Genomic DNA, 56,735 nt, shown 5'->3' on the forward strand with positions numbered 1-56,735 from the left:
CACACGGAGGCTGGCGGGGTGGGGGCCGGTTAAGACGAACTCGGCCGATGGCGGTTCACCCTCCCCTGGAGGGGGAGGGTCGCTCGCGGAGCGAGCGGGGTGGGGTGAAGGTGCTAGGTGGGCAAACGGCCGATCAGCGATTTCAAAACGGCGAACCGCGAAAAGGCTGCGCGAAAATACGACGGCCGCTGAGGACATTCTTTGGCGGCACCTGCGACGCCTCGATATCGATGGGAGGCATTTCAGGAGACAGGTCATCATCGGTCCGTATGTTGCGGACTCCGCTTGCCTGGTCCTGCGTCTCATCATCGAAGTGGACGGCTCGCAGCACGGAGACCATACGAACATCCAACGCGACGAAGTCCGTACGCATTGGCTCAACTCGGAAGGCTTTCGTGTTTTGCGATTTTGGAACAACGACGTTATGACCAGGACTGAGGCGGTGCTCGAAGCCATTTACGCGGAGATCGCGGTCACCCCACCCCGCCTGCCTTCGGCAGGCGACCCTCCCCCTCCAGGGGAGGGTGGTTCTTCGTGCAGAGAGATTTGAGACATGCCCGATCTCCTTCTTGAACTGTTCTCCGAAGAAATCCCCGCGCGCATGCAGGCGAAGGCGGCCGAGGATCTGCGCCGCATGGTGACGGACAAGCTCGTCGCCGAGGGGCTCGTCTATGAGGGCGCCAAGGCGTTTGCGACGCCGCGGCGGCTGGCGCTGACCGTGCACGGCATCCCCGCGCGGCAGGCCGATCTGAAGGACGAGCGCAAGGGCCCGCGCGTCGGCGGACCTGAGGCCGCGATCCAGGGCTTTCTGAAAGCCACCGGTCTGTCCTCGATCGAGGAAGCCACCGTCCAGCGCGATCCGAAGAAGGGCGATTTCTACGTCGCGCTGATCGAGAAGCCGGGCCGCGCCACGCTCGATGTGCTCGCCGAGATGCTGCCGGTGATCGTGCGCACCTTCCCCTGGCCGAAATCGATGCGCTGGGGCAAGCGCTCGGAACGGCCCGGCGCGCTGAACTGGGTGCGGCCGCTGCACGCGATCGCCGCCACGTTCGGCCTCGAGACCGAGGAGCCCGATGTCGTCACTTTCGCGGTGGACGGCATCGAAGCCGGGCAGACGACGTTCGGCCATCGCTTCATGGCGCCTGCGCCGATCTCCGTGCGCCGCTTCGAGGATTATGAGGCCAAGCTGCTCGATGCCAAGGTCGTGCTCGATCCTGACAGGCGCAAGGACACCATCGTCACCGACGCCAAGCAGCTTGCCTTTGCGCAAGGCTACGAGCTGGTTGAAGATCCGGCGCTGCTCGACGAGGTGTCGGGCCTGGTCGAATGGCCGGTGGTGCTGATGGGCTCGTTCGATCCGGACTTCCTGTCGGTCCCCGGCGAGGTGATCCGCGCCACCATCCGCAACAACCAGAAATGCTTCGTGGTGCGTGATCCCAAGACAGGGGGCCTCGCGCCGAAATTCATCCTCACCGCCAATATCGAGGCCAGCGACGGCGGCAAGACCATCATCGCCGGCAACGAGCGCGTGATCCGCGCGCGGCTGAGCGATGCCAAGTTCTTCTACGAGACCGACCTGAAGACGCGGCTGGAAGATCGCCTGCCGAAATTCGAGCAGATCGTGTTCCACGAGAAGCTCGGCACCCAGGCCGAGCGGATCAAGCGGATCGAGCGCCTCGCCGCCGAGATCGCGCCGCTCGTTGGCGCTGACGTCGAGACAACCAAACGTGCCGCCAAGCTCGCCAAGGCCGATCTCCTGACCGAGGTCGTCGGCGAATTCCCGGAAGTGCAGGGCCTGATGGGCAAGTACTACGCGCTGGCGCAGGGCGAAGACGCATCGGTCGCCGCCGCCTGCGAGGAGCACTACAAGCCTCAGGGCCCGAACGATCGCGTGCCGACCGATCCGGTCTCGGTCGCGGTTGCGCTCGCCGACAAGCTCGACACGCTGGTGGGCTTCTGGGCGATCGACGAGAAGCCGACCGGCTCGAAGGACCCGTATGCATTGCGTCGCGCGGCGTTGGGTGTGATCAGGCTGATTACTGATAACACGCTACGATTGTCACTGCTGCAGGTCGCGAAGTCTGCACTGTCGGGGCTGCAGGGCAAAGGCACCGGCGATCCGGAAAAGCTCGCAGCCGACCTGCTCTCCTTCTTCGCCGACCGCCTCAAGGTGCAGCTGCGCGAGCAGGGCGCGCGGCATGATCTCGTCGATGCCGTCTTTGCGCTCGGTGGCCAGGACGATCTTCTGATGGTGGTCCGCCGCGTCGAGGCGCTCGGCAAGTTCCTCGATACCGATGACGGCAAGAACCTGCTCGCCGGCACCAAGCGTGCGTCCAACATCCTCGCCATCGAGGAGAAGAAGGACAAGCGCAAGTTCGAGGGCGCGCCTGATGCGTCGCTGTACAAGCTCGACGAGGAGAAGGCGCTGGCGAAGGCGATCGGCGAAGTGACCGTGGACGCGAATGCAGCGGTGGCCAGGGAAGACTTCGCCGCGGCCATGACCGCCATGGCCAAGCTGCGGCCTGCGGTCGATGCGTTCTTCGACAAGGTCAAGGTCAATGACGACGATCCAAAAATCCGCGAGAACCGCCTGAAGCTCTTGAACGAGATCCGCAGCGCGACGCGCGCCGTGGCGGATTTCTCCAAGATCGAGGGCTAACGATGGCTGATCCGCAGACGCTCGCAGCGTATGACCAGGCTGCGGCGGCGTTTGCCGCCGATTGGCATACGCAGCCGGCGCCCGAGGATCTGCAGGACATCGTCAGGCGCTTCTTCATCAAGGGCGGCCGCACCGTGGACATCGGCTGCGGCAGCGGCCGCGAGGTCGCTTGGCTCGAGGCCAATGGCTATCCGGCACAGGGCTTCGACGCTTCGGAGGGCCTGCTAGCCGAAGCTCGCGCGCGCTATCCGCAGCTGGTCTTCGATCGCAGCGAACTGCCGGAGTTGCCAGGCATTGCGGACGCCAGCTTCGAGAACGTGCTGTGCGAGACCGTGATCATGCATCTCGACCGCGCCTTGGTGGCGCCTTCGGTGCGGCGCATGTTGGCGATCGCAAGGCCCGGCGGCACCCTGTATCTGAGCTGGCGTGTCACCAAGGGCGATGATGTCCGTGACGGGCAGGGACGCCTCTACGCTGCGGTCGACGTTGCCTCGGTGCGCGCCGAGCTGTCGGCCGCTGTCCTGCTGCTCGATGAGGAGGTGGTCAGTCCGTCGTCAGGCAAGACCATCCATCGGCTGGTTGCAAGAAAGCCCGACTGAACCGCGCAGGCCTTCCGACAGGTCATCCAACGAAAGAGCCCCGCCCGGCGGGGGGAACCGGGCAGGGCCTTCACATCCGGCCACTTGCGGGGGCGTCGGCGACCGAATGCAGCTCATGAGCATGACCAGGAAAGTGGGGATTGCTTCCCGTCCTGACAAGGCCGTTCAAGCCCTTGCGCAGATCATGCTCGGTTCAAGCCTATTCGACGACTTGAATGATCCGCCGTGTGCGCGGCTCGACCAGTACGGTTTCACCGTTCACCACCGTGTAGCGGTACCGCGCTGCGCCGAAGCTCGGCGGCACGTCATAATAAGTTACGCCGGTGTCCGGCAGGACGCCGCCAACAACCACGCGATCCGGAATCACATAGTTGGGAACGCGTTCGCGCACCACATATTCGCGGAACGCCGGGCGCTGTTCCACGGCAATCGCCGGCGCATCGTCGTCGACGACCACGCCGTAGGATTGCGCCTGCGCCGCCACCGGCGTCACGACCGCAGCCATCAGGGCCGCGACGATGAGATGGTTTCGCATTGGACCGAACTCCTTGCATTTCGTGAAGCCGGCACGCGGCCGGCACACGCTTCCCAATGCAGCTCTCCGCGCATCGTTCCGCCGACGCGCGCTTCGATCGGATTTTTGAGCAATTTCAGCGGGCGCGGGAACCAATGTTCCCGGAGGAGTCTTCTATTCCGCCACGATGAGCGAGGATAAAGTCCGAGCCGCTCGAATCGTCCCGCCCGTCAAATCTGCAAAAGCCAGAGTCTTTCGATGACCCTCACCGTCGCCCACGTGTCGCCGATCATGTCTCTCGTTGCCGGAGTGTTGATCCTGATCATGCCACGCCTTCTCAACTTCATCGTCGCGATCTTCCTCATCCTCAACGGCCTGATCGGGCTTGGCCTGTTGAAGTGGATTCACCTCTAAATCGCCTAAACGCCGGATTCCGGAACCCTTTCGCTTGCGCCTGCGCCCCCAAAGTGGTGTAAGGCGCGCGATTTCTCCTCCTTACTTGCGGATCGAAGCACCTCATGGCTAAAGCGGTAGCGAAGTCGAAGAAAGTCGCAGCGAAATCAATGGCTTCTAAGCAGCCCAAGGCGAAGGCCGCCGCGCTCGCACCGCCACGCAAGGCGCTCAAGTCGGCTGCTGCCAAGCCGGTCGCGAAGGCGCCCGCCAAGGCTGCAGCTAAGGCTGCTCCCAAGTCTGCGCTGAAGTCTGCACCGAAGGGGGCTCCGAAGCCCGCTGCAAAGGTCGCTCCGAAGACGGCGCCCAAAACTGCATCCAAGCCCGCGTCGAAGACTGCACCAAAGGCAGCGTCGAAGCCGGTCGCGAAGCCAGCGGCCAAGAGCGCTGCGAGCGCGATCAAGCCGAACAAGTGGGTCTATACCTTCGGCGACGGCAAGGCCGAGGGCAAAGCGAGCCTGCGCGATCTGTTGGGCGGCAAGGGCGCCAATCTCGCCGAGATGGCCAATCTCGGCCTTCCGGTGCCCCCCGGCTTCACCATTCCGACCTCGGTCTGCACCTATTTCTACGCCAACGACAAGAGCTACCCGAAGGAGCTCGTGTCGCAGGTCGAGAAGGCGCTCGATTATGTCGGCAAGCTGACCGGCAAGAAATTCGGTGATGCCGCGAATCCGCTGCTGGTCTCGGTGCGCTCCGGTGCACGCGCCTCGATGCCGGGCATGATGGACACCGTGCTCAACCTCGGCCTCAACGACGAGACCGTCGAGGCCCTGGCTTCGCTGTCCGGCGATCGCCGCTTCGCTTACGACAGCTATCGTCGTTTCATCACGATGTATTCCGACGTGGTGCTCGGGTTCGAGCATCATCACTTCGAGGACATCCTCGATACCTACAAGGACAGCAAGGGCTACACGCTCGATACCGACCTGACTTCGGAAGACTGGGAGCACTTGGTCGGCAAATACAAGGAAGCGGTCGCGCACGAGACCGGCAAGGATTTCCCGCAGGATCCGCACGACCAGCTCTGGGGCGCAATCGGCGCGGTGTTCTCATCCTGGATGAATGCGCGCGCGGTGACCTATCGCAAGCTGCACGACATTCCGGAATCCTGGGGCACAGCGGTCAACGTGCAGGCCATGGTGTTCGGCAACATGGGCGACACTTCGGCGACCGGCGTCGCCTTCACCCGTAATCCGTCCACCGGCGAGGCCAAGCTCTACGGCGAATTCCTGATCAACGCGCAGGGCGAGGACGTGGTGGCGGGCATTCGCACGCCGCAGGAAATCACCGAGGAAGCGCGGCGCGAGGCGGGTTCGGACAAGCCGTCGATGGAAACGGCGATGCCGGATGCCTTCGCGGAGCTGACGCGGATCTACACGCTGCTCGAGCAGCATTACCGCGACATGCAGGACATGGAGTTCACGGTCGAGCGCGGCAAGCTTTGGATGCTGCAGACCCGCGGCGGCAAGCGCACGGCGCGCGCCGCGCTGCGCATCGCCGTCGAACTCGCCAATGAGGGGCTGATCTCCAAGAGCGATGCGGTGCTGCGCGTCGAGCCGGCTTCGCTGGACCAGCTGCTGCACCCGACCATCGATCCCACGGCCAAGCGCGACGTGATCGCGACCGGCCTGCCGGCCTCGCCCGGCGCGGCTTCGGGCGAGATCGTGTTCTCGTCGGAAGAAGCGGCCAAGCTGCAGGCCGACGGCCACAAGGTGATCCTGGTCCGCATCGAGACCTCACCTGAGGACATCCACGGCATGCACGCGGCCGAGGGCATCTTGACCACGCGCGGCGGCATGACGTCGCATGCGGCGGTGGTCGCGCGCGGCATGGGCAAGCCCTGCGTCTCCGGCTGCGGCAACATCCGCGTCGATTACGGCCGCGGCACCATGAGCATCGGTTCGCGCACCTTCAAGACCGGCGACATCATCACCATCGACGGCTCGCTCGGGCAGGTGCTTGCCGGCCGGATGCCGATGATCGAGCCGGAGCTGTCGGGCGAGTTCGGCACGCTGATGGGCTGGGCTGATGCAGTCCGCAAGCTCGGCGTGCGGGTCAACGCCGATACGCCGGACGATGCCCGCACTGCGATCAAGTTCGGTGCCGAGGGCATCGGGCTTTGCCGCACCGAGCACATGTTCTTCGAAGAGACCCGCATCCGCACCGTGCGCGAGATGATCCTCGCCGAAGACGAGCAGGAGCGCCGCGCCGCGCTGGCCAAGCTCCTGCCGATGCAGCGCGCCGACTTCGTCGAGCTGTTCGAGATCATGAAGGGCTTGCCGGTCACGGTGCGCCTGCTCGATCCGCCCCTGCACGAGTTCCTGCCGCACACGCAAGCCGAGGTCGAGGAAGTCGCGCGCGCGATGAACACCGATCCGCGCCGGCTCGCCGATCGCGCCCGCGAGCTCGCGGAGTTCAACCCGATGCTCGGCTTCCGCGGCTGTCGTCTCGCGATCGCCTATCCGGAGATCGCGGAAATGCAGGCGCGCGCCATCTTCGAGGCGGCGGTCGAGGCCGAGAAGCGCACGGGCGAGGCCGTCGGCCTTGAAGTCATGGTCCCGCTGATTGCGACCAAGGCCGAGTTCGATCTGGTCAAGGCGCGCATCGATGCCATGGCTAAGGAAGTCATGCGCGAGACCGGGGCCGAGCTCGAATACCAGGTCGGCACCATGATCGAGCTGCCGCGCGCGGCGCTGATGGCGGGCGAGGTTGCCAAAGCTGCCGAGTTCTTCTCCTTCGGCACCAACGACCTCACCCAGACCACCTTCGGCATCAGCCGCGACGACGCTGCGAGCTTCCTCGGCACCTACATCGCCAAGGGCATTCTCGAAATCGATCCGTTCATCTCGATCGATCGCACCGGCGTCGGCGAACTGGTCAAGATCGGCGTCGAGCGCGGCCGAGCGACTCGCCCGGCGTTGAAGGTCGGCATCTGCGGCGAGCATGGCGGCGATCCCGCCTCCGTCGAGTTCTGCCATCAGATCGGCATGAACTACGTGTCGTGCTCGCCCTATCGCGTGCCTATCGCGCGTCTGGCTGCCGCGCAGGCCGCGCTCGGCAAGGAGATCGCGAGCCAGGCGTAAGGATCGTTGCAGGGAGTTTGGAAAAGGCCGGCATAACTTGCCGGCCTTTTTTCATGCCGGCCTGTGGAACTTGCGAGATGTTCCTCTTAGAGCGTTTTTCGATCAAGTTAGGTCATATCCTGCGGCTTTGAAGTAGTTGGCGCATTCGGCCGGTTCGAAGCAGTCTAGGCAGCGTCCGATGGCGTTCCATAAACCATCAACAGTTCGTTCCGCGGCGGCTCGAAGTAGCGCTTTCAGCTTGGAGAAGGCGTTTTCGATCGGGTTGAAGTCGGGACTATACGGCGGAAGATAGAGCAGTTTCGCTCCAGCGGCCTCGATCGCCGCTCGCACGCCTGCACCTTTGTGGCTGCTGAGATTGTCCATCACGACGATGTCGTCCTGCTTCAATTCGGGAACGAGAACATGATCGACATAGGCTTGGAAGGCGTCACCGTTGATCGGGCCATCGATCACCATTGGCGCCATCAGTCCCGACTGGCGCAGGCCAGCGACGAAGGTCGTCGTCTTCCAATGACCATGTGGAATTGAAGCCCGCAGGCGTTCGCCGCGAAGGGCGCGGCCGCGGGTTCGAGCCATATTGGTCGAAGCCCAGGTCTCGTCGATGAAGATAAGCTTGGTAGCGCTCAACTCGGCCTGCTTGCTTGCCCAGTCCTTCCGCTTGCTCAGGACATCCGGCCGCTCCTGCTCTGCGGCATGCGCTGTCTTTTTTTAAACGTGATGTTTCGACGAGCGAAGAAGCGGTGCAAGGCTGACACGCTGAAGCTATGTCCTTTGGCGGAGAGGGCCGCCTTCAACTCCTCCAGTGTCATGTCGGGCTTATCAGCAACCAGCGCCAGAATGATATCGGCTTGCGCCTCAATCGCCTTCGAACGCTGATCGCCGCCAAGCTTCTTCGGCGCTATATCGCCAGTTTCTTCCTCAAGCGCGACCCACCGGATCGCGCTTGATGCGCCCACTTGGTAATGGGCCGCAGCTTGCCGCCGCGACATGCCACCTTTAACTGCCGCGACAACCCGCTTCCGAAGATCGACCGAGCACGATCCTGCCATTCTTTGCCTGCCTCCGTTGCTGCAAGCAAATTGAATCAGAGCCGAACCGATTTGGGAATCCCTCGCGATTCAACCCGATCGCAAACCGCTCTAGCCGCGTCGTTCCGCGGCAATGCCGTGCGACAAAATCGCGCAGCGATTTGGCGCGAGATGTGTCCGAGGCGGAATCCCGCAGTTCTCATGGGCGCAATGCGCGCTGTCGTTCGTCACGGGTCTGCGCGAATGGTTCCATCACTGTGTTCGCGCATCGCCCCGAAAATGACGCCGCAATTCAAGCAAGCGCGCTGTGCTGCGCGCGATTCCCGCAGCAATTTATTCACCACGCGCGTTGACCTCGAATTTACTGTTTTCGTCGCCGCCCTGTTTACCAAGCTATTCGATTGCTCCGGTCGGCATGACATGCCGACTTGCGTGTCTCATGACTGCAACGCGCTTTAACGCCTCAGCAACCTAAACCGATTACGAAGGGAAACGATCGAATTGCACGGACGCACCGTGTTCGATCGAAACCAGTAAGCGTTGCGTTGAGCGTATCGATGTTAGTTTTGCGTCCCGGTCCGAAGGGCGCGCGATTTGCGTCCTTCGGACTCGGTCTCTGCGTCTTCGCATTGATGCCGACGGAGACCGGTTACCAAGACATCGCATCACTGCTTGCCCGGCAGCCCGGCGTTGCCGAGCGCTGGCAGAAGCGCGTGTTCTCCGCAGCCGCTTCCATTCAGCTCGCGACCTACAGCTTCAGCCGGCCGATCGGCACGTCCGTGCCGCAGAGCGCGATGGTCCGGCTCGCAAGCTTCGTCAATCGCGACGCGGACGTCACCGGCGCGGTGCCGCGCAATCCGGTGCTGCAGGCGCCGCCGCGGTATCAAGCGTCGGATTTCCCGACCGTCGATCGTACCTTGAAGGGCGACCGTCTGGTGGTCACGCCGCCGACAGTGCCGGCTGACAAGACTGAACAGCCCACCCCCGCAGAGTCCGCGTCGCCGCCCGGGCAGCCGGCCAACTCCAATTCCTCGGTGTTCGGCGCAAAGACGGCAGAGGCGCCGACGGATATGCCAGTCGCCTCGCGCGCGCCGCTCGATCCGGAACTGCAGGAGGCGTTGCGCGCGCCGCCGCTCGAGCAGTATAGCGCGCCGTCCTCGTCGCAATCGACGAACGAAGCGAAGCTGTCGACTGGTTCGCCCGAAGACAGCGCGGTGTCCTACGACGGCCTCGATATCAAGACGACCAGTCTCTATTTCGGCACGAGTTCGCTCGGCGGCACGGCGGGCAGCATCGAAAGCTGGGAGCCCGGTGAGGCGCCGCTGATCGTGCTGCCGGATCCCGATTTGAAGCCGATGGCGGCACTGCCGCCTTCGTCGAACGATGCGACAGCGCCTTCCGAAAGTGGCGAGAGCATCGCGCCTAAGGGCGAGGTCAACGCCGACAATCAGCGCGCCAAGACGCCGGCCGAGCGGCTCGGCCTGTTCGATGAAAAGGCGCGCGCGAAATCCGAGAAATGCCTGGCCGAAGCGGTCTATTTCGAATCACGCGGCGAAGCGGTGCGCGGCCAGATCGCGGTGGCGCAAGTCGTGCTGAACCGTGCCTTCTCCGGCTATTATCCGACCACGGTCTGCGGCGTGGTGTATCAGAACAAGTACCGGCACTATGCCTGTCAGTTCACCTTTGCCTGTGACGGTACGCCCGACGTCATCCGCGAACCCGACATGTGGGAGCGCGCCAGGAAGATCGCCAAAGCCATGCTCGACGGCCTGATCTGGCTTCCCGAGGTCGGCAAGTCAACGCACTACCATGCTTACTGGGTGCGCCCGTCCTGGGTGTCCGAAATGAAGCGGATGTACAAGTTCGGCGTCCACACCTTCTACCGGCCGAAGGCCTGGGGCGACGGCAGCGATGCCCCAAGCTGGGGATCGCCGGCGCAGACCGCGGCGATCTCCGAGGAGCTTGCGGAAGAGGCCAAGAGCGAAGCCGAGATCAATCCGAACTGGACGCGGCGCTGATCTCGGCACAGGCTTCTGACGGTTGATCTAAGTCCTGCAACGTCCCCTGCATCCGGGTGCGATGCGGACGTCGATGCCGGGCGGAGCCGAATTAGTGATGCGTCGCGTTCCACTCGAGAAAGCGGCGGTACAACTCGGGCTGACGCGACTGGTCAGGCGGCGTTGCGGCCGGCGGCTTCGCGGCGACGGGAATGCGCGGGGACGGTGCGGCGGCCGTGACCGGCTTCGACGATCTGATGGTGGTCGGAGCGGTCGCCGCGGGTCCGGAAATCGTCCCATCGAGCCATTCCTGCGCGACCCGCAACCTGGTCCATCCGGCCACCGGCGCACGCGGCGCCATCTCCCGCCATTTTGGATGGAAGGGAGGCCGCTGCAGCTCCGACATCCGCGAGAACAGCGACTTGACCAGCAGCGACAGCCGGCGATAGCGGTCGCTTCCCGGCTGCCAATTATACGACGCCAGGATCGCTTCAGCCGCGATCGTTTCGACCGGCTCGGATCTGGAGATCAGGTTGGGGTAGTCGTCCGCGTCGAGCCGAGAAGGAAGATACTCCTCGCGCAAAGGCTTGTCGTAGCCGACCGGAACGAAATGCAGATTGGTATCCGTGACCTGGCTGAGCCAGGGAACCGGCTTGCCGTCGACCGCAATGATCGCGTCGATCTCGCCCTTGCGCAACATCTCGAGCGCGATGCGCGGCTCGATATAGAGCAGGTGTGGCTTGATCTGGAGCCGCTCGAACACGTTGATCGCGGTCACGAAAGTGCTGCCATCCGGGAGGTCGACGGCAACGGTCTTGCCGTCGAGGTCCTTCATGGTGCGGATCGATCGCGGCGCCAGAACATGCATTTCCTCGTTGAACATCTTGGTGACATAGACCAGCTGATTGCGGATGTTGCTCGCGAAGCCCTTGCGTTCGAGATAATATAAAGTGTCCTTGCGCACAATTCCCGCGTCGACTCCCTTGAGCATCAGGATATCGGCCACCGCCTGAACCGAACCGCTGCCGAGGATCGGCATGACCCGCAGGTTGATCCCGTCGTTGAGCACCGAGGCGACGTCGGCGCCCATCTGGGAATAGGTGCTGCCATAAGAGCCGGTCATCAGGCTCACCGTATTTATGTTGAGCTGACCTGCAAGGTCCCGCTTGGCCGACGCATAGCGGAAGATCGCCTTGAACGAATCGCTGACGGCGCCCGGGTCGATTCCGCTGCGCACCGGTCCGAACCGTTCCCAGTGACCGCCGACGAAACGCTTCATCTGCATCTGCTCGATCGGCGCGTGGTCGCTGGCGCTGGTATTGGCGACGATCCCGGGAATCAGCATCGGAAGCTGCGTCCCTTTCAAGGAACGCGCCTGCTTCATGATATTGTCGCGGGAGAAGTCGTCGCCGCAATTATGCAGGACGGCAACCATCAGGTTGGCGAGCGCGTAGCCCACGATTCCGAGGCTGTTGATCTTGCTGACTGAAGGCGCATAGCGGTCCATGAACGCGGACCACTCGGCGTAGCCGGGATCGCCGCCCTGCACACCGCCCTCGTACAGGATCGTGGCGGAAAGTAGTCCTTCCGCGTTCTGCAGGCCTGCAGGCTGCAGCACGGTGGCGATCGAATCCGAAATCGTCGGGATGATGTGCTCGGGTTTCCAGCCGAGCTCGGCGAGGCGGCGGATCGCGAGCACCGTGAATTTCGGGGTGCTGACGTCGATCAGGATGTTGGCGCCGGCGGCCTTCAGCTTCGCGATCTGCAGATTGATGTCGGTATCGGTGACCGTGTAAGCCGCTTCAGCGACGATCGGCAGCTTGCCGCCGAGCCCGTCCTTCAAGCCCTTGAGATAGTCCTTGCCGAACTCGTCATCCTGATACAGCACACCGATGCGCGCGTCACCGGTATGTTGCTCGAGCAGATATTGCGCGTGGATATGAGCTTCGATCTGGTAGCTGGGCTGCGCTCCCATGGTCCAAGGATAGTCGCGAGGCTGATCCCAGATCGAAGCGCCGGAGCCGACGAACAATTGCGGTATTTTGTTCGCGTTGAGATAAGGCCGCACGGCCGCGCTGGTCGCTGTTCCTACGCTCGCAAAGATGACGTCGACCTTATCTTCCTCCACGAGCCGTCGTGTTAGTTCCACCGTCTTCTGCGGATTATAGCCGTCGTCATAGGAGATGAAGGTGATCTTGCGGCCCCTGATCCCGCCCTCGGCATTCACCTTCTCGAAATAGGCCGAGATGACCTTAGCCACGATACCGTAGGCGGCCGCCGGCCCGGTGTAAGGCGTCGTATTGCCGATCCGGATCTCGCCCTCGGCAGCACGCGCCAGGCCTGGCACGGCGACAAGCACGAGGAGCAACGCCACGGTCGGAGAACACGCCGCGCAAAGCAATCGCGGATCCCAGGACGCCGACGACCGGGCCCGCCGCAACAATCGATCAAACATTCCCATCACGACCTCATCACGCAATAAAACACTTTGCAGGGACGCGCATCGCCCGCACGACTCAATCGACCATTGTTCAGCGGTCCGCGGGCCGTCGCAGATGCGGCGCAACGACCGGCATCAGACCGCGCTGGATCACTCGGTCTCGAAGCTCGGGTCACTCGAGGTGCCGCCGGGCCTCGAGTGACCGGAGTTCGGCGGCTCTCGCGTACCAAGCGCGGGCCTGGGCCGGATCGGGCGCGACGCCAACGGTTTTCAGCTTGGACAAGACCGCGGCGTCATAGGTATTGGCCAGCATCAGTGATGCTTCGGCGTCGCCTTCCGCGACATGCGCCAGGATCAGACGGGCACTCGCAATGTCGCCTGCGCCGATGAGATCGCGTCCGCGCTTCAGCATTTCTCTGATCTCGTCCTTGGTCAGCGTAGACGCGGCCGACGGTGCAGGGCTCCCGGTCGCGATCGTGCGAGACGCTTTCGGCGGAATTGACTGTGGGGGCTCGCCCCCGTCCGGAGCCGGCTTGACGATCTGGACCGTCGCTACGACCGAATCGGCCCGTCCGATCGCGTGCGCCGCGGCCTCCGCCGATGCTTGTCCGTCAGATGCTTGGCCGGCATAGGACTTCGATTTCCCCGCCAGCCCGAAGCTTTGGGGAGACGGTGAAGCGGTGGCGTCGGAATTCGCAACTGCTTCAATCTTCGGAACCTGCATGATGCTTACAGCAAGGAACGTGAGGCACGAAAGTACAGTCGCAGCGACACCGAACGGGAAAACAGAACTGAATTCGAGTCGTTCGGGCGGAGGCGGAGGCATCACGACCGGATCGAGTGCGTGGATCCGCCGGGATCGGTCCGCCTCTACGGGCGTCAACGGTATCTCCGCATCGTCGACCGCTGAAGCGGTTTGCCACCACGGCGGGGGCAGATCGGTGGTCGCATCCTCATCCGGCGCAGAAGTCGCGTGCGCGAGGCTGTCGAACAAAGCGGCAGGCTTTGCCGGGGGCCAACGTTCGCTCAGCGCATCAGCCGCGGCGATCCGCGATCCGCCACTCCGCAATGCAGAACTCATCCCAACTACTCCTGCGGACCTGCGCCATCACGCCGCCCGCGTCCTTCCTTGGACCCTTTGCCGCCATTTCGCTCGGCGACTCGCCTTGCAGGCCGACCGCGACACCGACGATCGCTTCTATGGCTATGCCAAGCGATGAATCGCGATCTCCTGCTGCCGTGACGTTCTATTCCCTTCGTCATCAGGACGGACAGAAACACGTGCTACTACTTGGGCACCGCTAAATTCCGACCATCTCTTTTTCTTATTTGTACAGGTTCTGCGGTTCTTTTGCCGAAATCATGGCGAGCCTGTACAGCTATTCCGCTACTGCTGGTAAATGTCGCCGGCACGGCGCATCTCCCAAAGGTCGCTTGAAAGTAGTTGCGCGCGTGAAGGGTGTGCTCGATCCGTGCGGCGGGCCGGCCGCACCATCCGCGTCAGCTGCTGATCTGTTCGACGAAATGGCCCCGTCCACCTCATCTAGCGAGGTCCGCCTGGATCGCGCGCGTCATGATGACGAGGACCGGCGCAACGGCACGGCCAATTTGTTCGACGAGCGAACGCGGATCAATTGGATGTTCACGACGGAGACAGGGCGCACTAATTAGGTCGCGCCTTGTCCCCAAATGCCAGCAAGGTGGCAAAAAACAACGAGTCGAATGTCTATATCGACCGGCGAGGGCCGCTTCGCCACGATCACCGTCATTCCGGGGCAAGGCCGCAAGCCTTGAACCTGGAATCTCGAACCTTTCTTGCGTTCGGTCTCAACATCTCGAGATTCCGGTTCAACTGCCAACGCGCAGCCGCGTCGCCCCGACTTGAAGCCGATGGCGGCGTTGCCGCCAGCCTCGAACGATGCGGCAGCGCGTTCCGAAAGCGGCGAGAGCATCGCGCATATGGGCGAGATCAACGCCGACAATCAGCACGCCAAGACGCCGGCCGAGCGGCTCGGCCTGTTCGATGAGAAGGCGCGCGCGAAGTCCGAGAAATGCCTTGCCGAAGCGGTCTATTTCGAATCATGCCGTGAAGCGGTGCGCGGCCAGATCGCGGTGGCACAGGTCGTGCTGAACCGTGCCTTCTCCGGCTACTATCCGACCACGGTCTGCGGCGTGGTGTACCAGAATAAGTATCGGCACTACGCCTGTCAGTTCACCTTTGCCTGCGACGGCACGCCTGATGTCATTCGTGAACCCGACATGTGGGAGCGCGCCAGGAAGATCGCCAAAGCCATGCTCAACGGCCTGATCTGGCTGCCCGAGGTCGGCAAGTCGACGCACTACCACGCGTATTGGGTGCGTCCGTTCTGGGTCTCCGAAATGAAGCGGATGTACAGGTTCGGCGTCCACACCTTCTACCGGCCGAAGGCCTGGGGTGACGGCAGCGATGCCCCGAGCTGGGGCACGCCGGCGCAGACCGCGGCGATTTCCGAGGAGCTTGCGGAAGAGGCCAAGAGCGAAGCCGAGATCAATCCGAACTGGACGCGGCGATAGCTTATCGATCGACTGCTACGCGCTCAGCGTTCGCGGGTTGCGGGTCGGCGGATTGGCGGCAATCTCCGCCGCCACCTGTCGCGCCGCTGCGAGGGTGGTCATCGTGCGCTGGGCCGCAGCCGGGTTGTCGGCCGGATGGTCGGCGCGATAATGCGCGCCGCGGCTCTCGCGTCGGCTCCACGCGCTCGCGGCAATCAGGAGCGCCGCCGTTGCCATGTTGCGCAGTGCCAGGTTTGGCGTTTCTTGTTCGAGCTTGGCGGTCGTCAGCACGGCTTCCGCAAGTCGCTCCTCGTCGCGGACGACTCCGACCTGCGCGGTCATGGTCTCGCGGAGCGCCTTCTCTGCAAAGGGCGGCAATGGTCCGTTCGACTCCGTGATTGCGACGTTGCCGAGAGCAGGTGGGGGCGCCGTCATCTGGCCTCCAATGTCTTCGGCAACCCGCGAGGTCAGCACCACGGTTTCGAGCAGCGCGTGACCGGCAAGACAGTTGGCGCCGTGAATGCCGGTCGCGGCGACTTCGCCGGCTGCCCACAGGCCCTCGAGCGAACTGCGACCGCGTGCATCGACCGCGATGCCGCCGATATGGAAATGTGCCGCCGGAGACACCGGAATCGGTTGGCGGGTCGGGTCGATGCCCGCTGCACGGCAGCTCGCATCAAGCATCGGATAGGCGCTCCCGACATCGTCGTCGAGCACCTCCCGCGCGTCGAGAAAGGCGCCGCGGCCGGCGGCGATTTCGGCCAGAACGCCACGCGCGACGATGTCGCGCGGCGCGAGGTCGGCGAGCGGATGGCGCGGCAGCATGAACCGCTGTCCGCGGCGGTTGACCAGGATGGCGCCCGCGCCGCGCAAGGCCTCCGTGATCGCAGGCACCGGATCGCGGCCGACCATCATCGCCGTGGGATGAAACTGCACGAACTCCGGATCGGCAATCACGGCGCCCGCGCGCGCGGCGATCGCAAGGCCTGCGCCATTGGCGAGCGGCGCGTTCGTCGTCGCCGCGTAGAGACGGCCGATGCCGCCGGTCGCCAGCACGACCTTGCGCGCGGCCAGGATAGCGGGCGGGGCTGCGGCGTCATCGCATCTGCGCAACTGCAAGCCGGCGACGGCATCGCCATCCATCACCAGCGCTTCTGCCGCATAGCCGTCAACGACGCGGATCGACGGCGTGTTGCGGACCGCCTGCATCAGCGTGGTCAGCATCGTGTGTCCGGTCCTGTCGCCATCGATCGGGACAAGGCGCCGGACCGGCGCGGAGGCCACGCGGACGTGCCCCTGTCGGTCATCGCGGTTGCGATCGAAGCTGATGCCGAAATGGCGCAACTCGTCGATCCGCAGCTCCGCTTCGCGCGCAAACCCGAGCGTCGTCTCTGTGTCGGCCAGGCCGCCGCCGGCAGCGATCACATCGGCCGTGAAGGCCTCCGGACTGTCGACTCTGCCGGGGGCCACGGGGCCGCCTGTCACCCACAAAGAGGAGGCTTGCTCGGCAAAGCGCTGGGCTGAAACCAGGGTCACCGGCCGCGGCGCCAGCTTCAGCGCGCAGAGCAGGCCGGCTATGCCCGCGCCAACGATGACGACGTCACCATTGCTCTCGATCCGATGATGAGCCCGACCATCCATGGGAAACCGCTTCGCCTATCGCCACCTGCGCAGCTTGCGCCAGGCTCGCCATGATTAGGCAGCGCGGGTTACGCTTTCTTCAGAAACAAGCGTCGCTGTTTAAGCGTGTTTGGCGACAAAACGCGGCTTTCCTGAAGGTCGCTCGCGCTACCGGCGAGGATCGCCTCGGAGGTTCGCGTAGGCGGACAGTTTTGAGGTATTATGGTGTATCAAGCGCGCCAAACCGCTCCGATCCGACCGGACTGACCTCACGGTGCGGCATCGAAAATATTAATTGGCCCTTGCCAGGCTTTCCATGCAAATGCATTAACTCGGCGGCGTCGCGGCCGTGACTTGCGACCAGCAGCAGAGGAAACGCATCATGTCGGTCCAGGCAACGGAGCTGGGTTCGCCCTCAACCGCCTCCAATTGGCGCACGCCGCTGGTCATCATCGTCTGTGGCTGCGCCATCGCACTGTTGAGCTTCGGTCCCCGCTCCAGCTTCGGCTTCTTCGTGCAGCCGATGAGCCGCGATTTCTCCTGGGGCAGGGACGTGTTTGGCTTGGCAATCGCCGTGCAGAACCTGCTGTGGGGGCTCGGCCAGCCGCTTGCCGGCGCTATCGCGGACCGGTTCGGCGTGCTGCGCGTGATGTGCGTCGGCGCGCTGCTCTATGCCGGCGGGCTGGTGCTGATGCGCTATGCGGCGACGCCGCTGTCGCTGGACATCGGCGCCGGCGTGCTGGTCGGCTTCGGTTTGTCGGGCTGCTCGTTCAACCTGGTGCTTTCGGCGTTCAGCAAGCTGCTTCCGCCGGAACGTCGCAGCCTCGCGCTCGGGGCCGGCACGGCGGCGGGGTCGCTCGGGCAATTCCTGTTCGCGCCGTTCGGTGTCGCGATGATCGGCCAGTTCGGCTGGCAGACCGCCCTGATGGTGTTTGCCGCGCTGATGCTCCTGATCGTGCCGCTATCGCTTGCGATCTCGACGCCGCCGGCGGCGGAGCCGAAGCCGACGGACGCCGAGCAGCAATCTTTCACGACGGCGCTGATGGAAGCCTTCGGACACCGTTCCTACGTGCTCCTGGTGCTCGGCTTTTTTACCTGCGGTTTCCAGCTCGCCTTCATCACGGTGCATCTGCCGGCGTTTCTGGTCGATCGCGGGCTGTCGGCGCAGGTCGGCGGCTGGGTGATCGCAGCGATCGGCCTGTTCAACATCATCGGTTCGCTCAGCGTCGGCTGGCTGCAGAACCGGCTGCCCAAGCGCTACATTCTGTCCTTCATCTATTTCACCCGCGCGCTTGCGACGCTGGCCTTCATCTCGTTTCCGGTCACCGCATTCACGGCGATCGCCTTCGGCGCCGTCTCCGGGCTCGCCTGGCTGTCGACGGTGCCGCCGACCTCGACGCTGGTCGCGATCATGTTCGGCACCCGCTGGTTGGCAACGCTGTATGGCTTTGCCTTCGTCAGCCACCAGGTGGGCGGCTTCCTCGGCGTCTGGCTCGGCGGCATCGTGTTCGAACGTTTCGGCTCCTACACCCCGATCTGGTGGCTCTCGATCCTGTTCGGCGTGCTCTCCGCCCTGATCAACCTGCCGATCGTGGAAAAACCGGTCGCCCGGCCGGTGCCGGCGACCTGATTGCGCCGGCTGTCCGATCCGCTAAAGATACCGCAAATCTTACAGGGATCGGGAGCGCGGACCGTGGCGATGTTCAAGGCGATCAGGATCGACAAAGCGGATAAAGGCACGACGGCTGCCTTGACCCAGTTCGACGAAGCCGAACTGATGGACGGCGACGTCACGGTTCGGGTCGAATGGTCGACCCTGAACTATAAGGATGGACTGGCGCTGACCGGCAAGGCTCCGGTGGTCCGGCGTTTTCCGATGATCGCCGGCATCGATTTTGCCGGCACAGTCGAGCAGTCGTCGCATCCGCAATGGAAGCCCGGAGATCGGGTGATCTGCACCGGCTGGGGCATGGGTGAGACCCATCTCGGCGCCTATGCAGAAAAGGCCCGCGTCAAAGGCGATTGGCTGGTGGCGCTTCCTGACGGCCTTTCGGCGCGCGAGGCCATGGCGATCGGGACCGCGGGTTTCACGGCCATGCTGGCCGTGATCGCGTTGGAAAAGCACGATTTGACTCCGGATCGTGGCCCGGTGGTGGTCACCGGAGCGGCCGGTGGGGTCGGCTCGGTCGCGATCGCCGTCCTGGCCAAGCTCGGCTATCATGTCATCGCCTCGACCGGCCGATCGGCGGAAGCGGATTATCTCAAGAGCCTCGGGGCCGCCGAGGTAATCGACCGCAACGAGCTGTCCGCCCCGGCCAAGCCGCTAGGCAAGGAGCGCTGGGCGGGCGGCATCGACAGCGTCGGCTCGAACACGCTGGCCAACCTGCTTTCGATGACGAAATATGGTGGGGTGATCGCGGCGTGCGGGCTGGCGGCCGGCATGGACCTCCCGACCTCGGTGGCGCCCTTCATCCTGCGCGGGGTCTCCCTTGTTGGCATCGATTCGGTGATGTGCCCTCAGCTCGCCAGACAGGCTGCCTGGAAGCGGTTGGCCAGCGATCTGGACCGGAGAAAACTCGCTGAAATCACTCACGAAATCGGCTTCGACCAAGTCATCGAAGCGGGGGCACGGATTCTGGCGGGCCAAATTCGGGGCCGTCTAGTGGTAAAAATATCCTGAGGACGTTCAGACTTTGCCAACCAAGCTGCTCCAATGTTGCCACGGTTGGTATGGTAAGCATCGGGTAAAAGTATTATCGCCTGCTCGCTGCATGGTTAGGGTCGGAGTTTCAGCATGCTTGCGCGTCTTATCCTGGGGACCGTTACCGCCGGTGCCATGATCGCGCCCGCAATCGGGGGATCGATGACCGCCGATGAGGCCCGCAAATTTGTGGCCGGCAAGGTGTTCGCCTTTACCTGTGTCGATGGCACGCGCGGCGCGGGCCGCATCCTAGACGACATGGGGGCTGCGGGTGCGGTGCAGTTTGCCGGCTCCGGTCCGGTCCGCCATATCCGCCTGCCCGGCAACACGTTGCAGATCCGCGGCCAGAACGTCTGCGCCTCGCTGAAGGGCCTGCCGTTCGAGCCCTGCTTCAACCTCGACAAAAAAGACGATCGCAGTTTCCGCGGCTCCGTGTCCGGACTCGGCTTTGCTTACTGCGACTTTCAGCACCAAGGCGGCGCCACCATGTTGATGGCGCGCGCGGTGGCGCGCCCGCATGCGCGTAGCACGCGTACTGTCGGCGCGGCCGATAGCTCGCAGGTGACCGCACGGGTCGAGACGCCGCGCGTCGAAAGCAGCAAGATCGAGCCGATCAGGTCCGAGGCGATGAAGCCGGAGCCGGTCAGGGCCAACAGCGCGGCACCGTCCGACAGCAAGTCGGAGGGCGCTCCCGAATTGCGCCGGTCGACAGAGTAATAGCTTCGTCTCGCGGCAACTCCCGACATCTGCAATGCGCGCCTCAGCCGATGGCTGCGGGCAGCAATGTTTCGCAACAAATCTCCTGCTCGCAAAGCGGTTTGAATGATTGCGCCGTAGTCCCACGGCCCCCTAGATTCATGTCCCGATAGCAACTCTCGGTTAGTTTGGGTCGAGGGGGGCCATGTGAAAAGGGGCGTTGATGTCGCTTTATTTCTTCCGCATCAGTCACGGTCGTTTTGCGGGCGCGGCTGATCAGCCTTACGAATTCGCCAATCGCGAGTCGGCGTGGAACGAGTTGACGGCGGTCTGCGCCGACCTGATCGGCGGCATCTCGCGTACCCTTCGGGAAGATGCGGAGTGGCGGATGGAATTGCTCGACGAAGCCAAGCAGCCGGTGTTTCGAATTCGCTTGGTCGCGGAGTCCATCGGATAGAGCATGATCCGGAGTCTGATTTAGTCCCTCGCGCCGCTGTGCCGCGTCAGCCATGACCACTCCCCCCGATACCGGCGATCTCATCAGTATCGGAGTGTTGTCCGTAGTAGAGCGGAGTTTCCGGTTAAGGAACCCTTTGCGGAACTGCATCAATGTGGCGATCGGAATTTCCGATCGGATCATTTCGCATTCGAGTGCAGTTCGCGCCGCCTACGCGCATGCGCCGTTGTCGCAGCTCGCAGGCTGATTGCACTCCCTGGTGGGGACATCACATGGCCACTCTGTCCATTCGTGCCAAGATCATTGCCGTCATCGTCTTCATGCTCGCAACGACGTCGGGCCTCGGCCTTCTTGCCGTGTACAGCATGCGCGCGATCAATGCGCACACCGTCGACATCGCGGAGAACTGGCTGCCGAGCGTACGCACCATCGGCCAGCTGCGCGCCGATATTAACCTGTTGCGCATTGCGCTCCGCGCCCAGGTGATGTCGGAAACGGAAGAAGCCAAGCAGGCAGCTGACAAGCGGCTCGCGGGCATCTTCGAGGCGATCGCAAACGATCGCAAGAAATACGAGCCTTTGATCACGTCGCCGGAAGAGCGAGCGATCTACGACAATTGGTTGCAGGCCTGGGACAAGTATGTCGTCGGTGTACGGCAGGTCATGGACGAGTCGCACAAGAGCGTTGGCAGAATCCCGCATGAGGCGACCGAGCTTCTGGACAAGCAGGTCGCCGTGATCGCGCGTGCGGCCGACAATTACTTCGTGCAAGATATCCAGCTCAACGACAAGGGGGCGGAACAGGCGACGCAGGCGGCTGCCGAGGGCTATGCCAGAGCTTTCTGGCTGGTGCTGATGATCATCGGCGCCGCCATGATTGCCGGCATCGCGGTCGGAATCTCGCTGGTGCGCAGCGTGTCGCAGGGCATCGCCTCGATCATCACGCCGATGCAGGCGCTGGGGGCTGGCGACTTGAGCGCCGAGGTTCCGCATCGTGGCGAAACGACCGAAATCGGCGCGATGGCCGACACGTTGCAGGTCTTCAAGGAGGCGCTGATCGCGAAGAAAGCCGCGGACGAGGCTGCTGCGCATGATACCGAAGCCAAGATCGAGCGTGGCCGCCGGGTCGACAACATCACGCGCCAGTTCGAAGCCACGATCGGCGACATCGTCAACACGGTGTCATCGGCCTCGACCGAGCTCGAGCACTCCGCAGCCTCGCTGTCGTCGACCGCAAACCGCTCGCAGCAGATCTCGACGATGGTCGCTGCGGCCTCGGAGGAAGCCTCCACCAACGTTCAGTCCGTCGCATCGGCCACCGAAGAGCTCTCCTCGTCGATCACCGAGATCAGCCGTCAGGTACAGGACTCCGCGCGCATGGCCCTCGAGGCTGTCGAGCAGGCGCGGATGACCAACGACCGGGTCGGCGAGTTGACCAAGGCCGCCGCTCGCATCGGCGATGTGGTCGAACTGATCAACACGATCGCAGGGCAAACCAACCTGCTGGCGCTGAATGCGACGATCGAGGCGGCGCGGGCCGGCGAAGCCGGCAAGGGCTTTGCGGTGGTTGCCACCGAAGTGAAGGCCCTTGCCGAGCAGACCGCCAGGGCGACCGACGAGATCGGCCAGCAGGTCTCGGGCATCCAGGCGGCGACACAGGAATCGGTCGGCGCCATCAAGGCGATCTCAGGCACGATCGAGAAGCTCTCGGAGATCTCGTCCGCGATCGCCGCCGCCGTCGAAGAGCAGGGGGCCGCAACGCAGGAGATCTCGCGCAACGTTCAGCAGGCGGCGCAGGGCACGGAGCTGGTGTCGTCGAATGTCGTCGACGTGCAGCGCGGCGCGACGGAGACCGGCAGCGCCTCCTCGCAGGTGCTGGGCGCGGCGAAGTCGCTCGCGCAGGACAGCGACCGCCTCAAGCGCGAGGTGGCGCAGTTCCTGCAGTCCGTCCGCGCGGCGTGAGATTTATTGGCTCGGCGCGGCTGCTTCCGGCAGCCGCTTGCGGAACAGGATCTTCTGATACAGCCAGCCGATCGCGACGAGGACGAGGCCGAGGCAGATGAACGACAGCGCGCGGTAGACGCCCGTCAGCGTGGACATGTCGATCAGGAAGGCCTTGGCGATCGTCAGCGCGATCACCACGGCCGAGGCGAGCCGCGCGCGCTGCGACTGAATCAGGATGCCGACCCCGAGCAGAACCACGCCGAAGCCGAGCCATGCGATCGAATAGGTGTATTGCTCGGCTCCGCTGGTCGCGCCCTCGGCCAGGTCGGGGCCGTGATAGAGCCTGCGGATTTCCAGACTGACGTAACTCAACGCAAGGATCAGCGCGCCGGCGGCCAGGCTGTTGGCGTAGACGACTGGGCGTCGGCCTGCGACGGCGTAGGACAACAGCAGCATCAGGATTGCCGGAAACGCATAGGCGAGCAGCAGCAGATTGAGGATGCGGCCTTTGATCTCGACATCCGAGATCATCGGGTTTTCCAGCAGCAACAGCCCGAACACGCTGCCGAGCACGGCGAAGACGGTCAACAGCACCGCGCCCGCATCATGGATGACGCTCCCGCTGCGCAGGCGCAGCCGTTCGAGGCCGATGGCGAGCGCGAGCGCGACGCAGACATCGAGGCCGGCTTCCGCGAGCGAGGGCACCGCCAGCATGTCGCCGCCATTGATGGCGTGGCGGATCTCCAGGAAGGCGAGCAGGACCGTGAACAGGATCGCGGCTGCCTCGACCGCACGCAGCGGCGCATCGTCGCCGCGCGGCCGCATCTGGGAGCTCGCCGCCCAGAATGACGCCGCCGGCAAGCCATAGCCCCACAACAGCCAGTTGAAGATCGGCGTGGTGCCGACATCGTCACCGACGATCCGCGGCTCATAGCCGATCCGCAGCAGCACGAGGCCGGCGAAGACAGCAGAGAGGGTGCGCAGGAACGGGATCGGCCGCTGCGTGGCGATCCAGGCGGTGCCCAGCGACATCAGCGCGAGCGCGATCGTCAACCAGCCCTTCTCCAGGGCGAAGGTCAGTGCGAGCGCCAGCGCGCCGAGTGCGCCGGTCGCAAACAGCGCGACCGAGACGTTCAGCCCTGGCCTGGGCTCGCGGCGCGACAGGGCTTCGGTTGCGGCAGCAAAGGCTGCGGCCAGCAGCACCGCAAGGATCGCGAACGGGATCGAGCGGTCGAGATGGGCGATGCGCGCGTAAAGCGCAACGAGGAGCGCCACGGGCGTGAAGACGCCGGCGCCCGACCAGATGATGGGTACGATGGCATGACGGCTTCGGCCCTGCGCGAGGAAGCCGGTTGCGCCGAAACCGGCGGCAAAGATGGCCGCAATCGTGAGATGCAAGGCGACGGATTCGCCGGTCGGGCTCGATCCCATGCCGGGCAGGGCGCCGCCCGGCAACACCAGCATGTCGGGATTGTCGCGCACCGCCCATTCCGCAAACACGATGAAGACCATCGCCGCCGCCGCGCCGATGGCACCGCTTGCGGCAGGCGCCCGCCAGGCGACCATCAGGGTGCCCGCGACCAGCGCCGCGAAGGCGATCAGCGCCACGCCGTCATGCAGGCTGGCTAGCACGATCAGCATCGCGCCCAACAAATAGATCGCCAGCGATGCCGAGGAGATCGGCTCGAACTCGTCGCCGGCGGCGTCGGGGCCGAACATGAAGCCACAGACGACGATCAGGGCTGCCAATGCGAAGCCCACGACGACGTGGAAGACGTGCGGTGCCACCATCGACAGCCCGCAATCCAGGCAGGGCAAGGTCCACAGGAAGGCGAGCACGATCGTGGTGATCGCGAGCCAGCGCCACAGCCGGATGCGCGCCAGCGCGAAGGCGGCAGCGGTGACGACCGCCAGATAGATGTAGAGGGCCCAGTAGTTCGGCTCGTCCGACGAGACCAGCACGGGGGTGACGAAGGCGCCGGCAATGCCGAGTCCGGCGAGCGCCGGCCCGTGCAGCAGGGCCGTTGCCAAGGTGCCCAGCGCAACGATCCCGAGCAGCATGAAGGCGGTTGCGGGAGCGAGAAAATCGTAGAGCGCGTAGGCCGCATAGACCGTGGCGAATGCCACCGCCGTCCCCGCCGCGGTCAGGATCGCCGGGATGTTGGCGATGGGTAGCGGCGCGATCTGCGACAGGCTCTCCTTGCGCCGCGCCCATTCGCCGGAACCGAGCAGCGCCAGCGCGAACAGCCCGCCCAGGGTTACGCGCACGGCAGGGCCGACCAGGCCGGCCTCGATCGAATAGCGCACCAGGAAGAAGCCGCCGAGCGCGAGCGCAAGCCCGCCGATCCACACCACCCAGCGCGTGCCGATCCGTTCCTCGAAGCCCTGGGCAGCCGGCTGTGGCGCGGCTGAGGGAAGCGGCGGGGGCAGGTGCCGCGCTTCGTCGCTGGTCTCCCCCGGGCCAGCAGCGGCGCTGGTGCTGGCGATCTCGGGCTGGTCGGGCGGGAGCGCGGCGGACTCTTCCGCTTCCAGCGAGGCCTCTGGCTCCTGCGCGGGCGTAAGCGGCGGCGGCACCGCCACCAATGTCGTGGCTTCGGCTCCCGCTCCTGCCTCCAGGCGATCCAGCCGTGCGCGCAAGCGTGCGGCTTCTCCTGCAGCCTTGCGGGCAAAGACCAGCGCGCCGATCGCGATCAGGAGCGCAATCCAGTCTAGCGGCCAGTCGAACATGCTGCGTCTCGAACTCGGTGCCGGGGTCCGGCGGTTACCGCAAAGGTCAACCGCACCGCGTCATTCCCCAGCTGGCCGGACCGCGGCCAATGGAGCAGATGGCAGGTTCCCGTAAGTCTCGATCCCGCTGGCAAAAGTTCAAACCGCCCGCAGCGATCCGCTCAGTCGAGCTCGATCCGGAACGGCCGGCCTTCGGTCGACATCGCGCCCGGGCCGATCGCGTCGATGGCGCGGATCATGCGTCCTTCCCGCCCCAGCGCCGCGTCGGCAAGGCTGACGATCAGGCGGTTCGGTGCGGCGATGGGCGAAGCCGCGCGGATGGCCCTTGCGATCGCGAGCTCATCGCGGTGCGGATTGAGCGCGCAGGCGGCCGCGAAGGCGCTGGCGGTCGAGCGGCTGATGCCGGCATAGCAATGCACCACCAGCGGCGCCTTGCGGTCCCAGCCGCGGACGAAGTCGAGAACCTGCGCCACGTGGTGCTCGCAGGGCGCGACGAAGCCCTCGATCTCCTCGGTGATGTCGTCCACCGACACCTTGAGGTGATTGTGCGGCAGGATGGCCTCGGGCGTCAGCACCTGGTCGACATTGGCCATGACCGTCAGCACGTGGCTGGCGCGGGTGCGACGGACCGTATCGGGCAAGGCGGCGAGAGAGCAGACGTGGATCATCCCGAAAAGATGTCGCGTTCAGGGTTGTCGATGTCGCTTGAGCTGGCGCAGCTGCTGGCGGGCGAGGGAGGCGTTGCCCTCGATCTCGGCATTCAGCCGCTCGAGACGATCGAAGAGACGTTCGCGCCGGGCCGGCGTGGGCTGGGACGGGGCCTCGACGGGCTTCTCGGCCCAGGGGCGGCGGATGAACAGGGCAAGGATCCACACCATGGCCGCGACTGCCAACGGCATGCTCAAAGCATAGATCTGACCGACCGTCATCGGAGGCCTCCCAGAAGCCACTGTGCCCCTAAATGTAGGAGCAAACCCGCCGCAAAGCAAACCGGGGCCGAAACGTAGACCAGGGTGGGGTCGGTGCTCTGGGGCAGGAACCCATAGATCTCCTGGCCGATCGGGACGAAGACTCCGACGGAGATGATCGCGGTCGCCAGCGTATTGGCCCAGTTCGCAAGCAGCTTCAGCCGCTCATTGCGGCGTTCGTCCGGCGTCAGCGGCATCGCATCAGGTCCCTAGAACGGCATGGAAGCGCGTCAGGAAGCGTTTCTCGGCCTTCGAGGCGCTCCACGGCGTCAGGTAGTCGACGCGTGTCGCTTCGGGCAGGCCGGGATCGCGGCCGAACAGCCGCTTGGCCTCGCTCTCGGAGAAGCCCGCAAGCTCCGTGGCCTCGAGATAGGCGGCGCCGCGGTCGGCGGCCTTGATCTGCCTCTCGATGTCAGGCGCGAGCTCCGCCGGCAGGCCGAAGCGGATGTGGATCGCGCCCAGCAAGCGTTTCTCGACCGTCTTGTAGTCCGCTCCCAGCACCGCCTTGAACGGCGAGATCATGTCGCCGATGACATATTCCGGTGCGTCATGCAGGAGGGCGGCGAGCCGCAGCCGGTCGTCGATGTTCGGATTGCGCGTGCGCATCACGGCCTCCACCAGCAGCGTGTGTTGCGCCACCGAGAAGATGTGCGCCCCGCGCGTCTGGCCGTTCCAGCGCGCCACGCGCGCGAGCCCATGGGCGATGTCGGCGATCTCGATGTCGAGCGGGGAGGGGTCGATCAGATCGAGCCTGCGGCCCGACAGCATGCGCTGCCAGACGCGGGTCTGGCCGGGTGAAGCCTTCTTGACGCTCATAGGGCTTTGGGGCGCGGGGCTTTGAGGCGCGGGGTGCGGCGTTTGCCGCTGCAGGTCTCGTGGCAGAAGCAGGTGACGAGATGATCGTTGACCATGCCGGTCGCCTGCATGAACGCGTAGACGATCGTGGGCCCGACGAATTTGAAGCCGCGGGTCGATAGTTCCTTGGAGATCTTGATCGAGAGCGGGGTCGAGGCCGGCACGCTCGCGGTGGTCTTGAACTCGTTCACCTTGGGCCGGCCGTCGACGAAGTCCCACAGGAATTTCGAGAAGCCCTCGCCTTGCTCCTGGATCTTGAGCCAAGCCTTGGCGCTCAGAATCGTGCCCTCGACCTTGGCGCGGTTGCGGACGATGCCGGCATCGTTCATCAGCGCGTGGATCTTCTTGTCGGTGTAGCGGGCGATCTTCTCCGGTTGGAAATCGTCGAAGGCGCGACGGAAATTGTCGCGCTTGCGCAGGATCGTGATCCAGGACAGCCCGGCCTGGAAGCCGTCCAGGATCAGCTTTTCATAGAGCGCGCGATCGTCATATTCCGGCACGCCCCATTCGGAGTCGTGATAGGCGACGTAAAACGGATCGTCGCCCGGCCAAGGACATCGCCTCAGACCATCAGGATGAAGGCGCGCAGATCTGCTCATGCCACGGTTTGCTTCGGTGCGCCCTGTAGCGCCTCGAGATCGACCACCCGCAGGGCGAGACCGCCCGCGGTCAGCGGCGTGCCGGTCTCGATCGCCTCGGTCGTGCGGTCGATGCGCAGCAGCGCGATACCCGCCTGCGCCGCCGCCGAGCCCATCGTGCCGACCGTCTTGTCGCCCGCGACCACTGGCGTGCCCGGTTCCGGCGCGGGTCCCTCTAGCGTCACCTGAGCCGCGCGGGTGCGCGTGGTGCCGCGATGATGCATGCGGCTGACGACCTCCTGGCCGACATAGCAGCCCTTGCCGATATCGACGCCGTTCAGGCGGTCCATGTTGGTCTCATGCGGGAAGGCATCGCCATAGGCGAAGTCGAGGCCGCCCTGAGGGACGCTGTGAGCGATCCGTTGGGCATCATAGGCGCCGACATCGGCGATCTCGGCGCCTAGCTCGGCGGCCACGCGCGGCAGCTCGTCCTGCGGCGCGATCGCGCGCCAGCCGAGTTCGGGCCGTCGCGGGTCGGCAAAGCTCAACTCCGGCCGAGCTGCGGGCGTGCCGCCCCAGGCCGCGACGACGCCGAGCCGATCGGACAGGTTTTCGATGCTGATCTTGGCGCGCAGCTTGTACAAGTTGAGCTTGTCGGTCAGCGCCTGGGCCAGTGCCCGCGGGCAGTCGAGCAGGAAGCGCTCGCCAGCCTCGGAGGGCATCTCGGCGATCAGGAAATCGACGATGATCTTGCCCTGCGGCGTCAGCAGGGCGCCGAACCGCGCCTCGCCAGGATGGAGCTTGGTGACATCGGTGGTGACAAGGCCGTTCAGGAACTTGCGTGCGTCGGCGCCGCTGACCTGGACCACGCCCCGGTCGGGGAGAAAGGTCGCTTTCATTCTGCAAAAACCTCTTGCGACACGCCGCACCGAAACGTAAGCCGCCCTGGCACAAACCACAAGGCGGAAACGGTGTCGCAGGGTGGCTTCATTCTCAAGATGAAGTTGAACTGCCTGCAGCAGACTAGCAAATGGGCAGGCGTGTAGCATGATCGCTTGCTGCGCCAAGCCGTGTGGAGAATGAAATCCTACGAGGGATCATGAGCCAGCGCTTCGACCTCATTCTGAAATCCGGCACCGTCGTCAATCAGGACGGCGAGGGCGTGCGCGACGTCGGTATCACCGGCGGCCGGATCGCCGAGATCGGCGCGCTCGGCGGGGCCTCGGCTGCCGAGGTGATCGACTGCAAGGGTCTGCATATCCTGCCCGGCGTCATCGACACCCAGGTGCATTTCCGTGAGCCTGGGCTCACGCATAAGGAAGATCTCGAGACGGGCTCGCGCAGCGCCGTGATGGGCGGCGTCACCGCAGTGTTTGAGATGCCGAACACCAATCCGCTGACGGTGACCGAGAAGGCCTTCACGGAGAAGGTGAGCGCCGGCCGGCATCGCATGCATTGCGATTTCGCCTTCTTCATCGGCGGCACCCGCGAGAATGTCGAGCAGCTTCCGGTGCTGGAGCGCGCCGAAGGCTGCGCCGGGGTGAAGGTGTTCGTCGGCTCGTCCACCGGCTCGCTGCTGGTCGAGGACGACGACAGCCTGCGTCGCATCTTCCAGGTGATCCGCCGCCGCGCGGCCTTCCACGCCGAGGACGAATACCGCCTGAACGATCGCAAGAGCCTGCGCGTCGAGGACGATCCGCGTTCACATCCGGTGTGGCGCGACGAAGAGGCGGCGCTGCTGGCGACGCAGCGGCTGGTCACCCTCGCGCACGAGACGGGAAAGCGCATCCATGTGCTGCACGTCTCGACCAAGCAGGAGATCGCGTTTTTGCGCGACCATAAGGATGTCGCTTCGGTGGAGGCGACGCCGCATCATCTGACGCTCGCCGCGCCCGAATGTTACGAGCGGCTCGGCACCCACGCTCAAATGAACCCACCGGTCCGTTCGGCCGATCATCGCGACGCGATCTGGTGGGGCGTCGAGCAGGGCATCGTGGACATTCTGGGCTCCGACCACGCGCCGCATACGCTGGAGGAGAAGGCGAAGACCTATCCCGCCTCGCCGTCCGGCATGACCGGCGTGCAGACGCTGGTGCCGATCATGCTCGACCACGTCAATGCCGGGCGGCTCTCGCTGCAGCGTTTCGTCGATCTCACCAGCGCCGGCCCCGCGCGGCTCTACGACATCGCCTGCAAGGGCCGGATCGCCGCGGGCTACGACGCCGATCTCACCATCGTCGATTTGAAGCGCAGCGAGACCATCACCAACAAATGGGTCGCTTCGCGCGCCGGCTGGACCCCTTACGACGGCCTGCGCGTGACCGGCTGGCCGGTCGGCACCGTCGTCCGCGGCAGGCGGGTGATGTGGCAGGGCGAGCTGTTGACGCCTGCGACCGGCGAGCCGGTGCGGTTCCTGGAGACGCTGAAGCCCTGATCAAGAATCGTAGGGTGGGCAAAGGCGCGCGACGATGTTTTCGCGTTCGCGGTGACGGAAAGCGCCGTGCGCCTGCCGTGCCGGAAGGTGGTGGGCACGCTTCGCTTTGCCCACCCTACAAGACTGGCGTCTCTGGAATACCGGCGTGTCCGGTCATGCCGGACGACGATAGCGGAGTGCTGCGGCTACTGCGTCGCGCGCGACAGCGAGAACTCGCCGTGGCGCACCCGGGTCGACAGCGCTTCCACGAAGGTCGCGACGGCGTCCTCCCCATAGGTGCCGACCAGCTCGGCCAAGGCGGCGAACAGGCTCGCCTGGGCCAGGCAATCGCCGTCGACGCCATCATGGCGCGCTTCCGCCCAGGCCTCGTTGAGATAGCTGAGCGCGGCCTGCTTCTGCTCGTGATCGGGCAGGACGGCGTGGACGGTGCTGAAGGGTACGGAATGGCTCATGAAGACTGTCGGTCGGACTGTTGGCGCGATTCTCCGGGCGGGCGCGCCGGACCCGAGCTGTTTACCACGGCCAGGGCGCTCGCCTAGGCAGTTCTTTAGGAAAGGTTAACGGGATCGCATAATCGCGTGGATGGTCTGACCACGATGCGCTGCCACGGGCGCGGCGAACAGAGTGTTCGACCGGATCAGTTGGCGTAGCGCGCCGTGAGGTCGCGCGAGATCTTCGCGCCCTCGTCGATATAGCGGCGGATCGCCACCATCGCTGCCGGCGTGCAGGTGCGATAGGTCTGCTGGAAGCCGTTATAGCCGCGGTTGAAGCCCGCGATCATGCGGGTGCGGCGGTCGCCTGAGGGCGTTTCGGCATCGATCAGCGCCTGCATCTGGTTGCGCCATTTGGCGCCCTCATTGGCGCCGCAGATGCCGCGGAGGTAATGCAGGGCGCCGAGGATTTCGGCGAGCCGCTGCAGGTCGCCGTCGAACGGGGCAGCCGCCTGCTGTGCGCGCGCAGGCGCCGCGGCGCACGCCGCAATGACGAGAAGGACGGCCAGGAGACGTTTCGACATCAGGGGTCCGTGATAGGCCTTCGCAAGGTGCGGAGGCAAGGCGGAACAGGTCGCGCTGACCTTACAGTAGCCGTTGAGACGCCGCGACGATCTCGGGCAGGCCCGCGGTCAGCGTCAGGCCGCCGAGCGCATCCGGTGCCAGCCATTGGAAATCATCCAGCTCGGCGTTGAGCCGTACCTCGCCGGCGCGCCAGCGCGCGGCAAAGGGCAGGATCACGAAATGGCCGCCGCCGGTGGTCTCGGGCAGCACCTCGCGCCAGCCGGCGAGGGCGACGATGTCGATCGACAGAGCGGTTTCCTCCTCGACCTCGCGGCGCAAGGCCACATGGAGCGGCTCGCCAAACTCGACGCGGCCGCCGGGCAGGGTGTAGACCCCCTTGGCAGGGGCGCGTGCGCGCCGGACCAGCAGCAGCTTGTTCGCGCGAAAGATGGCGGCACTGACCGCGAGCTGGGGATGGTTCGGCGTGGCGGTCGGGGACATCGCGGCGAGGCTCCGGAGTGACGGTACCGCCATCTTACGTCAGGCTTGCAGCGGTCCAAATCCGCTTCGATCAGAAGCTCGCCATGATGGCGTCGACGGCATCGACCTCGTCGATCTCGCCCTCGTCGGGAACAGGATCCGGTTCGAGGTCGCCATTGATCAAGCCGCCGGCCTCTGCGATCAAGGGTTTGACCCAGCCTGTGGCCTGGGTGGCCAGCCTGGCGCGGGTCGCATCCTGCTTGGCGTCGCGCATCGCCGTTCCGACAGCGAGCAGGATGTCGGTCATGGTTTTGGTGATGTGATCGAATCGTTCGCGAATCGAAGGATCGGCCGTTTCATAGGCCTCGATGACGAGATCGCGGGCCTTGAAATTGGTCGCGGTGAAATGCTCTGCATAACTGAGCGGCTTCCATGCCAGAAAATCTTCGGCGCATTCCGGCATGTCCGGGATCATTTCCAGCAGCATCACCGCTTCGTTGAAATGATTGAGGTAGTCGGTTGCGAGCCCGGTGCGTGGGTTGATGTTGGCGGCGCGCAGCATTGCGGCACGATCAACGGTGCCCGTCACTTGCTCGTTCGTGCGATCGGTCTGCACGGGTGGTAGGGCCGCTGTGCTCATCCGCTGCAGTGTTGGCGTTTGGAGTTAAAAGGTCCTGAACGGTCAAATAATTTGAGTGGGATTATGTGCGGACGTTTCGTCATTACTTCACCACCCGCAGCATTGCGGCAGATGTTCGGTTACGAGGAGCTGCCGAACTTCCCGCCGCGCCACAACATCGCACCGACGCAACCCATTCCCGTTATCATCCTCGATAACGGCGCGCGACATTTTCGCTTGATGCGCTGGGGCTTGGTTCCGGCCTGGGTCAAGGATCCCCGTAATTTCACGTTGCTGATCAACGCACGCGGCGAGACCGTGCGCGAGAAGCCCGCGTTCAAGAACGCGCTGAAGCGGCGGCGGTGCTTGGTTCCCGCCGACGGCTATTATGAATGGCAGAGCGCGGATGGCCGCAAGCGGCCGTTCTTCATCCATCGTCGCGACGGTGCGCCGATGGGGTTTGCGGCTCTCGCCGAGACCTGGGCCGGGCCCAATGGCGAGGAGGTCGACACGGTGGCGATCGTCACTGCAGCTGCAAGCGCCGAACTCGCCGGTTTGCACCATCGCGTACCCGTCACCATCAGTCCGGCCGATTTTACATTATGGCTGGACTGCAATGCTCATGATGTCGACGAGGCGATGCAGCTGCTCGGGCCGCCGGAGGACGGCGTGTTCAGCTGGTACGAGGTCTCGACACGCGTCAACTCCGTCGCCAATGACGACGCGCAATTGATCCTGCCGATCACGGACGAAGAGCGCGCGGCGCAGGAGGCGCCGAAAAAAGCCCCGAAGAAGGCGGTTGCGCGAAAGGCGCCAGCGCCGCCTCAGGACGACGGGCAGGGCAGTTTGTTTTGAATTCGCTCCTCGCCCGGCGAAAGCGCAGGCCCATGATCACTGGCGTCAATCGTTGCGCGCCAGTGTTGGCCGGGATGCCCGATCGAATCGCGCGATCCGCTCTAGACGAAAATCTTCAGCGCCGCATGTTGCAGCAGCATGATGGTCTTGGCATCGACGATGCGCCCATCGGAGATCATTGCCAGGGTATCTTCAATCAATAGTTGTAAAACTTCGATCTCCTCGCCTTCATGCGCGAGGCCGCCCCCGGCGCTGACGCGCATTTGCGGCTCATATTCGGCGACGAAGAAATGGATCTTCTCGGTCACCGCGCCCGGGCTCATGAAGGCCTCGAACACGAACTTGACGTCATGCAGGCGGTAGCCGGTCTCTTCTTCCGTCTCCAGGCGGATGCGCTCTTCCGGCGTGGCGTCGTCGAGCAGTCCGGCGGCGGCCTCGATCAGGAGATCGTCGTGGCCGTTGACAAAGGCCGGATAGCGGAACTGCTTGACCAGGATGACGCTGCGCTTTTGCAGATTATAAGGCAGGATCGCCGCCGCATTGCCGCGATCGTAGACCTCGCGCTGCTGGGTCTGCCAGCTGCCGTCGTCGCGTCGCCACGCCAGCTTGGTGTTGGTCAGCTTACCGTAGCTCTGCGAGAGCACGCGGACGTCTTCGACGCGGATGCGATCGGAAATGCTCATCGGGATTCCGGAAGGTTACGGTGTCGCCTCGCGACCGTCGAGCCATTTGGCATAGATGACGCGATCCTGCTCAGAATAATCCAGCTTTTCGTAGAACGCCTGCACCTTGCTGTTGTCCGAGCGCACCATCAGCATCAGCTTGGCGACGCCGCGCTGGCGCAGCCAGTCCTCCGCCGCGTTCATGATGCTACGGCCGTGGTCGCGGCCGCGGTGATCGGGATCGACGCTGACGTAATAGACCCAGCCGCGATGGCCGTCATGGCCGACCATGACCGAGGCGACAATCGTGTTGCCGTCGCGGCCGAGCAGGATGGTGGCGTTGTCGCCGTTGCGCGCCAGCGCGATGTCGGAGGCCGGATCGTTCCACGGCCTTGTTAGCCCGCAGCGCTCCCACAAGGCGATCACGGTCGGCACGTCATCGTCGCCGATGGGAGCGATGGCAAGGCTTTGGACGATATCCATTTCGCTACTCTTGATCTCTTCGGAATCGAAGCCGCGTGTTTAGCGCGCGTGTCTGACAGATTTCTGTCAGGTCACGGCCGCGTCGCTTCGGCTACAGCACCTTCCCCGGATTCATGATGCCGAGTGGATCGAGCATCGCCTTCAGCGAGCGCATCAGCGCGATCGCGGTCTTGTCCTTCACGTCGGGCAATTCGTCGCGCTTGAGTACGCCGATGCCGTGTTCGGCCGAGATCGAGCCGCCCATGCGCAGCACGATCTCGAATACAACCGCATTCACCTCGTGCCAGCGCGCCAGATATTGGCTCGTATCGGCACCGACCGGTTGGCTGACATTGTAGTGGATGTTGCCGTCGCCGAGATGGCCGAACGGCACCGGGCGCGCGCCCGGGATCAGCCTCACCACCGCCTCGTTGGCCTCGGCAATGAACGCGGGCACCGCCGCGACCGGCACCGAGATGTCGTGCTTGATCGAGCCGCCCTCGGGCTTCTGTGCCGCCGAGATGTCCTCGCGCAGCTTCCAGAACGCCATGCGCTGCGCCAGGCTGTCGGCGATCGCGGCGTCGTCGACGATGCCGTCCTCGAGGCCCTTTTCGAGGATCGTCTCCAGCGTGGCGCGGGCGTCGTTGCGTGCCGACGACAGCTCCATCAGCACATACCAGGAATGCTTCGACGACAGCGGATCGCGATTGCCGGCGGCATGCCGGATCGAGAAATCGAGCGCGATCGCCGCGATCAGCTCGAAGCTCGTCAGCGCGCCGGCCGCCTCGCTCTGCGCGATGGACAGCAGCTTGAGCGCATCGGCCGGCGATTTCAGCCCGACAAAGGCGGTCTCGATCGCGCGCGGCTTCGGAAACAGTTTCAGGCTGGCCGCGGTGATGATGCCGAGCGTGCCTTCGGCGCCAATGAAGAGGTTGCGCAAATCGTAGCCCGTATTGTCCTTCTTCAACTTCGACAGCGCATTGAGCACGCGGCCGTCCGCCAGCACCACTTCGAGCCCGAGCGCCATTTCGCGCGCCACGCCATAGGCGAGCGCAGCGGTGCCGCCGGCATTGGTGGAGAGATTGCCGCCGATGGTGCAGCTGCCTTCGGCGCCGAGCGAGAGCGGAAACAGCCGGTCGACCTCGGCCGCCTTCTGCTGCGCCACCTGCAGCACCACGCCGGCCTCGCAGGTCATGGTGTTGGAGGCGGTGTCGATCTCGCGGATCTTGTCCAGGCGCTTCAAGGACACCACCACCTCGCCGTGATGCGGTGTCTGGCCGCCGACGAGCCCGGTGTTGCCGCCCTGCGGCACCAGCGCGATCCGATGCTCGCTGGCAAGTTTGCAGATCGCCGCGACCTCAGCCGTGGATCCCGGCCGCAGCACCAGCGGCGAGCGGCCGTGGAACAGATTGCGCTCCTCGGTGACGTAGGGCGCGATGTCGCTCGCCTCGGTCAGCGCCTGGCGCTCGCCGACGATGGCGGCGAATTTCGCGATCAGGTCGGGCGGCAATGGCGGCACGGCGGGCTGGCTGATGTTCATCGTGTCTTGCTTCCAGTGTTATCTCGGTGCGGCGGCGCGGCGCAGCCGGTCGTTGATGGCCTCGCCGAGTCCCTCATGCGGGATCGGCATCACGGCGATGGCGCGCGCATCCTTGGCGTCGAGCGCGCGAAGATAGCCGAAAAGATGCGTCGCTGCCTCCGCCAGGTCGCCGGTGGGGGACAGGTTCAGCACGGCCGCCGCGCGGTCCGCGCCATGCAGGGTTTGGGAGCCGAACGCGAGCAGCGCCTCGCCCGGGGCAAGCGATGTCGCTTCGAGCCGCACCGCGGCGCGCGGCGCGTAATGCGAGGCCAGCATGCCCGGTGCGGATGGCGCGGCCGCCTCGGCCGATGGCCGGGCGAGCCTTTCGCCGAGCACGGCCTCGATCGCCTCGGTCGGCACACCGCCGGGCCGCAACAGGCTGGGCTGCTCGAAACAGCCGACGATGGTGGATTCGACCCCGACATGCACCGGGCCGCCATCCAGAATCAGGTCGATCCGGCCGGTCAGGTCGGCCTGCACATGGGCGGCCGTGGTCGGCGACACATGGCCGGAGATGTTGGCGGATGGCGCCACCACCGGTCCGCCGAAAGCGGCGAGCAGGGTGTGGGCGAGGGGGTGCGCCGGCACCCGAATCGCGACCGTATCGAGGCCGGCCGTCGCGAGCTCCGCGACCGCACAGTCCGCGGTCTTCGGCAGGACCAGGGTCAGCGGCCCCGGCCAGAACGCCGCAGCCAGCTTTTCCGCGGTCGCATCGAATCGGCCGATCCGCCGCGCAGCCGCAAGGTCGGCGACATGGGCGATCAGCGGGTTGAAGGCCGGCCGGCCCTTGGCCGCATAGAGCCTTGCGATCGCGCCGGCATTGGCCGCATCGGCGCCGAGCCCATAGACGGTCTCGGTCGGGAACGCGACCAGCCCGCCGCGGGCCAGCGTCGCCGCGGCCGCATCAATCCCGGCCGAATCGGCTGGCAGGACTTCGGTTCTGGAGGCGATAGTCTCGGGTACGGACATGAATGGCAGCGATCAGCGTGATTTTTGCGGTTTCGGTTCAACTCCCTGATCGGGAGAGCTCGATCGGCCTCCGGCGTGGTTCGCGGGAGCCAATCGGGGTGGGTGGGCTCGGTTTCCGGCCGGACCGTACTCTCTCGCCGCGTCGCCTCCAATGGCCTTGCGGCAAAGCCTCGTTGCGGCAAGGGCTTAACTCGCCGCTGGCGGGAGATGATTTCCTTCAGATTTCGTTGCGCCAGTGCCTTGCGGAGGGCGAAACCCGACGCTATAAGCCGGCTTCCCAAGTCGGAGCGTGGCTCAGCCCGGTAGAGCACTGCGTTCGGGACGCAGGGGTCGCAGGTTCGAATCCTGCCGCTCCGACCATTTTGCCTGCCATGCCTCCAGTGCGGGTGACATTCCCCTCCAATCAATGCCGCCTCGGTTCGCGGCCAGCTAGGTATCGTATCCGGGTTGGCGTATCCGCGCTCGCCGCAGGGGCGCCGCTCGCCGGTTTCTGGAAGTGAACCGACGAGCCGTATGCCGCCTCAGCTGCCGTGCCCGGTCGGCGCGACATCGCCATGCGACGCCTGGCTGTCGTTCTTGGCGCCGTCAGGAGCGGCGGCGGGCGCGGCCTTCGCCTCCGGCGTCTTCGTCTCGGACGTGTTGGCCTCCGGCGCCGGGTTCTGCACGGCCTGCGGTGCATTCTCTGGTTTGGCCTCGGGCTTCGGCTTCGGCGCTTCGAGCAGCGCCGCGCGCTTGGCCTCGACCACGGGCTTGATCTTGTCGTTCGCGATGCGGAACAGGTAATCCTGCGCCGAGCTCGCAAACAGATAGACGCCGCCCGCTGCATCCTTCTTGTAGCGATAGGTCGCAGGCTTTGGATCAATTTTATCCGATCTTATCGGTCGTTGGTAATATCTTGCGCTTAGCGTGTACGGCGCGGAAGGCGGCAAGCATGTACGTTGTCAACAATTCATTGCGCGCATTATTGGTCGCACTGATCCCAATTGGTGTCGCCCATGCCCTCATGACCGCGATGGCTCTGCTTGGCGGCAAAGGTATGGAAGCTGAACCTCCCGCACCTGATCAGGTATTGACGTTCTACCTGACCCGCGTAGCCATCGATGGCGGTCTTCTGTTTGCAGGTCACCGCATGCTGAGGCAGCGGATGGTATCGAGCCGGGCGGCCTATGCATTGATGGGCGGGGCTATGGCTGCGATAGGTTACGCGATTGCACTCCGAAACAGTCTCGAACTCTCGCCAGCTATCCACGGTACGGCGCTGACGATCGGTCTTTTGCCAGCGATCGCGGGTATGCTTTCCGGCTTTCTTTATGGGCAGTTTGCCGGCCTGTCTCCGGCCGCTCGCTTTCCCACGCTTTCATACGAAGGGCTCGTGACCTCGCTTGCGTTCGACGGGCCCACTCGCGTTCGTACGTCGGTGGCCGGCATTGTGATTGCAGCAGTGATGCCGGCGGCATTGACGACTATCTTGTCTGCTACGGTTGTCTCGCTCCTGCCGACCTATTTCAACTATCTGACGGGCGGACCTGGGCCGGTTCTCGGTCCGATCGTTGCCGCGGCAATTCCCGCGCAGCTATTTCTGACAATCTTGGTCGGGACAATCGTTCCGGCGGCCGTCTTCGTTTTGTGCCTTCACCACATTGCGAGAGCGCTTCGTCGTCATCGCGCACGTGAATACGCCGCGCTTGGCGGCGCGATGGCACTGATATGCGCTTATCTTCTTGCGCCGCTTACGCCTTTCACGTCAGCGTCCTACCTCCTCATCCCAGCGGCTGGTTGTGGGACGATCATGGGCGCTCTGTATCGGCGGTTTGCCGGACTGGAGCCGCTCCCGTTACCCGAGGCCGTGATCGCAAATGATCCGGATGCGCTCGTCGGTGCCGATCATCCTGCACGGCGGCAGCACAATGTGATCCTCAGCAACTGAAGGCACTTTTATCCGAGAGAGGATCAACATGAAGGGACTTGCGGGGATAGGCGCTGCAATATTCATTGCGGTCGCCGTTGCGCTATGGTTCACGACGGCACCGGTAGTCGTGAGGATGGAAGCAAGCTCCCTTACGCCAAGCTCGGCCATGCCAACGTTCCAACCCATAACCGACGATCCTCAACTCGAGCCTATGTCGGAGAAGTCGAGGTAGCGTTCGGTCAACGTGGCGATCAGAGGACGCCCTCGGCTCCCTGAAGTGCTTGCGGGTCCAGCCCAGTCGGGTCCTCGGATCATAGGCCCGGACGATATAGACGCCTTCGGCGCCCAGCGCTGCTGCTATAAGGGCAGTCCAGCAAGAATCCAGCTCGAATAATGTGGCCGTCAGTCTTTTGGGGGGCGCTGGGTCCACGTATGTGCCGCACATGAGAAAGCGCAGATTGTCGAGGTCCTGCAAGATCGGACTTGTCATTGCCGCCATCGCACTCCTGTCCGTGCTTGCCTACGGCGAGTTGGTATTGGATTGGCGCGTCGCGAGCGCGCGGCAGAATATCCGTTTCACAATGGGTGTGACGCAAAGCGTAGAGATCGCCGAGTACAACAGCTTCGAGCACGCGATGCGGCGGAAATACGGTGCGGCGGTGGACACGAAACTCCCGCTCGATACGGGGGTCGCCGAGGTCAGACTGAACGGTGCGGTCATGGAGACGAACTCGGACTTGAAGCGGATCGACGGCGTCTACGGAATCTTCCTCCTTGGTTCGGACGACTCGATCAGGACGAGATTTCCGTTCGAAGTGTCTGCCGGTTTTGGCGCCGCAAATTCCAAGGCGTGGATAACGGAGCACCTTAAGAAGAGCTTCAGGAGAGCTCCGCAGATTTGGTTCGCTTTCGACGATAACGACTGGATGCTCGACCGTTGCACCGCAAGCCCAAGAGATCTCGGCCTTGGGCCGATTGGCACGGCTCTTCGTCTCCGCGGCGGGACCTCGTGTGTTACGATCTGGAAAGGCAAGCAGCTGCCCGGCAGCATGTTGATTAGCGTAACCGTCGCCGATGGCAATCCTTGGATGCGTCCTTTCACGCGCAGGCTCTGCCGTGCCGTCACGGAAGCCGCGCTCGGCCAGCTCACTTCGAAATCGGCTGATCGACCCAACTATGCGGCATGCGTGCTGATCGATCGTCCCGAATTACACAGCGCGCGCAAATCCTTGACTGTCGACGCCTATTCAATAGCGGAGAACGGAGACCTACATCGAATGGACTTCAGCCTGCTTGCACCTGCGCGTTGATGTTCATCCTGGCGTGGCAGGCGGCCGCCTAGCGCGCCACGGCTCGCTAAGCCCGCTCAGCCGGAACCGATGTTAAGGAGCGTGAGCTTGATGTCGGGTTTGCCGCTGATGAATGCAGCGCTAGATCGAATGGGCTCATCGGCCGGCTCAGGGGCGAAGTGCCGACTGAGGTCCCCGGAGGTGCTCGGAATGCTGGACAGGCGTCTAGGCCGGAAGACCGAATTTGTTGGCGATTTCAGTGCGACATCTTGCAAGACAGCCGGCGAGAAGATTTTTGTTTCGCTTTTTCAGAAATCATGCTATCTCTTGTCCGTCCCGCCTCATCGAAGGGGCGTACGCGTCGTCACGAACGTGGAGGCGGGATGCGGTGGCCGTGGTGAGCTGCGCGATGACGAGCGCAGCTTGTCGCGGACGGCCAAGCCGTGTGGTCCTGACACCCCGACGCTGGTGTTAAGCTTGCGACGACGCTGACGCGTCGCGCTGGTGATGGTGGCCAGAAAGCCCGGTGCACCAGGGAGATCACGGAGCATCCGTAAAGCCACCGCGCAGGGAAGGCCGGATCATCCGGCTGACCTGTGGTGACTGCCGCCTGCTTTTTTTCTGCAGGCGGGCCACGGGCCTCAGCCGAGGTCCGGCCTTCCCTGTGCCCTCATTGCAAGAGGGCGGACCTGCCGCAAAGCTCGGGCGCATCTGCGCTGCGAGGCCGCGTCGGCGCGTGGATCGTGGTGTCTAATGGTCGCTCAGCGTTGTTGAACCGTCTGCAATGCGAATTCGATGACATGGCGTATGCCGCGCTCATCGAACGATGTCTCGATCCGTCCGGATAAGGGCTTGAGGCATTGGACGATCAGCTTGGTGCCGAATCCTTTTCTCCGGGGATCGGGAGCCGCGCTCGAAACGGCCGTTGCCGTTTCGCTCCAGCGAAGCACGGCCTTCCCGTCCTGGGCCTGCCAGCTGACATGGACCGTTCCTTCCGGCGTCGCCAGCGCGCCATGCTTCACGGCATTGGTGACGAGTTCGTGCACGATCAACACCAGATAGCGAGCGACGTCCGGCGAAACGCTGACCTCGGGACCTTTGAGCAGGTATCGGTCGGACCCGTAAGGCGCGAATTCGTATTTGAGGATCGCATCGATAAAGGCCGCGTGCGCCTGCTGGTTGAGCACGAGGTCATTGGCGTATTTGATCGCCCTGATCCGGCCAAGGATCGCGTCTGCCGCTTCCGGTTGATCGATCAGCGCTTGCTGCACCACGGTCTGGATCACCGCAAAGGTGTTGCGGCCCCGGTGTTCGAGCTCACGCGCGACCAGCTCGTGCTCCTGCTGGCTCGCCCTCATTCGCAGCATGATGAGGCGGCTGTAATGGGTGAACACGAGCAGAAGGGAAACCGAGACCGCCCACGCGAGGAGCGGCCAGGACAGCTTGTCCGCAGTGAATGCGAACCTGGGCGTCATGAACGCCCAGCATGCGATGAGTGTCGATGCGATCGCGGCGCCGAAGGCAGCGGGCGCGCCGGCCAAGAGACCCGTCAGCAGGATTGCCGGGAAATAGGTCGCGAAAGGAACTTCGGTCCCGAGCCAGGGGACCAGCAGGCGAAGCACCGTGGCCGATAATACACAAGCGGCGGCAACGGTCGCGGCTCGCCACGACAGGGGGCGGGTCTCATCGGCAAACCTGATGATCTTGTCGAGGACGGCCTGTTGGTCTCTCCGGGGGCCTCCCGGCGTGCTCTGTCGGGAGAGAGAAGCCGCCAAGCCGACCACACAAAGACCGACTGGAGCTATCGATGATTGCGGCACGAGCATCACCCCATGCGGCCACAGCCGTAGCCGGCCTTGCGGCATACTGAATATAATGCTTCGAGAGTGTCAACGTTTGCGCGCGCCGACCCGGCAGGCGATGGGGATCGTGCCGCGACGCTGCCCGCTGGAACCCCGCCGTGCCACATGGGTTTCAAGTCGTTCAGGTCTGAACAATTGCTGCCTGGAGCAGGCCAGCGGAGAGCCGGAATTGGCGTTGGACATCGCAGGGGAAAAGCCATTGAGCGTCCAGCGTGCCGCATTTGCCGCCACCGTCGGCAACATGCTCGAGTTCTACGATTTCATTACCTACAGCTTCTTCGCGGTCGAGATCGGCCACGCCTTCTTTCCCGCGCATACCGCCTATGGCAGCCTGATGCTGTCGCTCGCGACCTTCGGCGCCGGCTTCATCACCCGGCCGATCGGCGGCATCGTGCTCGGCATCTATTCGGATCGGGTCGGCCGGCGGCCGGCGATGCTGCTCAGCTTCGCGCTGATGGGGATCGCGATCCTCACGATCGCGCTCACGCCGTCCTATGCCACGATCGGCCTCGCGGCGCCGGTCATCGTCATCCTCGCGCGCATGGTGCAGGGCTTTGCGCTCGGCGGCGAGGTCGGGCCGACCACCGCCTATCTGCTGGAGATTGCCGCGCCTGAGCGCCGCGCCCTGGTGGTGGCGTGGCAGCCGACGAGCCAGGAGATCGCCGCGACTGCGGGCGCCCTGGTCGGCGTCATCCTGAGCGGCGTGATGTCGCCGGAGGCGTTGGACGCCTATGGCTGGCGGATCGCGTTCCTGATCGGCGCTGCGTGTCTGCCCTTTGGACTGTGGATGCGGCGGAGCCTGCCGGAAACCATCCGGCGCGGCGAGGATGGATCGAAGGAGATCACGAAGTCGGGTCACCTTGCGCTGTCGCGCCGGCATCTCCGCCTGATCGTGCTGGCGCTGATGATCCTGGCGAGCGGGACGATCTCGACCTACGTCACCCAATACATGACGACCTACGCCAAGACCACGCTGAACGTCGCCGCGAACCTCGCCTTTGCCGTCTCGGTCGTCAGCAACGGCCTGCAGATCCTGGGCGCGATCCTGGGCGGGTGGCTGGCCGATCGTCATGGTCGCAAGCCCGTGATGATCTGGCCGCAGCTGGTCGTGCTGGTGCTGACCTATCCGATCTTTCTTTGGATCGTGCGTGCCCCCGGCGTCGCCTCCTTGTTGTTCGGCTTCGGCGTGCTGTCGCTGATCGGGTCGCTGCCCTACACTGCGTTCTATGCGAGTTTCACCGAAGCTTTGCCGCAGGAGATCCGCGGCGGCGTGTTCGCCACCATCTATGCCGTCGCAATCGCGAGTTTCGGCGGCACCGCGCAGCTCGTGGTGACCTGGCTGCTCCACGTCTCCGGCGATCCGCTGGCGCCGTCCTGGTATCTGTTGTTGGCTGCAGCCGCAGGGCTGGTCGCAATGAGCCTGATCCCTGAGACCGCACCTGCCAAGGTTGGCCTCGCCAGAATTGAACCGAATTGAACGAGGATGGCATGAAGCCGCATGTGATCTGCCTGATGGCTGCAAGCGTCGATGGACGCACGCTTCCGAGCCGCTGGCGTCCAAAGGGGGCGGCCGGCGATCTGTTCGAGCGCGTGCATGATCAGCTCGATGGCGACGCATGGCTGATCGGCCGCGTCACCGGACAGGAGTTCGCCAAGGGCAAGCCCTATCCGGCCACAACGGATCAAGTCTTTCCGCGGACCGCCTGGCTGCCCCGGCGCGACGCCGACGCCTATGGCGTCGTGCTCGATGCCAGCGGCAAGATTGCCTGGGGCCGCTCTGACATTGGCGGCGATCCCATCGTGGTGGTGCTCACCGAGGCGGTATCGGATGCGCATCTGGCCGGCCTGCGCAGCGAGGGCGTGTCCTACATCTTCGCCGGACGTACGCAGATTGATCTCGCACTCGCGCTTGAATGTCTCAATCGCGACCTCGGCGTGAAGCGGCTGCTGCTGGAAGGTGGCGGCGGAGCCAATGGCGCTTTCCTGCGCGCCGGGCTGGTCGATGAGCTGAACCTGATCATCTGTCCGGCGGTCGACGGCGCCAAGGGCGCACCGAGTGTGTTCGATTCGACCGAAGCGGAGGCCGATCAACGCGCGCCCGTTACCGAGATGACGCTGGAGAGCAGCCAGCTGCTGGACGGCGGTGCCATCTTGCTGCGATATGAGATCCAGAACGAGGCCTCACGGTAACCTTCATGGCGCGACCGCAGTCTGGGAATATCATCGTCATCGGCGCCGGCGCTGCCGGGTTGATGGCTGCCCGCGAGCTTGCGCGTGCCGGCAGGCGGGTGACGATCCTGGAAGCGCGCGACCGCTGCGGTGGGCGCATTAATCCGCTTGCTGCCGCAAGCTTCGGATACAGAGCTGACGGCGGTGCCGAATTCGTCCACGGCGAAGCGCCGGTGACGCGCGCTCTGTTGCGCGAGGCTGGGCTTTCCCTGGCGCCGGTTCAGGGACAGCGCTGGACAGCTCAAGCCGGACAACTCCATCTGGAGTCATTTGACGATACCGACGATGCCGCGCTTCAGCAGGCATTACGCGATGTGACGGACGATATGCCGATCGCCGAATTCCTGCGGCGATATTTTGACGGCGCGCAACATGAGCAGCTTCGGCACGCGATCCGGCGCATGGTCGAGGGCTACGACGCGGCCGATCCGGAACGGGCGAGCACGCTCGCTTTGCGTGAGGAGTGGATGGGCGGCGAGCAAAGCCGGCAGGCGCGGCGCATCGGCGGCGGTTATGGTGCGCTGATCGACTTCTTGGCCGCGGAATGCCGCAAACACCAGGTCGCACTGCATCTTGGCTCCGCCGTGGTCGCGATCGAAGCGGGTGATGGAGGTGTTTCGGTCCGCTGCGCCAACGGCGACGCCCACCAAGCTGATGCCATCGTCCTGACCGTGCCTCCGCCTCTCTTGAACCGGATCGCGCTGCCGCTGCCGGAGCGAGAGAAGGTGCTCGCGGCGGCCGACATCGGCTTCGGCAACGTCATCAAGCTCCTGCTGCGCTTCGACAGACGCTGGTGGCTCGATCAGCACGAGGATCTTGCGGATCTCACCTTTCTGATTTCAGAAGCGGAGATCCCGGTGTGGTGGACGCAGCACCCTGCAGATGCGCCTGTGCTCACGGGGTGGCTCGCCGGCCCGAAGACCGCAGCGATGGCTCATCTCGATGAGGATGGCTTGATCGATGCCGGGCTTGCCTCGCTCGCCGCGATCTTCGGCCGCGACCCAAAGCAGCTGAAGCGGATATTGGTGGCCGCGCGGGCGATCGACTGGGGCCGTGATCCGTACGCCGGCGGCGCCTATTCCTATGCGACGCCGGCAACGCGCGCGGCGCAGGCGCGGCTCTCGCACCTCGATGGCCGGCCGGTGTTCTTTTCCGGCGAAGCGCTCTATCAGGGGCGGGACATGGGGACCGTCGAGGCGGCGCTGGCGAGCGGGTTGGAGACGGCGCGGGCCATTGTTGGGACAGGAGATCGAGGTGACTGAGCTGGAAAAGGCCGAGCATTTCCTCGAGGTGCTGAAGTCGGCGCAAGCGGCTGCACCGCAGCCGGCGCTGCAGCTTCTGAACGGCCTGATCGGCATGGCCAAAAGCGCCGGCGGCGACCAGGAATTCGAGATCGATGAAGCGCGCTCCAGCGCGTTCATGTCGATCTGCGAGGTCGGCAAGGCGCTGCATCGCGGCCTGCCCACGAGCCCGCTTTGGGAGCATGCGCTGGCGGCGACCGAACGCTGGGTGAGCCTGGTCAGATGAAACTGCCAAGCTCCGCCGAACGCAGGGCTGCTTTGGGCGGAGCTCGGATCGTTGCCGCTGAAGCCCGGCATGTCAGCCGAGCTGGCTTTGGGGCTTTAGGGCCGTATCGGCTACGAGGCAATCCCTCCCAACATGTCGCGCCGGCGGCCGAAGCGATGGTTGGCATGGAGCATCCAGCCGGAGATCGGCAAGCCGTCACGGTGGCGTCCGCCGCTTTCGGCGCCCGCCCAGGCGGCCACCGCACCGAGCAGCAGCGCCGTCGCAACCGAGAAGGCGAGGATGACGGTGCCGGCACGTGCCCGGCCGATCGCGGTTTTGGACTCCGCGATGATGCTATCGACGCGGCGCTCCGCGTCCGGTCCCGCGAGCCCCGTGGTGGCGGTCACGAGCTGGACGAGATAGGTCCGATCGTCCGAACTGACGCCAGAATGGCTCGACGAGGTCAGCAGGATGCGCCCGGCTTCGGCACGCGCGGGTGCAAGTTCAGCCGTCGGCGGTCGCCGTGGCGAGCGGAACAAATGGTCCAGCTCGGAGCTGAGAACCGACGGTTCGGTGGTCGTAGACGGTTGTCGCCACGCGTTCGGACGGTTCACCGCGGAGGTAAGAGCTGCGGCGAGCGCCGCGCCGAGCACGACCGCGAGGGCCCATGAGGCGACACCGTGAAGGCCGTCACGCCGCTCGGTGTCGTCGCCGCGAGGTGCTTCGTAGGGCGTACGAACCCGGCCCGCCATGTAGCCGCCGCAGCCGAAGCTGATCAGGGATTGCAGAATCAGATAGATGCCCGACAGCAGCCAGAGCGCGACCGATGCGTCGCGCCAGGTGGGCGCCGCCGAGCTGACGCCGAGACCGACGGTTGCGGCAAAGGTGATGAGAATGGACGAGACCGCAGCGGCGGTCAGGGCTCCCGCCACGATCGGCGTCCATTGCAGGGTCCAGCTGTCCAGAGCTGGGCGAGCGGGCGGCGCCGTCTCCGGCGAGATTGCTTCGATGGTCATGGCCGCAGCGCCTCAGCGAAGACCGAAGAAAGACAGGATCGCCATGATGACCACGATGAGGCCTATCAGATAGATCAGTCCGTCCATGTTGTCCTCCTCCTCAAGACGGGTTCGGTTCCTATCAGTAAGGTCGGACCACAAGGTTCCGGATTTGATAGCGCCCTGAAGCGCTGTGCACGTCGTCTGCGATGGACGTGCCGCTGGGGCGCTCGCGCGGATTGCTACAATGCACAATTGCGCAGAGCGGCGTGGCGCTCCCGCGCCAAGATCGACAAGGACAAAACTGATAGACGGGGGCTGCACCGACCTCGATGGTGGAAGGTCATCCCTTCTTGCTGTGCTGCTCCATGTAGGCCTTGGTATGGTGATGCACCGTGCCATCGCTGTCGCGGTATTCCCGTTGCTTCAGCGAGCTGTCGTCGTCCGATCCCTGCGCGCGATCTTCGCTCCGGCCGCCGCCGTTTCCATCACCGGAATGCCGGGCTGCACGATGATCGCCATGCTCGCGGCGTTCCGCTGTGTCGCGTCCGACAATCTTGCTGAACAAGCCGCTGGGATCATAGACCAGCGCCAGATTTCGCTCCTCGAACTCGGTGAAGAACTCGTCCCACGAGATCTCGACCAGATTGCCGTGTTCGGAGTTCGGTGCGTTCGGGAACATGATGCGGATGATGCCGACATCGTCGCCCTTGTGCGTGCGATCGACGGCTGCCGGCTTCCCGCCTTGTCGTTCGGCCCATTGGCGGATCGCTTTGTGATCGGTGGTGACTTCGGCCATGGGGGATCCTCCGCCTGTTTGCGTCTGAGGTGGTGAATGTCCGTGATGGCGCGATGTTCCTGCCGGCACATGCCTGTCGCGAAAAAGCACCGCGATTGTGCCGGCGGTAATTGCCGGCGCAAAGGATCGTCCGCAGCTGCTAGTGGCGTCTTCCATATGTCCGATCGCCGCCACACGTCGGTGACGACGACGGGAATCCATGGGTTCCATGCCGGCTTGCCGGTTTATTCTTGTTAGGTATGTATCATTGTGGTTGCATAGGAATCGGCTCGTGTAACACGGGGGGATTTTATGGATGGAGCTCTAGGAACCGTCGAGCGCTGCCTCGCAGACGAGCTTACAGATCACGCAGTCGCAAGCATTGGCTCTGCGGCCTATTTCGCGGATCCGTTTCCGCACATCGTCTTTCGCGATTTTTTTCCCGCTGCGTTCTACCGCGAGATGGTTCGCTCTTTTCCCACCACCGGCTACGAGCCCATCACCGCGACCGGCACAAGGGTGGCGCTCCGGCTCTATGGCAATCATCTGGAGAAGATATCGCCCGAGCTACGGTCCATGTGGACTGCCGTCTCGCAGATGCTGACCTCCGAAGCGGTCGCGCGGGCGATCACTCTCATGCTCAAGGACGGACTCGAGGTCCGCGCCAAGGGCGACAAGGTCCGTCCTGAGGAGCTCGATTTGATTGCGAAGCCGGTCATCTACCGGGACAACGACGGATATCGCATCAAGCCGCATCCCGATACGCGTAAGAAGGTGGTGACGATGCAGCTCTATTGTCCGGCTGATGCCAGTCAGGAAGTGCTCGGCACCACGCTTTATCGATCCTCGCTGAAGGGGCTCTTGCACGTCGGCTCGTATTGTCTCGAGCCGGTCAAGACGATTCCATTCCTGCCGAACATCGGCTACGCCTTCGTCGTCTTGAAAGCCTATCATTCGCTGCTCGGGATGAGTTGGCACGGGCGGCCCCCCATCGCCACCGCCCGGCCGCGGATGTCGATCCTGAACACGTTCTATCGAAGTGAAACCGAAGGATTCTGAGCCGTCACTGGGGCGCGCGACGCAGCACAACCTCCGCTAATCTTATCGTGCTCGGCTTCCCGCCGAGCGCGGCTCGAACGCCGATCTGCAAGCGTCGCTCAGATATGCCTTGCGCTGTCGCAGGCAGTCTTCGACCCTGCCAGCATCAGGGATCTCGCCGCTGCAGTACCGGAACGCGTCCGAGGTGCATGCCGCCCGTTGCTCGGGCGTGCCTCGATTGTCCGCACGATCGTCTTGAGCCATTGCAGCCGGTCCGCAGACCCAGGCGACCAGGATGGTCGCGGCGACGCTGAATTTCAGCAGGCGCAGCTCGTCCTTTCCTCGTTTCGCTGGGGACCGCCGACCTGCCAAAACCAGGTTCGCGGCTATGTCGTGGGAATCGCAACCTTTGAACCGCGGCATGGCGAACTCGGTCTTGGCAAGTCGAGGAGCGTGGAGTGAAATATACCGTATCGTTTAATACGAGGAGCGCCGTAGGAAGTCAACCTGCGAGGAGCGGGCAAGTATTCTCGACCGCGTTCGATCAGTTGCGGCTGTGTGCCAGTGAGCACGTTCGCTGGAACGCGAGAAAGTGCTGGCAGCCTGCTCGCGCTGTTCATTCACCCGTAACGAGGCTCGGGGTGGGCGTGCGTCGTCTCAGGTGCCGGTGACGCCGGCGCGACAGGTAGAGCAGGACGCCGGTGACGAGGAACAATGGCATCAGGGCCGCGGCAAACATGAACAGCAGTTTACCCGGCCAGCCGAGGATGCTGCCGCGGTGAATATCGAGCACGCGGGCCAGAATCCGCTCGCCGGTCGTCTTGTCGGCATAGCGTTCGGAGGCGACGATTTGGCCGGTTGTTGCATCGATGCGGAATTCGTCGCGTGCACCGTCGAGTCCGTCGTGGTGCCATGATCGGACGCGGATGACCGTGCCCGCGCCCGATGGCAGGATCAGTTGCGCCGTGACGAAGCCGTTCGGCTGCGCGCGCAGCAAGGCCTCCCACGCGCGATCGAGGTTCAGTGGCGCCTCCGGCTTAGCGGCACTGGCGTTCGCATCGGTCGCGCGCGATGTGCGGGACGGTTTGGAGGCGATGGCCGCAGAAGCCGTCTCAGGTCGCGACAGCAGCCAGGTTGCGCCGGCTTTGTACCATTCGAACGAGTACCACAGGCCTGTCAACGCGATCACCAGATAGATCGGCAGGAGCCAGGTGCCGATCACCGCGTGCAGCGACCAATGCAGGCCGCGTCCGCTCAAGGCCAGGTTGGGCTTGAGCCACATCTTGACGCTCGTGACGCGATGCGGCCAGCGCAGCACCAGCCCCGAGATCATAAGGGCGATCAGGCCGAGCACGGTAACGCCGGTGATCTGCCGGCCATAGCCGTTGCCGTCGCCGGGGATCAGTAGCCAGCGGTGCAGTCGGCGCACGGTGGCAAAGAAATCTGCCCCCATGGGCACGCCGAGCACATGGGCATCATATGGATCGACATAGACCGAGGAGGGCCGCGCTCTGCTTTCGCTGCGTGGAAATCGGACGAGCACTGCGGCCGCCGGGTTGTTCGGGATCGTCAGGCCCGACACCCTGCCGAAGCCATGCTCCGCCTGCAGCCGCGCTAACAACTCGTCCGGTGCGAGCTTCGCTGCGGCGCGCGCTTCGACCTTCATCAGCGAGCGGTTGAGGCTCGCCTGAATCTCATCCTCGAAGCTCATGATCGCGCCGGTGATCCCGATCACCGTCAGCACCAGCGAGAACACCAGACCAATGACCGAATGCAACTCCAGCAGCGCGGCCTTGACGAAAGACTTGACCATGTACGTCGGAATCTGCGGGCGTGGCGATGTCGAGATCAGGAAATGTTCTGCAGGCGCAGATGGTCGCCAGCGGCTGAACCATAGCGACGCGTCCTTCGACCCGCCACCCAATCCGGTACCATCCAGTTTGTAATAGCTCTAGCTTGACAGCCCGTGCGCATGTTCCGCGATGCCTCAGAATTTCACTGTCGCCGAGAGCGACACGCGTCGTGCATCGCCCATCGCGACGGTCAGGATGCTGTTGGCCGACGGATAGTAGACGGTGTCGAACAAGTTCTTGACGTTGAGCTGATAGATCAGCGGCAGGTTTTGATATCTGGTCTCGTAGGTCGCGAAGATGTCGGCGACCACATAGGACGGCAGCACAAAGCTGTTGGCGGCATCGCCCGGCCGGTCGCCGACATAGCGCGCGCCGGCGCCGAGCCGCAGCCGGCCGGGCAGGGCGGTTCCGAAATCGTAGACCAGATACAGCGAAGCCGTGTTGAGGGCGACGTTCTGCAGCTTGTTGCCCGCATAGGTCGGATCGTCGATCACGCGCGCATCGGTATAGCCGTAGCTGCCGATCATGCTCCAATGGTCGGATAGCTTGCCGGTGGCGTCCACCTCGACCCCGCGTGAGCGGACCTTGCCCGCGGCGCTGTACTCGGTGAGACCGGTCGCCGTGTTGAGCTGGGAAACCAGCACGTTTCTCTTGTCGATGTCATAGATGGCCACTGTGCCGGAGAGGCGTTGGTCGATATCGAATTTGAGTCCGGTCTCCCACGATGTGCCCTCTTCAGGAGCGACGTTGGAGCCGATCACGACGCCCCCCGTCAGCGGAGCGATCGTCGAGCTGGGCTTGAGCGATTGAGTATAGCTTGCGTAGAGCGAAAGTTGCTCGTTGAGCTTGAGGATCGCGCCGCCGAGCGGCAGGGCCTTGTCGCCGGCCAGATTGGTATTGGTCACGAATGGCCGGCCTTTGCCGGCCAGTTGTTCGTAGTCCATGTACCTGACGCCTGCGACCAAGGCGAGCCGCTCGGTCAGATGCAGCGTGTCCTGCAGGAATAGCGAGTATTGGCCGAGCTTGTCGGTTTGGTCGCTGTCGCTGGCGGAAACCGTCGTGCCAGGCTGAACCAGGCCGTAAGTCGGATTGTAGAAGTTGAAGCTCGCTGTCGCCTGCCGGATCATATCTTGCCGATAGATCGTGCGATACTGCGCATCACCTCCAACCAGGATGTCGTTGCGCAGGCCGCCGAGCCAAAAGCCGCCCTGCAGGTAGGACGTCCCGTAGCTCACCCTGGAGAGCGCGCCAGAGGTGCCGTCATCGCTGCGCTTCTCGACTCCGGTCCTGGCGTCAACCGAGGTGATCCGGAGCTGGTTCGCGTTGTAGGTCTCGGTGTTGTAGCTGTACGCCGCTGTGACCTTCCAGTCTTCGCTGAGTTTCTGCTCGACCGAGGCCTGGATCAGCTCGGAGCGGCCCCACATGTTGTTGAAGGGCTCGTCGAGGCGGCGGGTTGCCGGAATGGCGAGCGGCGCCTTCGTCGTCGAATCGAACGCTGTGCCGCGGTCGAACGGGTAGATGAATTCGCGATGCTCGTAGTTGAGCTGCACCGTGGTGCTGTCGCCGTACCAGGCCAGCGAAGGTGCCACCAGCATCTCGCGGTGCCGTCCGAAATTGCGCCAATAATCCTCGCTGACGCCATAGCCGATGAAGCGATAGGCGAGGCCACCATTGCCGATCGGGCCGGTGATGTCCATGGTGCCGTCCGCGCCCGTGCGGCTGTTGGCGTAGGCTGATCCGAGCAGGGTGATCGAGCCGTGCTGGTAAAGCTCCGGGCGCTTGCTGATCGTGTTCACGATGCCCCCGGGATCCATGATGCCGTAGAGCAGCGAAGCCGGTCCTTTCAGCACCTCGACGCTTTCGACTGCGGCATTCAGGCTGCGGCCCTGCACCAGCGGCATGCCGTTGCGCATGATCGAGCCGTCGCGGTTGTCGCCGAAGCCGCGGCGTATCACCGCGTCCTGGGTGCCGGCCAGCGTGTTCGTCTGGGTAATGCCACTGACGTTGATGAGCGCGTCATCGAGGTTGCGCGGCAGCTGGTCCTTGAGCACCTGCTCGGGAACGACATTGACTGCTTGCGAGGTGTCGAGTGGCGAGGCGCCGCTGCGCAAGGTCGTCGCGCTGGGCATCGCGCGATAGCCGAGTTTGGCTTCGGTGAGCGCTGCGGCTGCAGCGGCAGCGCGCTCGGAGCGCGTTGGCTCGGCGCGAGCCGGTGGCACGGTGTGCCCCGGCGTCGCAGCCGCTCCGACCTGGCGCGGAGAATCTGCAGTTGTTCGTATCATCTTCCGCTTTGGCGCCGGGGCATCCACCGTCACCGCCGGCAGTGTCGATTGCGCGTTGGCGCTTGAGGTTGGAGAGAGGATATCGGCCAACAATGCGACGGTGCCGGCCACGGCATTCAGTCGCTTGCCGACTCGATCGCATGGGGCGCCAAGCCGGCAATCAGTTCGTCTCGTCACTTCAATTCACTTCCACGTCCACCAAGGCTACCAGGTGCCTCTATCAGTCACCGCGGCTCATGAGAATGTCGCGTGGACTTGAATTGCTCTAAGAGAGACGTGAAGGTCGTTGCATCGATGTTGAGCAGGCGCCGCCGTGCCGGACTTCGGCTCGCCGGCCTCGCGCGCTGCGATCACACGCGTCACGGGAACTTCACTTGATTGCGTGCGCAATTGCAGTCAGCGTTACGACATCAACAGGAGAGCGACATGCGTTTGCCGATTGTCAGCCCGGATGAACTGAGCGACGAACAGAAGCCCCTCTACGAGGATATGAAGAAGGGCATGCGGGATCACTTCAAAGGGTTCGTCAACCTCCGCGCCGATGGCGCATTGCTCGGGCCGTGGAATCCGTGGCTCCGCGAGCCGAAGTTCGGCAAGCCGGTCTGGGAGCTGGTGAAGGCGATGGTCGCAGCGCCATCGTTGCCGGCGGCCGTGCGGGAAGTCGCGATACTCGTGACAGGGGCACACTTCCGCTCGGCGTATGAGCTTTATGCCCACGTTCTCGTCGCCGAGCAGCGCGGATTGACGGACGAGAAGCTGTCAACGATCGTTGCGGGCCAGCGGCCGGTCGACCTGACCAAGCAGGAAGCCGTTGCCTATGATGTCGCCTCGGCCCTGGTCAATGGCGGCGTGCTGCCTGAACTGACCTACCGCGCGGCGGTCGAACAGTTCGGAACGCATGGTGCGGCCGAACTGTCTTATCTCGTCGGAGTCTATTGCATGGTCTCCGTCACGTTGAACACGTTCGACGTGCCGGTCCCCGACTGACGCCGCGCGAGGAGCCGTGGCTCATCAGCGATAATAGCCACGATACGGGCCGCGCTGGCGGGCGTAGGCATGTGCAGGATTGATGCCGCAATAGGCATCGGTTCCGGATGCGGACGCCTGACACTGCTGGTAGGTGGAGAATTGGCAGTTGCCGGGATAGCCCCAGATGCGGCCCTGCAGGCAATAGCGGGCCTGTCCGGCGTCGGCTGGCGACAGCGAGGCGAAGCCCGCGACCAGCGCGAGCGTGGAGAGGGTGGCAAGCAACAGACGGCGCATGGAGTGTCTCCACAGAGGGTGAATATGATGGCCTTTCAACGCGGTGTGCCTCGTCGCCGTTCCTCCCGCCGCGATAGCTTGGGATCTGTTGTGATTGGGCGGTGATCACTTGGCGATTGCACTGCGATCCAATTTGCCGATCTCATTTGGCGGTGGTCGGTCGGCGGCACTGACTCCGCCATGACAGGCGGGTGGTGCCGACAACGGTTTAGTGTCGCTTACGCCTGGTTCAGTTCATCCGTGTGCCGCTCTACGTGGCGTGCGGGAACAATCCAGGATGGGTCCGGTTGCTTCACGCATAAGCACGGACAATCACATGTTCCGACGGTCCAAATCTTCCGGCGCGAGTGAAGTCGCCGCGCAACCCATTCGCTTTCCGGGTACCGGCAGCGTGCTGGCGTTGCTGGGTCTTGCGGTCCTGGTCCAGTATCTCGGTCAGCGCCAGACCGATCGCGGACGCTCCGGCCGGGGACAGGAGCTCGGCCAGGGATATGGCCAAGGATCCGGCCAAGAATCCAACCAAGAACTCGGCCATGGCCGGTTGGCCAATTCGCCGTCGGAGATCCCGCCGCGCGGATGGAAAGACGTTCTTGTCCGGCTCTACGAGGACGTCAGCGAGCACCGCGTCCTCGCCTTCGCCGCGGGCATGACGTTTTACAGCCTGCTCGCCATCTTTCCCGGCCTGGCTGCGCTGGTCGCGATCTATGGGCTGTTTGCCGATCCCGCGAGCATCGCTGCGCATCTGGGGCAGATGAACGGCATATTGCCGGGCGGGGCGATCGAGATCGCGCGCGACCAGCTGACACGGGTCGCATCGAAGGGATCGCAGGCGCTCAGCATTACGTTCGTCGTGAGTCTCGCGATTTCCCTGTGGAGCGCCAACGCGGCGATGAAGTCGCTGTTCGACGCTCTCAATGTCGTTTATGGCGAGCGCGAGCGGCGTGGCTTCATCAAGCTGAATGCGATCTCGCTTCTGTTCACGGCGGGTGCCATCCTGTTCGCGATCATCGCGCTCGGTGCGATCGTGGTGGTCCCGATTGTCTTGAATTACGTCGGGCAGTCGAGCGCCGCTGATAGTCTGCTTCGCATCGGACGCTGGCCCGCGATCTTCGTCTGCGTCGCGCTGGCACTGGCGCTGATCTACCGCTATGGCCCGGACCGGGAACGGCCGAAATGGCGCTGGATCAGCTGGGGCAGCTCGCTCGCGGGGGCGCTGTGGCTCGTGGCCTCGGTGCTGTTCTCCTGGTACACGGCGAGTTTCGGCAGCTACAATGCCACCTACGGCTCGCTGGGCGCCGTGGTCGGCTTCATGACATGGCTCTGGATCTCCGCCACCGTGATCCTGGTCGGGGCCGAACTGGATGCGGAGCTGGAGCGTCAGACACCACCACCGGTGCGGCCAAGCCGATCGGCACGCGCGGCGCCGTGGCCGATACGATCGGAGCTGCGAGCTGATCCGGCCGAGCTCGTCTTCGCATTGAAGTCGTCTGACCAGAAAACTCAGGAGCCTGGAGTGCGGTGGTCAGACCGAGCGTCCGCAGAGTCTCGGGCCGCGGCGCCAGCGGTAGGAAGACGCCGCGTCGGCCATCGGTCGCTGCCTTGGCGAGCAGCGCCCGCCAGATCGAGGCGATATCCGGGTTGCGCCTCGCTCGTCGCGGAGGGTGCCTAGATGTAGAACTCGGACGCGCCCGAGATCGATGCCGCGCGTGCAAGGTGGTCGCGCCAAGGCGCGATCTGATCTATCAACCTGGTCGATAGAGCCTTCCGCCGCGCCTCAACGGCCAGGTGAAGCGACCAGGAGTTCTCGCGATGTCCCCCATTCCTGACATGCATCCGAACCTTGCATCCGAAGCCGCCGCCCTGCTGACGGCCCTCGGTATCGCAGCCGACAGCATCACAAGCGGTACGCTTGCCGCGCATTCACCGATCACTGGCGAGATCCTTGGCCATGTGCGCGAGAGCAGCGCCGCCGAGGTCGGGCTCGGGATCGAGAAGGCGCATGCGGCCTTCCTGCGCTGGCGCCTGGTGCCGGCACCGCAGCGAGGCGAACTCGTGCGCCTGTTTGGCGAGGAGTTGCGTGCCCACAAGGCTGAACTCGGCCGGCTGGTCTCGATCGAGGCCGGCAAGATCGTGTCCGAAGGCCTTGGCGAGGTCCAGGAGATGATCGACATCTGCGACTTCGCCGTTGGCCTGTCGCGCCAGCTCTATGGTCTCACCATCGCGACCGAGCGCGCCGAGCACCGGATGATGGAAACTTGGCATCCGCTCGGGGTGACCGGCATCATCTCGGCATTCAATTTTCCGGTGGCGGTCTGGGCTTGGAATGCGGCGCTGGCGCTGGTCTGCGGCAACAGTGTCGTCTGGAAGCCGTCGGAGAAGACGCCTCTCACGGCGCTTGCGACCGACGCCTTGCTGGCGCGGGCGATTGTCCGATATCGGCGCGAGGGCGGACAGGCACCGGACGGGCTCAGCGCCGTGCTGCTCGGTGGCCGTAAGGTCGGCGAGATGCTGGTCGATCATGCCCGTGTGCCGCTGGTCTCCGCCACGGGCTCCACGGCGATGGGGCGCGTTGTCGGCGCGCGCCTGGCTGGCCGTTTCGCCCGGGCCATCCTGGAGCTCGGCGGCAACAATGCCGCGATCGTGACGCCGTCCGCCGACCTCGACCTGACCTTGCGCGCGGTCGCGTTCGCCGCGATGGGCACAGCCGGACAGCGCTGCACGACGCTGCGCCGGCTGTTCGTGCATGCGGACGTTTACGACCAGCTTTTGCCGCAGCTTAAGCAGGCCTATGCGTCGGTGACGATCGGCAATCCCTTGGAGGTGGACACG

Annotated in this window: 49 protein-coding genes, 1 tRNA gene and 3 pseudogenes (2 of these 53 running past the window's edge); 26 read left to right on the forward strand and 27 right to left on the reverse strand. The window is 64.3% G+C overall.

Annotation, left to right across the window (positions count from 1 at the left end; all coding sequences use genetic code 11):
• The 4 genes and pseudogenes from QX071_RS12695 to QX071_RS12710 all read left to right on the forward strand — a co-directional run.
• Positions 1 to 33, forward strand: the end of a protein-coding gene (locus QX071_RS12695; RefSeq protein WP_315706708.1) for a glycine--tRNA ligase subunit alpha. Its footprint begins 918 nt before the window's first position; only the last 33 of its 951 coding nucleotides appear in the window; its start codon lies beyond the left edge, outside the window; its stop codon occupies positions 31 to 33.
• A gap of 84 nt (positions 34 to 117) precedes the next feature.
• Positions 118 to 550 (forward strand): annotated as a pseudogene (locus QX071_RS12700) (endonuclease domain-containing protein).
• 3 nt (positions 551 to 553) lie between these two features.
• Positions 554 to 2,659, forward strand: a complete 2,106-nt coding sequence (gene glyS / locus QX071_RS12705; protein ID WP_315706707.1) for a glycine--tRNA ligase subunit beta — start codon at positions 554 to 556, stop codon at positions 2,657 to 2,659.
• 2 nt (positions 2,660 to 2,661) lie between these two features.
• Positions 2,662 to 3,258, forward strand: a complete 597-nt coding sequence (locus tag QX071_RS12710) for a class I SAM-dependent methyltransferase (RefSeq protein WP_315706706.1) — start codon at positions 2,662 to 2,664, stop codon at positions 3,256 to 3,258.
• Positions 3,259 to 3,457: 199 nt separating this feature from the next.
• On the opposite strand, the gene QX071_RS12715 is transcribed toward QX071_RS12710, so the two are convergent.
• Complete coding sequence (locus QX071_RS12715; protein WP_315706705.1) at positions 3,458 to 3,793, reverse strand: DUF1236 domain-containing protein; 336 nt, start codon at positions 3,791 to 3,793, stop codon at positions 3,458 to 3,460.
• Positions 3,794 to 4,030: 237 nt separating this feature from the next.
• Here QX071_RS12715 and QX071_RS12720 point away from each other — a divergent pair, with 237 nt between their 5' ends.
• Complete coding sequence (locus QX071_RS12720) at positions 4,031 to 4,186, forward strand: DUF3096 domain-containing protein (protein ID WP_315706704.1); 156 nt, start codon at positions 4,031 to 4,033, stop codon at positions 4,184 to 4,186.
• A gap of 104 nt (positions 4,187 to 4,290) precedes the next feature.
• Complete coding sequence (gene ppdK, locus QX071_RS12725; RefSeq protein ID WP_315706703.1) at positions 4,291 to 7,305, forward strand: pyruvate, phosphate dikinase; 3,015 nt, start codon at positions 4,291 to 4,293, stop codon at positions 7,303 to 7,305.
• A 102-nt stretch (positions 7,306 to 7,407) separates the two neighbouring features.
• On the opposite strand, the gene QX071_RS12730 is transcribed toward ppdK, so the two are convergent.
• A protein-coding gene (locus QX071_RS12730; RefSeq protein ID WP_315707381.1) for an IS630 family transposase occupies positions 7,408 to 8,354 on the reverse strand; the annotation gives its coding sequence in 2 pieces (ribosomal slippage) (positions 7,408 to 8,015 and positions 8,015 to 8,354; 948 coding nt in all).
• A 536-nt stretch (positions 8,355 to 8,890) separates the two neighbouring features.
• Between QX071_RS12730 and QX071_RS12735 the strand changes: the two genes are divergently transcribed.
• Positions 8,891 to 10,351 (forward strand): cell wall hydrolase, encoded by a 1,461-nt coding sequence (locus QX071_RS12735; RefSeq protein ID WP_315706853.1) that lies wholly within the window; start codon positions 8,891 to 8,893, stop codon positions 10,349 to 10,351.
• Between the two features lie 91 nt (positions 10,352 to 10,442).
• Here QX071_RS12735 and QX071_RS12740 read toward each other — a convergent pair whose 3' ends face one another.
• The gene (locus QX071_RS12740; protein WP_315706854.1) at positions 10,443 to 12,791 is read right to left on the reverse strand and encodes an ABC transporter substrate-binding protein; all 2,349 of its coding nucleotides are present in this window, start codon (positions 12,789 to 12,791) and stop codon (positions 10,443 to 10,445) included.
• A gap of 151 nt (positions 12,792 to 12,942) precedes the next feature.
• Positions 12,943 to 13,764 (reverse strand): hypothetical protein, encoded by an 822-nt coding sequence (locus QX071_RS12745; protein WP_315706855.1) that lies wholly within the window; start codon positions 13,762 to 13,764, stop codon positions 12,943 to 12,945.
• Between the two features lie 881 nt (positions 13,765 to 14,645).
• Between QX071_RS12745 and QX071_RS12750 the strand changes: the two are divergent.
• Positions 14,646 to 15,323 (forward strand): annotated as a pseudogene (locus QX071_RS12750) (cell wall hydrolase); the annotation flags it as partial.
• Positions 15,324 to 15,338: 15 nt separating this feature from the next.
• On the opposite strand, the gene QX071_RS12755 reads toward QX071_RS12750, so the two are convergent.
• Complete coding sequence (locus tag QX071_RS12755; protein WP_315706856.1) at positions 15,339 to 16,943, reverse strand: L-aspartate oxidase; 1,605 nt, start codon at positions 16,941 to 16,943, stop codon at positions 15,339 to 15,341.
• Between the two features lie 361 nt (positions 16,944 to 17,304).
• Between QX071_RS12755 and QX071_RS12760 the strand changes: the two genes are divergently transcribed.
• The 5 genes from QX071_RS12760 to QX071_RS12780 all read left to right on the forward strand — a co-directional run bounded on the left by QX071_RS12760 (position 17,305) and on the right by QX071_RS12780 (position 22,737).
• A complete protein-coding gene (locus QX071_RS12760) occupies positions 17,305 to 18,552 on the forward strand; it encodes an MFS transporter (protein ID WP_315706857.1) in 1,248 nt (415 codons plus the stop codon).
• A gap of 63 nt (positions 18,553 to 18,615) precedes the next feature.
• Positions 18,616 to 19,602, forward strand: coding sequence for an MDR family oxidoreductase (locus QX071_RS12765; protein WP_315706858.1), 987 nt, complete (start codon positions 18,616 to 18,618; stop codon positions 19,600 to 19,602).
• 114 nt (positions 19,603 to 19,716) lie between these two features.
• Positions 19,717 to 20,340: a hypothetical protein gene (locus QX071_RS12770; protein ID WP_315706859.1), complete on the forward strand. Its 624-nt coding sequence runs from the start codon at positions 19,717 to 19,719 to the stop codon at positions 20,338 to 20,340.
• 202 nt (positions 20,341 to 20,542) lie between these two features.
• Positions 20,543 to 20,776, forward strand: coding sequence for a DUF6894 family protein (locus QX071_RS12775; protein WP_315706860.1), 234 nt, complete (start codon positions 20,543 to 20,545; stop codon positions 20,774 to 20,776).
• Positions 20,777 to 21,048: 272 nt separating this feature from the next.
• Positions 21,049 to 22,737, forward strand: a complete 1,689-nt coding sequence (locus tag QX071_RS12780; RefSeq protein WP_315706861.1) for a methyl-accepting chemotaxis protein — start codon at positions 21,049 to 21,051, stop codon at positions 22,735 to 22,737.
• Positions 22,738 to 22,740: 3 nt separating this feature from the next.
• Here QX071_RS12780 and QX071_RS12785 read toward each other — a convergent pair whose 3' ends face one another.
• The 7 genes from QX071_RS12785 to QX071_RS12815 all read right to left on the reverse strand — a co-directional run bounded on the left by QX071_RS12785 (position 22,741) and on the right by QX071_RS12815 (position 28,746).
• Positions 22,741 to 25,446, reverse strand: a complete 2,706-nt coding sequence (locus QX071_RS12785) for a DUF2339 domain-containing protein (protein ID WP_315706862.1) — start codon at positions 25,444 to 25,446, stop codon at positions 22,741 to 22,743.
• 161 nt (positions 25,447 to 25,607) lie between these two features.
• Positions 25,608 to 26,114 (reverse strand): protein tyrosine phosphatase, encoded by a 507-nt coding sequence (locus tag QX071_RS12790; RefSeq protein ID WP_315706863.1) that lies wholly within the window; start codon positions 26,112 to 26,114, stop codon positions 25,608 to 25,610.
• Between the two features lie 18 nt (positions 26,115 to 26,132).
• Complete coding sequence (locus tag QX071_RS12795; RefSeq protein WP_315706864.1) at positions 26,133 to 26,375, reverse strand: hypothetical protein; 243 nt, start codon at positions 26,373 to 26,375, stop codon at positions 26,133 to 26,135.
• The gene (locus tag QX071_RS12800; protein ID WP_315706865.1) at positions 26,372 to 26,611 is read right to left on the reverse strand and encodes a hypothetical protein; all 240 of its coding nucleotides are present in this window, start codon (positions 26,609 to 26,611) and stop codon (positions 26,372 to 26,374) included. Before QX071_RS12800 ends, QX071_RS12795 begins: the two co-directional genes overlap by 4 nt.
• A 4-nt stretch (positions 26,612 to 26,615) precedes the next feature.
• On the reverse strand, positions 26,616 to 27,230 hold the full coding sequence (locus QX071_RS12805; RefSeq protein WP_315706866.1) for an HD family hydrolase: 615 nt from the start codon (positions 27,228 to 27,230) through the stop codon (positions 26,616 to 26,618).
• Positions 27,227 to 27,868, reverse strand: a complete 642-nt coding sequence (locus tag QX071_RS12810) for a DNA-3-methyladenine glycosylase I (RefSeq protein ID WP_315706867.1) — start codon at positions 27,866 to 27,868, stop codon at positions 27,227 to 27,229. The genes QX071_RS12805 and QX071_RS12810 overlap by 4 nt, the downstream gene beginning before the upstream one ends.
• Complete coding sequence (locus QX071_RS12815; protein WP_315706868.1) at positions 27,865 to 28,746, reverse strand: folate-binding protein; 882 nt, start codon at positions 28,744 to 28,746, stop codon at positions 27,865 to 27,867. The genes QX071_RS12810 and QX071_RS12815 overlap by 4 nt, the downstream gene beginning before the upstream one ends.
• Before the next feature lie 200 nt (positions 28,747 to 28,946).
• Between QX071_RS12815 and QX071_RS12820 the strand changes: the two genes are divergently transcribed.
• The gene (locus QX071_RS12820; RefSeq protein WP_315706869.1) at positions 28,947 to 30,281 is read left to right on the forward strand and encodes a dihydroorotase; all 1,335 of its coding nucleotides are present in this window, start codon (positions 28,947 to 28,949) and stop codon (positions 30,279 to 30,281) included.
• A 185-nt stretch (positions 30,282 to 30,466) separates the two neighbouring features.
• Here the strand turns inward: QX071_RS12820 and QX071_RS12825 are convergent, their stop codons facing one another.
• The 4 genes from QX071_RS12825 to QX071_RS12840 form a co-directional block, all read right to left on the reverse strand.
• Positions 30,467 to 30,733 (reverse strand): hypothetical protein, encoded by a 267-nt coding sequence (locus tag QX071_RS12825; protein WP_315706870.1) that lies wholly within the window; start codon positions 30,731 to 30,733, stop codon positions 30,467 to 30,469.
• Between the two features lie 185 nt (positions 30,734 to 30,918).
• Positions 30,919 to 31,296: a TIGR02301 family protein gene (locus QX071_RS12830; protein ID WP_315706871.1), complete on the reverse strand. Its 378-nt coding sequence runs from the start codon at positions 31,294 to 31,296 to the stop codon at positions 30,919 to 30,921.
• A gap of 61 nt (positions 31,297 to 31,357) precedes the next feature.
• On the reverse strand, positions 31,358 to 31,777 hold the full coding sequence (locus QX071_RS12835; RefSeq protein ID WP_315706872.1) for an NUDIX hydrolase: 420 nt from the start codon (positions 31,775 to 31,777) through the stop codon (positions 31,358 to 31,360).
• A gap of 70 nt (positions 31,778 to 31,847) precedes the next feature.
• Entirely contained in the window at positions 31,848 to 32,396 is a 549-nt protein-coding gene (locus QX071_RS12840) for a hypothetical protein (RefSeq protein WP_315706873.1), read from the reverse strand.
• A 63-nt stretch (positions 32,397 to 32,459) separates the two neighbouring features.
• Here QX071_RS12840 and QX071_RS12845 point away from each other — a divergent pair, with 63 nt between their 5' ends.
• On the forward strand, positions 32,460 to 33,230 hold the full coding sequence (locus tag QX071_RS12845) for an SOS response-associated peptidase (protein ID WP_315706874.1): 771 nt from the start codon (positions 32,460 to 32,462) through the stop codon (positions 33,228 to 33,230).
• A 101-nt stretch (positions 33,231 to 33,331) separates the two neighbouring features.
• On the opposite strand, the gene QX071_RS12850 is transcribed toward QX071_RS12845, so the two are convergent.
• The 4 genes from QX071_RS12850 to QX071_RS12865 all read right to left on the reverse strand — a co-directional run bounded on the left by QX071_RS12850 (position 33,332) and on the right by QX071_RS12865 (position 36,902).
• Positions 33,332 to 33,913, reverse strand: a complete 582-nt coding sequence (locus tag QX071_RS12850) for an NUDIX domain-containing protein (protein WP_315706875.1) — start codon at positions 33,911 to 33,913, stop codon at positions 33,332 to 33,334.
• 15 nt (positions 33,914 to 33,928) lie between these two features.
• Positions 33,929 to 34,375, reverse strand: a complete 447-nt coding sequence (locus tag QX071_RS12855) for a GNAT family acetyltransferase (protein WP_315706876.1) — start codon at positions 34,373 to 34,375, stop codon at positions 33,929 to 33,931.
• Between the two features lie 91 nt (positions 34,376 to 34,466).
• Positions 34,467 to 35,894, reverse strand: coding sequence for an FAD-binding oxidoreductase (locus QX071_RS12860; protein WP_315706877.1), 1,428 nt, complete (start codon positions 35,892 to 35,894; stop codon positions 34,467 to 34,469).
• A gap of 18 nt (positions 35,895 to 35,912) precedes the next feature.
• The gene (locus QX071_RS12865; RefSeq protein WP_315706878.1) at positions 35,913 to 36,902 is read right to left on the reverse strand and encodes an L-threonylcarbamoyladenylate synthase; all 990 of its coding nucleotides are present in this window, start codon (positions 36,900 to 36,902) and stop codon (positions 35,913 to 35,915) included.
• A 283-nt stretch (positions 36,903 to 37,185) separates the two neighbouring features.
• Here QX071_RS12865 and QX071_RS12870 point away from each other — a divergent pair.
• Positions 37,186 to 37,262 (forward strand) — tRNA-Pro (locus QX071_RS12870).
• Positions 37,263 to 37,423: 161 nt separating this feature from the next.
• On the opposite strand, the gene QX071_RS12875 is transcribed toward QX071_RS12870, so the two are convergent.
• Positions 37,424 to 37,831, reverse strand: a complete 408-nt coding sequence (locus tag QX071_RS12875) for a hypothetical protein (RefSeq protein ID WP_315706879.1) — start codon at positions 37,829 to 37,831, stop codon at positions 37,424 to 37,426.
• Positions 37,832 to 37,833: 2 nt separating this feature from the next.
• On the opposite strand from QX071_RS12875, the gene QX071_RS12880 reads away from it, so the two are divergent.
• A complete protein-coding gene (locus QX071_RS12880) occupies positions 37,834 to 38,829 on the forward strand; it encodes a hypothetical protein (RefSeq protein ID WP_315706880.1) in 996 nt (331 codons plus the stop codon).
• Between the two features lie 425 nt (positions 38,830 to 39,254).
• The gene (locus QX071_RS12885) at positions 39,255 to 40,121 is read left to right on the forward strand and encodes a hypothetical protein (protein WP_315706881.1); all 867 of its coding nucleotides are present in this window, start codon (positions 39,255 to 39,257) and stop codon (positions 40,119 to 40,121) included.
• A 740-nt stretch (positions 40,122 to 40,861) separates the two neighbouring features.
• Here QX071_RS12885 and QX071_RS12890 read toward each other — a convergent pair.
• Positions 40,862 to 41,722: a sensor histidine kinase gene (locus QX071_RS12890; protein WP_409997805.1), complete on the reverse strand. Its 861-nt coding sequence runs from the start codon at positions 41,720 to 41,722 to the stop codon at positions 40,862 to 40,864.
• A 439-nt stretch (positions 41,723 to 42,161) separates the two neighbouring features.
• Between QX071_RS12890 and QX071_RS12895 the strand changes: the two genes are divergently transcribed.
• From QX071_RS12895 to QX071_RS12910, 4 genes are read left to right on the forward strand one after another with little or no spacing between them, the layout of a single operon-like run.
• The gene (locus QX071_RS12895; RefSeq protein ID WP_315706883.1) at positions 42,162 to 43,439 is read left to right on the forward strand and encodes an MFS transporter; all 1,278 of its coding nucleotides are present in this window, start codon (positions 42,162 to 42,164) and stop codon (positions 43,437 to 43,439) included.
• Positions 43,440 to 43,450: 11 nt separating this feature from the next.
• Positions 43,451 to 44,152, forward strand: coding sequence for a dihydrofolate reductase family protein (locus tag QX071_RS12900; protein WP_315706884.1), 702 nt, complete (start codon positions 43,451 to 43,453; stop codon positions 44,150 to 44,152).
• A 5-nt stretch (positions 44,153 to 44,157) separates the two neighbouring features.
• Positions 44,158 to 45,453 carry an NAD(P)/FAD-dependent oxidoreductase gene (locus QX071_RS12905; protein ID WP_315706885.1) on the forward strand — a complete coding sequence of 432 codons (1,296 nt, stop codon included), beginning with the start codon at positions 44,158 to 44,160 and terminating at the stop codon, positions 45,451 to 45,453.
• A complete protein-coding gene (locus QX071_RS12910; RefSeq protein WP_315706886.1) occupies positions 45,446 to 45,718 on the forward strand; it encodes a hypothetical protein in 273 nt (90 codons plus the stop codon). Before QX071_RS12905 ends, QX071_RS12910 begins: the two co-directional genes overlap by 8 nt.
• A 110-nt stretch (positions 45,719 to 45,828) precedes the next feature.
• Here QX071_RS12910 and QX071_RS12915 read toward each other — a convergent pair whose 3' ends face one another.
• Positions 45,829 to 46,713: a hypothetical protein gene (locus QX071_RS12915; protein ID WP_315706887.1), complete on the reverse strand. Its 885-nt coding sequence runs from the start codon at positions 46,711 to 46,713 to the stop codon at positions 45,829 to 45,831.
• A gap of 322 nt (positions 46,714 to 47,035) precedes the next feature.
• Positions 47,036 to 47,701, reverse strand: coding sequence for a hypothetical protein (locus tag QX071_RS12920; RefSeq protein ID WP_315706888.1), 666 nt, complete (start codon positions 47,699 to 47,701; stop codon positions 47,036 to 47,038).
• Between the two features lie 81 nt (positions 47,702 to 47,782).
• Between QX071_RS12920 and QX071_RS12925 the strand changes: the two genes are divergently transcribed.
• Complete coding sequence (locus tag QX071_RS12925) at positions 47,783 to 48,529, forward strand: hypothetical protein (RefSeq protein WP_315706889.1); 747 nt, start codon at positions 47,783 to 47,785, stop codon at positions 48,527 to 48,529.
• A gap of 595 nt (positions 48,530 to 49,124) precedes the next feature.
• On the opposite strand, the gene QX071_RS12930 is transcribed toward QX071_RS12925, so the two are convergent.
• Both QX071_RS12930 and QX071_RS12935 read right to left on the reverse strand, forming a co-directional pair.
• Positions 49,125 to 50,321, reverse strand: a complete 1,197-nt coding sequence (locus QX071_RS12930; RefSeq protein WP_315706890.1) for a PepSY-associated TM helix domain-containing protein — start codon at positions 50,319 to 50,321, stop codon at positions 49,125 to 49,127.
• Positions 50,322 to 50,495: 174 nt separating this feature from the next.
• Positions 50,496 to 52,580, reverse strand: coding sequence for a TonB-dependent siderophore receptor (locus tag QX071_RS12935; RefSeq protein WP_315706891.1), 2,085 nt, complete (start codon positions 52,578 to 52,580; stop codon positions 50,496 to 50,498).
• Between the two features lie 489 nt (positions 52,581 to 53,069).
• Here QX071_RS12935 and QX071_RS12940 point away from each other — a divergent pair, with 489 nt between their 5' ends.
• The gene (locus QX071_RS12940) at positions 53,070 to 53,630 is read left to right on the forward strand and encodes a carboxymuconolactone decarboxylase family protein (protein WP_315706892.1); all 561 of its coding nucleotides are present in this window, start codon (positions 53,070 to 53,072) and stop codon (positions 53,628 to 53,630) included.
• A 24-nt stretch (positions 53,631 to 53,654) separates the two neighbouring features.
• Here QX071_RS12940 and QX071_RS12945 read toward each other — a convergent pair whose 3' ends face one another.
• Positions 53,655 to 53,906 (reverse strand): DUF3551 domain-containing protein, encoded by a 252-nt coding sequence (locus QX071_RS12945; protein ID WP_315706893.1) that lies wholly within the window; start codon positions 53,904 to 53,906, stop codon positions 53,655 to 53,657.
• Positions 53,907 to 54,222: 316 nt separating this feature from the next.
• Between QX071_RS12945 and QX071_RS12950 the strand changes: the two are divergent.
• Together QX071_RS12950 and QX071_RS12955 are read left to right on the forward strand one after the other, a co-directional pair.
• Positions 54,223 to 55,361: pseudogene (locus tag QX071_RS12950) on the forward strand (YihY/virulence factor BrkB family protein).
• A gap of 354 nt (positions 55,362 to 55,715) precedes the next feature.
• Positions 55,716 to 56,735, forward strand: the 5' portion of a protein-coding gene (locus QX071_RS12955) for an aldehyde dehydrogenase family protein (RefSeq protein ID WP_315706895.1). It continues 531 nt past the right edge of the window; 1,020 of the gene's 1,551 nt are visible here — the first part of the coding sequence; the start codon lies at positions 55,716 to 55,718; its stop codon lies off the right edge, out of view.

Source organism: Bradyrhizobium sp. SZCCHNS1022 (assembly GCF_032484835.1).
Taxonomy (GTDB): domain Bacteria; phylum Pseudomonadota; class Alphaproteobacteria; order Rhizobiales; family Xanthobacteraceae; genus Bradyrhizobium.

What these genes read in the sequence shown, in the direction of transcription:
- QX071_RS12905 (WP_315706885.1), top strand. Translation starts at nt 44,158, where the DNA reads ATGGCGCGACCGCAGTCTGGGAATATCATCGTCATCGGCGCCGGCGCT.
- QX071_RS12945 (WP_315706893.1), bottom strand. Translation starts at nt 53,906, where the DNA reads ATGCGCCGTCTGTTGCTTGCCACCCTCTCCACGCTCGCGCTGGTCGCG.
- QX071_RS12900 (WP_315706884.1), top strand. Translation starts at nt 43,451, where the DNA reads ATGAAGCCGCATGTGATCTGCCTGATGGCTGCAAGCGTCGATGGACGC.
- QX071_RS12785 (WP_315706862.1), bottom strand. Translation starts at nt 25,446, where the DNA reads ATGTTCGACTGGCCGCTAGACTGGATTGCGCTCCTGATCGCGATCGGC.
- QX071_RS12930 (WP_315706890.1), bottom strand. Translation starts at nt 50,321, where the DNA reads ATGGTCAAGTCTTTCGTCAAGGCCGCGCTGCTGGAGTTGCATTCGGTC.
- glyS (WP_315706707.1), top strand. Translation starts at nt 554, where the DNA reads ATGCCCGATCTCCTTCTTGAACTGTTCTCCGAAGAAATCCCCGCGCGC.
- QX071_RS12800 (WP_315706865.1), bottom strand. Translation starts at nt 26,611, where the DNA reads ATGCCGCTGACGCCGGACGAACGCCGCAATGAGCGGCTGAAGCTGCTT.
- QX071_RS12820 (WP_315706869.1), top strand. Translation starts at nt 28,947, where the DNA reads ATGAGCCAGCGCTTCGACCTCATTCTGAAATCCGGCACCGTCGTCAAT.
- QX071_RS12885 (WP_315706881.1), top strand. Translation starts at nt 39,255, where the DNA reads ATGAGAAAGCGCAGATTGTCGAGGTCCTGCAAGATCGGACTTGTCATT.
- QX071_RS12860 (WP_315706877.1), bottom strand. Translation starts at nt 35,894, where the DNA reads ATGAACATCAGCCAGCCCGCCGTGCCGCCATTGCCGCCCGACCTGATC.
- QX071_RS12845 (WP_315706874.1), top strand. Translation starts at nt 32,460, where the DNA reads ATGTGCGGACGTTTCGTCATTACTTCACCACCCGCAGCATTGCGGCAG.
- QX071_RS12790 (WP_315706863.1), bottom strand. Translation starts at nt 26,114, where the DNA reads ATGATCCACGTCTGCTCTCTCGCCGCCTTGCCCGATACGGTCCGTCGC.
- QX071_RS12720 (WP_315706704.1), top strand. Translation starts at nt 4,031, where the DNA reads ATGACCCTCACCGTCGCCCACGTGTCGCCGATCATGTCTCTCGTTGCC.
- QX071_RS12740 (WP_315706854.1), bottom strand. Translation starts at nt 12,791, where the DNA reads ATGGGAATGTTTGATCGATTGTTGCGGCGGGCCCGGTCGTCGGCGTCC.
- QX071_RS12815 (WP_315706868.1), bottom strand. Translation starts at nt 28,746, where the DNA reads ATGAAAGCGACCTTTCTCCCCGACCGGGGCGTGGTCCAGGTCAGCGGC.
- QX071_RS12755 (WP_315706856.1), bottom strand. Translation starts at nt 16,943, where the DNA reads ATGGATGGTCGGGCTCATCATCGGATCGAGAGCAATGGTGACGTCGTC.
- QX071_RS12920 (WP_315706888.1), bottom strand. Translation starts at nt 47,701, where the DNA reads ATGGAACCCATGGATTCCCGTCGTCGTCACCGACGTGTGGCGGCGATC.
- QX071_RS12855 (WP_315706876.1), bottom strand. Translation starts at nt 34,375, where the DNA reads ATGGATATCGTCCAAAGCCTTGCCATCGCTCCCATCGGCGACGATGAC.
- QX071_RS12825 (WP_315706870.1), bottom strand. Translation starts at nt 30,733, where the DNA reads ATGAGCCATTCCGTACCCTTCAGCACCGTCCACGCCGTCCTGCCCGAT.
- QX071_RS12760 (WP_315706857.1), top strand. Translation starts at nt 17,305, where the DNA reads ATGTCGGTCCAGGCAACGGAGCTGGGTTCGCCCTCAACCGCCTCCAAT.
- QX071_RS12795 (WP_315706864.1), bottom strand. Translation starts at nt 26,375, where the DNA reads ATGACGGTCGGTCAGATCTATGCTTTGAGCATGCCGTTGGCAGTCGCG.
- QX071_RS12835 (WP_315706872.1), bottom strand. Translation starts at nt 31,777, where the DNA reads ATGTCCCCGACCGCCACGCCGAACCATCCCCAGCTCGCGGTCAGTGCC.
- ppdK (WP_315706703.1), top strand. Translation starts at nt 4,291, where the DNA reads ATGGCTAAAGCGGTAGCGAAGTCGAAGAAAGTCGCAGCGAAATCAATG.
- QX071_RS12715 (WP_315706705.1), bottom strand. Translation starts at nt 3,793, where the DNA reads ATGCGAAACCATCTCATCGTCGCGGCCCTGATGGCTGCGGTCGTGACG.
- QX071_RS12850 (WP_315706875.1), bottom strand. Translation starts at nt 33,913, where the DNA reads ATGAGCATTTCCGATCGCATCCGCGTCGAAGACGTCCGCGTGCTCTCG.
- QX071_RS12805 (WP_315706866.1), bottom strand. Translation starts at nt 27,230, where the DNA reads ATGAGCGTCAAGAAGGCTTCACCCGGCCAGACCCGCGTCTGGCAGCGC.
- QX071_RS12770 (WP_315706859.1), top strand. Translation starts at nt 19,717, where the DNA reads ATGCTTGCGCGTCTTATCCTGGGGACCGTTACCGCCGGTGCCATGATC.
- QX071_RS12780 (WP_315706861.1), top strand. Translation starts at nt 21,049, where the DNA reads ATGGCCACTCTGTCCATTCGTGCCAAGATCATTGCCGTCATCGTCTTC.
- QX071_RS12710 (WP_315706706.1), top strand. Translation starts at nt 2,662, where the DNA reads ATGGCTGATCCGCAGACGCTCGCAGCGTATGACCAGGCTGCGGCGGCG.
- QX071_RS12840 (WP_315706873.1), bottom strand. Translation starts at nt 32,396, where the DNA reads ATGAGCACAGCGGCCCTACCACCCGTGCAGACCGATCGCACGAACGAG.
- QX071_RS12915 (WP_315706887.1), bottom strand. Translation starts at nt 46,713, where the DNA reads ATGACCATCGAAGCAATCTCGCCGGAGACGGCGCCGCCCGCTCGCCCA.
- QX071_RS12775 (WP_315706860.1), top strand. Translation starts at nt 20,543, where the DNA reads ATGTCGCTTTATTTCTTCCGCATCAGTCACGGTCGTTTTGCGGGCGCG.
- QX071_RS12735 (WP_315706853.1), top strand. Translation starts at nt 8,891, where the DNA reads ATGTTAGTTTTGCGTCCCGGTCCGAAGGGCGCGCGATTTGCGTCCTTC.
- QX071_RS12925 (WP_315706889.1), top strand. Translation starts at nt 47,783, where the DNA reads ATGGATGGAGCTCTAGGAACCGTCGAGCGCTGCCTCGCAGACGAGCTT.
- QX071_RS12830 (WP_315706871.1), bottom strand. Translation starts at nt 31,296, where the DNA reads ATGTCGAAACGTCTCCTGGCCGTCCTTCTCGTCATTGCGGCGTGCGCC.
- QX071_RS12940 (WP_315706892.1), top strand. Translation starts at nt 53,070, where the DNA reads ATGCGTTTGCCGATTGTCAGCCCGGATGAACTGAGCGACGAACAGAAG.
- QX071_RS12865 (WP_315706878.1), bottom strand. Translation starts at nt 36,902, where the DNA reads ATGTCCGTACCCGAGACTATCGCCTCCAGAACCGAAGTCCTGCCAGCC.
- QX071_RS12880 (WP_315706880.1), top strand. Translation starts at nt 37,834, where the DNA reads ATGTACGTTGTCAACAATTCATTGCGCGCATTATTGGTCGCACTGATC.
- QX071_RS12810 (WP_315706867.1), bottom strand. Translation starts at nt 27,868, where the DNA reads ATGAGCAGATCTGCGCGCCTTCATCCTGATGGTCTGAGGCGATGTCCT.